The sequence below is a fragment of the Shewanella sp. DW31 genome (assembly GCF_015767295.1).
GTDB lineage: Bacteria > Pseudomonadota > Gammaproteobacteria > Enterobacterales > Shewanellaceae > Shewanella > Shewanella oncorhynchi.
Genome location: NZ_JADWMP020000019.1, coordinates 57,672 through 111,965, shown reverse-complemented (window position 1 = coordinate 111,965; position 54,294 = coordinate 57,672). Strand labels below are relative to the sequence as shown.

41 protein-coding genes are annotated in these 54,294 nt (G+C 45.6%); 19 read left to right on the top strand and 22 right to left on the bottom strand.

The window, feature by feature from the left end:
* Window positions 1-534 precede the first annotated feature (534 nt).
* From GWI56_RS15845 to GWI56_RS15830, 4 genes are all read right to left on the bottom strand, one after another.
* Window positions 535-1,365, bottom strand: a complete 831-nt coding sequence (locus GWI56_RS15845) for a hypothetical protein (protein ID WP_198573449.1) — start codon at window positions 1,363-1,365, stop codon at window positions 535-537.
* Window positions 1,366-1,462: 97 nt separating this feature from the next.
* Complete coding sequence (locus GWI56_RS15840) at window positions 1,463-2,176, bottom strand: LysE family transporter (protein ID WP_198573448.1); 714 nt, start codon at window positions 2,174-2,176, stop codon at window positions 1,463-1,465.
* A gap of 138 nt (window positions 2,177-2,314) precedes the next feature.
* Window positions 2,315-3,157 carry an AraC family transcriptional regulator gene (locus tag GWI56_RS15835; RefSeq protein ID WP_198573447.1) on the bottom strand — a complete coding sequence of 281 codons (843 nt, stop codon included), beginning with the start codon at window positions 3,155-3,157 and terminating at the stop codon, window positions 2,315-2,317.
* 276 nt (window positions 3,158-3,433) lie between these two features.
* Window positions 3,434-5,464 (bottom strand): TonB-dependent receptor, encoded by a 2,031-nt coding sequence (locus GWI56_RS15830; protein WP_347339142.1) that lies wholly within the window; start codon window positions 5,462-5,464, stop codon window positions 3,434-3,436.
* 353 nt (window positions 5,465-5,817) lie between these two features.
* On the opposite strand from GWI56_RS15830, the gene GWI56_RS15825 reads away from it, so the two are divergent.
* Window positions 5,818-6,633, top strand: a complete 816-nt coding sequence (locus tag GWI56_RS15825; RefSeq protein ID WP_198573445.1) for a hypothetical protein — start codon at window positions 5,818-5,820, stop codon at window positions 6,631-6,633.
* Between the two features lie 146 nt (window positions 6,634-6,779).
* Here the strand turns inward: GWI56_RS15825 and GWI56_RS15820 are convergent, their stop codons facing one another.
* Both GWI56_RS15820 and GWI56_RS15815 read right to left on the bottom strand, forming a co-directional pair.
* Entirely contained in the window at window positions 6,780-7,742 is a 963-nt protein-coding gene (locus tag GWI56_RS15820; RefSeq protein WP_198573444.1) for a hypothetical protein, read from the bottom strand.
* 1 nt (window position 7,743) lies between these two features.
* Window positions 7,744-8,130, bottom strand: a complete 387-nt coding sequence (locus tag GWI56_RS15815; RefSeq protein ID WP_105251375.1) for a PadR family transcriptional regulator — start codon at window positions 8,128-8,130, stop codon at window positions 7,744-7,746.
* 411 nt (window positions 8,131-8,541) lie between these two features.
* On the opposite strand from GWI56_RS15815, the gene GWI56_RS15810 reads away from it, so the two are divergent.
* Both GWI56_RS15810 and GWI56_RS15805 read left to right on the top strand, forming a co-directional pair.
* Window positions 8,542-9,195, top strand: a complete 654-nt coding sequence (locus tag GWI56_RS15810) for an excalibur calcium-binding domain-containing protein (protein WP_198573443.1) — start codon at window positions 8,542-8,544, stop codon at window positions 9,193-9,195.
* A 267-nt stretch (window positions 9,196-9,462) separates the two neighbouring features.
* On the top strand, window positions 9,463-9,810 hold the full coding sequence (locus GWI56_RS15805; protein ID WP_198573442.1) for a thioredoxin family protein: 348 nt from the start codon (window positions 9,463-9,465) through the stop codon (window positions 9,808-9,810).
* 19 nt (window positions 9,811-9,829) lie between these two features.
* Here the strand turns inward: GWI56_RS15805 and GWI56_RS15800 are convergent, their stop codons facing one another.
* From GWI56_RS15800 to GWI56_RS15790, 3 genes are all read right to left on the bottom strand, one after another.
* Window positions 9,830-10,345, bottom strand: coding sequence for a NifB/NifX family molybdenum-iron cluster-binding protein (locus GWI56_RS15800; protein ID WP_198573441.1), 516 nt, complete (start codon window positions 10,343-10,345; stop codon window positions 9,830-9,832).
* Complete coding sequence (locus GWI56_RS15795) at window positions 10,342-10,638, bottom strand: DUF134 domain-containing protein (RefSeq protein WP_198573440.1); 297 nt, start codon at window positions 10,636-10,638, stop codon at window positions 10,342-10,344. Before GWI56_RS15795 ends, GWI56_RS15800 begins: the two co-directional genes overlap by 4 nt.
* A 531-nt stretch (window positions 10,639-11,169) precedes the next feature.
* Entirely contained in the window at window positions 11,170-12,684 is a 1,515-nt protein-coding gene (locus tag GWI56_RS15790; RefSeq protein ID WP_198573439.1) for an ATP-binding cassette domain-containing protein, read from the bottom strand.
* Window positions 12,685-13,041: 357 nt separating this feature from the next.
* Here GWI56_RS15790 and GWI56_RS15785 point away from each other — a divergent pair, with 357 nt between their 5' ends.
* Entirely contained in the window at window positions 13,042-13,293 is a 252-nt protein-coding gene (locus GWI56_RS15785) for a DUF2999 family protein (RefSeq protein WP_006083102.1), read from the top strand.
* A 159-nt stretch (window positions 13,294-13,452) separates the two neighbouring features.
* Here the strand turns inward: GWI56_RS15785 and GWI56_RS15780 are convergent, their stop codons facing one another.
* Together GWI56_RS15780 and GWI56_RS15775 are read right to left on the bottom strand one after the other, a co-directional pair.
* Window positions 13,453-13,839: a carboxymuconolactone decarboxylase family protein gene (locus GWI56_RS15780; RefSeq protein WP_198573438.1), complete on the bottom strand. Its 387-nt coding sequence runs from the start codon at window positions 13,837-13,839 to the stop codon at window positions 13,453-13,455.
* Between the two features lie 116 nt (window positions 13,840-13,955).
* Window positions 13,956-14,519, bottom strand: a complete 564-nt coding sequence (locus GWI56_RS15775; protein ID WP_198573437.1) for a hypothetical protein — start codon at window positions 14,517-14,519, stop codon at window positions 13,956-13,958.
* A gap of 1,037 nt (window positions 14,520-15,556) precedes the next feature.
* Here GWI56_RS15775 and GWI56_RS15770 point away from each other — a divergent pair.
* Genes GWI56_RS15770 through GWI56_RS15755 form a run of 4 tightly spaced genes read left to right on the top strand, consistent with a single transcriptional unit; the run spans window position 15,557 to window position 18,330 of the window.
* A complete protein-coding gene (locus tag GWI56_RS15770; protein ID WP_198573436.1) occupies window positions 15,557-15,934 on the top strand; it encodes a molecular chaperone DnaJ in 378 nt (125 codons plus the stop codon).
* 20 nt (window positions 15,935-15,954) lie between these two features.
* The gene (locus tag GWI56_RS15765; RefSeq protein WP_198573435.1) at window positions 15,955-16,764 is read left to right on the top strand and encodes an NYN domain-containing protein; all 810 of its coding nucleotides are present in this window, start codon (window positions 15,955-15,957) and stop codon (window positions 16,762-16,764) included.
* Between the two features lie 56 nt (window positions 16,765-16,820).
* A complete protein-coding gene (locus tag GWI56_RS15760) occupies window positions 16,821-17,729 on the top strand; it encodes a DUF4747 family protein (protein ID WP_198573434.1) in 909 nt (302 codons plus the stop codon).
* A 1-nt stretch (window position 17,730) separates the two neighbouring features.
* Window positions 17,731-18,330 carry a hypothetical protein gene (locus GWI56_RS15755; RefSeq protein WP_198573433.1) on the top strand — a complete coding sequence of 200 codons (600 nt, stop codon included), beginning with the start codon at window positions 17,731-17,733 and terminating at the stop codon, window positions 18,328-18,330.
* Between the two features lie 830 nt (window positions 18,331-19,160).
* On the opposite strand, the gene groL is transcribed toward GWI56_RS15755, so the two are convergent.
* Together groL and GWI56_RS15745 are read right to left on the bottom strand one after the other, a co-directional pair.
* The gene (groL, locus tag GWI56_RS15750) at window positions 19,161-20,798 is read right to left on the bottom strand and encodes a chaperonin GroEL (RefSeq protein ID WP_011847850.1); all 1,638 of its coding nucleotides are present in this window, start codon (window positions 20,796-20,798) and stop codon (window positions 19,161-19,163) included.
* Window positions 20,799-20,855: 57 nt separating this feature from the next.
* A complete protein-coding gene (locus GWI56_RS15745) occupies window positions 20,856-21,146 on the bottom strand; it encodes a co-chaperone GroES (RefSeq protein ID WP_006086113.1) in 291 nt (96 codons plus the stop codon).
* Window positions 21,147-21,370: 224 nt separating this feature from the next.
* Between GWI56_RS15745 and GWI56_RS15740 the strand changes: the two genes are divergently transcribed.
* Window positions 21,371-22,738 carry an MATE family efflux transporter gene (locus tag GWI56_RS15740; protein ID WP_198573432.1) on the top strand — a complete coding sequence of 456 codons (1,368 nt, stop codon included), beginning with the start codon at window positions 21,371-21,373 and terminating at the stop codon, window positions 22,736-22,738.
* A 1-nt stretch (window position 22,739) separates the two neighbouring features.
* Here GWI56_RS15740 and GWI56_RS15735 read toward each other — a convergent pair whose 3' ends face one another.
* Window positions 22,740-23,729 (bottom strand): LysR family transcriptional regulator, encoded by a 990-nt coding sequence (locus GWI56_RS15735; protein ID WP_113940006.1) that lies wholly within the window; start codon window positions 23,727-23,729, stop codon window positions 22,740-22,742.
* Window positions 23,730-23,857: 128 nt separating this feature from the next.
* Here GWI56_RS15735 and GWI56_RS15730 point away from each other — a divergent pair, with 128 nt between their 5' ends.
* The 3 genes from GWI56_RS15730 (at window position 23,858) to GWI56_RS15720 (ending at window position 29,712) form a co-directional block, all read left to right on the top strand.
* Window positions 23,858-24,940, top strand: coding sequence for an efflux RND transporter periplasmic adaptor subunit (locus GWI56_RS15730; protein WP_105251364.1), 1,083 nt, complete (start codon window positions 23,858-23,860; stop codon window positions 24,938-24,940).
* Window positions 24,941-24,943: 3 nt separating this feature from the next.
* On the top strand, window positions 24,944-28,030 hold the full coding sequence (locus GWI56_RS15725; protein WP_198573431.1) for an efflux RND transporter permease subunit: 3,087 nt from the start codon (window positions 24,944-24,946) through the stop codon (window positions 28,028-28,030).
* 695 nt (window positions 28,031-28,725) lie between these two features.
* Window positions 28,726-29,712, top strand: coding sequence for a DUF3187 family protein (locus GWI56_RS15720; protein WP_206766120.1), 987 nt, complete (start codon window positions 28,726-28,728; stop codon window positions 29,710-29,712).
* A 299-nt stretch (window positions 29,713-30,011) separates the two neighbouring features.
* On the opposite strand, the gene GWI56_RS15715 is transcribed toward GWI56_RS15720, so the two are convergent.
* On the bottom strand, window positions 30,012-30,608 hold the full coding sequence (locus GWI56_RS15715) for an FxsA family protein (protein ID WP_198573430.1): 597 nt from the start codon (window positions 30,606-30,608) through the stop codon (window positions 30,012-30,014).
* A gap of 225 nt (window positions 30,609-30,833) precedes the next feature.
* Between GWI56_RS15715 and cutA the strand changes: the two genes are divergently transcribed.
* The 5 genes from cutA to GWI56_RS15690 all read left to right on the top strand — a co-directional run bounded on the left by cutA (window position 30,834) and on the right by GWI56_RS15690 (window position 37,492).
* A complete protein-coding gene (gene cutA, locus GWI56_RS15710) occupies window positions 30,834-31,157 on the top strand; it encodes a divalent-cation tolerance protein CutA (protein ID WP_113940010.1) in 324 nt (107 codons plus the stop codon).
* Entirely contained in the window at window positions 31,154-32,989 is a 1,836-nt protein-coding gene (locus GWI56_RS15705) for a protein-disulfide reductase DsbD (protein ID WP_198573429.1), read from the top strand. The genes cutA and GWI56_RS15705 overlap by 4 nt, the downstream gene beginning before the upstream one ends.
* Window positions 32,990-33,170: 181 nt before the next feature.
* Window positions 33,171-34,826 carry a cation:proton antiporter family protein gene (locus tag GWI56_RS15700; protein WP_198573428.1) on the top strand — a complete coding sequence of 552 codons (1,656 nt, stop codon included), beginning with the start codon at window positions 33,171-33,173 and terminating at the stop codon, window positions 34,824-34,826.
* Window positions 34,827-35,121: 295 nt separating this feature from the next.
* Entirely contained in the window at window positions 35,122-36,267 is a 1,146-nt protein-coding gene (gene galK, locus GWI56_RS15695) for a galactokinase (protein ID WP_028761840.1), read from the top strand.
* A 190-nt stretch (window positions 36,268-36,457) separates the two neighbouring features.
* Window positions 36,458-37,492, top strand: a complete 1,035-nt coding sequence (locus tag GWI56_RS15690; protein WP_173246993.1) for an aldose epimerase family protein — start codon at window positions 36,458-36,460, stop codon at window positions 37,490-37,492.
* A gap of 134 nt (window positions 37,493-37,626) precedes the next feature.
* On the opposite strand, the gene GWI56_RS15685 is transcribed toward GWI56_RS15690, so the two are convergent.
* Together GWI56_RS15685 and GWI56_RS15680 are read right to left on the bottom strand one after the other, a co-directional pair.
* The gene (locus tag GWI56_RS15685; protein ID WP_105251357.1) at window positions 37,627-38,031 is read right to left on the bottom strand and encodes a hypothetical protein; all 405 of its coding nucleotides are present in this window, start codon (window positions 38,029-38,031) and stop codon (window positions 37,627-37,629) included.
* A 490-nt stretch (window positions 38,032-38,521) separates the two neighbouring features.
* On the bottom strand, window positions 38,522-39,523 hold the full coding sequence (locus GWI56_RS15680) for an NAD(P)H-quinone oxidoreductase (RefSeq protein ID WP_198573427.1): 1,002 nt from the start codon (window positions 39,521-39,523) through the stop codon (window positions 38,522-38,524).
* 420 nt (window positions 39,524-39,943) lie between these two features.
* On the opposite strand from GWI56_RS15680, the gene GWI56_RS15675 reads away from it, so the two are divergent.
* Complete coding sequence (locus tag GWI56_RS15675) at window positions 39,944-43,051, top strand: M9 family metallopeptidase (RefSeq protein ID WP_198573426.1); 3,108 nt, start codon at window positions 39,944-39,946, stop codon at window positions 43,049-43,051.
* Window positions 43,052-43,209: 158 nt separating this feature from the next.
* Here GWI56_RS15675 and GWI56_RS15670 read toward each other — a convergent pair whose 3' ends face one another.
* The 4 genes from GWI56_RS15670 to GWI56_RS15655 all read right to left on the bottom strand — a co-directional run bounded on the left by GWI56_RS15670 (window position 43,210) and on the right by GWI56_RS15655 (window position 51,164).
* On the bottom strand, window positions 43,210-45,027 hold the full coding sequence (locus tag GWI56_RS15670) for a sel1 repeat family protein (protein WP_198573425.1): 1,818 nt from the start codon (window positions 45,025-45,027) through the stop codon (window positions 43,210-43,212).
* Between the two features lie 199 nt (window positions 45,028-45,226).
* Window positions 45,227-48,298 (bottom strand): efflux RND transporter permease subunit, encoded by a 3,072-nt coding sequence (locus tag GWI56_RS15665; RefSeq protein ID WP_198573424.1) that lies wholly within the window; start codon window positions 48,296-48,298, stop codon window positions 45,227-45,229.
* Window positions 48,298-49,512, bottom strand: coding sequence for an efflux RND transporter periplasmic adaptor subunit (locus tag GWI56_RS15660; RefSeq protein ID WP_198573423.1), 1,215 nt, complete (start codon window positions 49,510-49,512; stop codon window positions 48,298-48,300). Before GWI56_RS15660 ends, GWI56_RS15665 begins: the two co-directional genes overlap by 1 nt.
* A 296-nt stretch (window positions 49,513-49,808) precedes the next feature.
* Window positions 49,809-51,164, bottom strand: a complete 1,356-nt coding sequence (locus GWI56_RS15655; RefSeq protein WP_198573422.1) for a leucine-rich repeat-containing protein kinase family protein — start codon at window positions 51,162-51,164, stop codon at window positions 49,809-49,811.
* A 210-nt stretch (window positions 51,165-51,374) separates the two neighbouring features.
* Between GWI56_RS15655 and GWI56_RS15650 the strand changes: the two genes are divergently transcribed.
* Window positions 51,375-52,808 carry a LysM peptidoglycan-binding domain-containing protein gene (locus tag GWI56_RS15650; protein WP_198573421.1) on the top strand — a complete coding sequence of 478 codons (1,434 nt, stop codon included), beginning with the start codon at window positions 51,375-51,377 and terminating at the stop codon, window positions 52,806-52,808.
* Between the two features lie 176 nt (window positions 52,809-52,984).
* Here GWI56_RS15650 and GWI56_RS15645 read toward each other — a convergent pair whose 3' ends face one another.
* Window positions 52,985-54,106 (bottom strand): sterol desaturase family protein, encoded by a 1,122-nt coding sequence (locus GWI56_RS15645; protein ID WP_198573420.1) that lies wholly within the window; start codon window positions 54,104-54,106, stop codon window positions 52,985-52,987.
* Window positions 54,107-54,294 lie beyond the last annotated feature (188 nt).

Genomic DNA, 54,294 nt, shown 5'->3' with positions numbered 1-54,294 from the left:
GGCCGGATATATGGGTGCAATGAACTCTTCTCAAAATCGCTATCGAATGTCTTGCAAACCGGATGGGTCCATATATGACCGACTAGCTTTCGCAGGTGCAGGGGCGAATGAACATCGGTGATTTTCACGCTTATGAGCGAGAGGCTAGGACTGCCGAACTGGAGGGCTTTACATGGATGTAAAGCGCATCCTTCGGAAGCGATAGCAAATTTGGCAATGAGCACAAGGAGCTTTCAACTCCGTTGGGGGAGTCTCGGAGCATCCAAGGGCGAAGGCCTACGGCCGCTTTGAGCGCGAGATAGGGATATCGAGCTGGCTATTTAACATGGACGTTTTTGATAGGACGAGCAGTCCTCCTTGGTCGGGTGTGGGGTGAAGCCCCACGACTTTGATTTTGATTAAAGCATTCAAACTACGAAACACACTTTGGGGCAATAGCTTCTAGCTAAAGGAAATCGTTAGGATTATTAAAGCAGCGACCATCACCATAGGGTCGCGGCTTTAAATCTCACTCATAGGGATATGGAAACAAGACTAGTCTGCTTTAATAACGGCTTGTGTCAGTATTTCTTGGTCATTCTTAAACACCACTAGCTCGCCTAGAGGACTATCGCTGCCGCCTAAGACGGTGACATAACAATAATACTGGTATGGGCCGCTGCGAAATTGGTATGAATGATTCCCTCCACTGCCATCAAAAACGAGTTTGCCTTTATTCAGCACTAAATCTGGCTTTTCACTCAATGCCTTACCCTTTGCCCATGCGGCATAGCGGTATTGGCTGTTCCCCATATCATCGACACGAATGGTAAACTTGGCGGTCTCCCAAGATAACGCTGGGCTGACAAACTCACTCACACTCGGATGTAATGCCGTTTGTTGCTTAGCAATAAGCTCTGCTTTCAGTTTTGCCTCTACCGGTGTTTGATAGTTAATGGCGATGATCTTGCCATCAAAATCCAGCCACACAACACCGCTACCGAGCATAATGCCGCGCCAGCCCATCGTCTGCCAATCGGCTTCAATCTTAGAATGGGCGATCTGCTCAAGCAGCTTAGGATCAAAAACCTGATCGAAACGTGCGATCATTTCCTGCGTATTTTGAATCGCTGGGATCGGATATTCACGTTTAAGCGGGTAAGCCACACGCTTAGCAAGCGCCTCAAGATCATTGGCCTTGGCGGCGTCGATAAGCCCCTGCACCAGAGGGATATATTCCTGTGGCATGGCTTCATCAGCGGCGTTTGCATTGATGCTTAAACCCATAACGCTGAATATTAACACCGCAGAAAAAGCGATATTCATCAGTTTAACTTGGCTGAAAACGGCTAATTTGCTTCCCTTGAGTCGTGAGGCGAATGGCATCTTTATCCCTTACTCCAAATGTCTCTGCTGAGACTAAAGGCCAAGAATACCATAAGTGCCTCAGACTAAAACCTAAGGTGATTTACACTGCACCTGACTAAGCGGTTAATAATAGGTTTGAGTAAATCGCCAAGGCTACTGACATAAAGATGACACCAATAACCGCATCGATAATCGGTGTTAGTCGCTGCAATTTAAGTTGCACCTGCGCCTTTGACAACATTACCGCTAAAAAGCCAAACCATGCCAATGACAAAGACAACAACAAAATAGCGGAAGCGATTTTAGTGCTCGTTGTAACACTTGGGGTAATCAAGGCCGAAAACAGGGTTAAGAAAAACACTAATGCTTTCGGATTCAATAGATTGGTATAAAGCCCAGTCAAAAAACCTTGCCTGCGTGACATAGCGCCACCTAAGCCACCAGCAACAGACGCCACGCCTTCAACGTCACCAGCGCTAATGACAGCATCATCATTTGTCCCTGCATGGACTCTGGCACTCATTTTACGTTTAGCGAGTATCGCAAGGCCGGCACGCAGGGCACCAAACCCCATCCAAGCGAGGTAAGAAGCGCCCACAATTTGCACTAAGAGATACAGAGTGTGCGAACTCTTAATGAGTAGACTCACACCGGTCAGACTCAAAATCGTATGAGCTAAAATGGCTATTGAAATCCCCACAGCGGCGGAAACCGCAGTGCTTCTGGACTGCTGAGTCGCAATCTTCACCATAATGGCAAAATCGGGTCCGGGACTGATTAAAGCAACGGCATGGATTACAGCCAAGGTGAGTAATAAAGATAAATCCATAGATATGCGGCTCCGCAAAAAAGGTTAATAACGATAACTGAGGCAGCCAGTATGGCAATTTGTCGCAGCGCTGAATTGTAATAAATTGCACTATTTCAGTGTTTTTTAAAATCAGCGGCAGTTGAAAGACGGGGGAAATTAGAGCATACGCCGCTGAAATTGCACTGGCGATAATAGGAATGCCTGCTTAAAAGCTTTGTTTAAATGACTTTGATCGAAAAATCCGAACTGCTGCGCCACATCCGCCACTAAAGCACCATGACTTAAGGACTTTTTCGCCAACTCTAAACGCACCCGCTTGAGATAAGCATGGGGAGTCATCCCTGTTGCCTGTTTAAATTGCCGTAAAAACTGAAACTTACTTAAATTCACTTCATTGGCTAAGGTTTCAAGTTGAGTATTATGCCAAGGCTCATCGTGAATTCGCTGTTTCACTAAGCTCACCTGCAACTTAGATAACCCCTGCGGTTGATTCGGTTTAGATAGGCAAGATGAAATACCGCTTGGGTAACGCTCCAGCAGCAGATGAATAAAATTCAGTAAGTGGGACTCACCCGCAAGCGCACTGCATTGGCCTTGAATTAATAGCTCGTGTAGTTGAATAAAATATTGATAAAGCGTCGGGTCATCCACCATAGGTGCGCTGAAAAAGTGCTCCTTCAAACCCAGTTCTTGGCTGACTTCATTCATATATTCCACGGGGATAGACATCACTTTCACCCGATAACCGTCGGCATCGCGGCTCTGACCATCGTGAGTTTCGTCGGGATTTAAGGTCGATAAACTATGCTGACCAAGCTGATAACTGCTGCCCTTATTCACAAACTGCTGCGCACCTTGAGTGACTACGCCTAAGTGGTAATCCAGATGCACATGTTTATCAAAACTGAAATGCGTAAATTCCGCCTGACTCAGTTCTATGTCTGATAAGCTAGGATGACGCCAATAATTAATGTTTTCAATGGGGGTTGCAGTACTCATAACTCGCGGCGATTACCTATAGCATCAGCTGTAAAACAGGGGGAAACTCAGATCGACTCGCCCTCATTCTAGCCTCCATTGTCAGCGCGGGAATAGTAAATTATTGCAGCCACATAGTTTGAAGCGATTTGGGCTTAGATTAGTGCTTAAATTAGCGCTTAAATGAGTGCCGTAGAAAAACAAAAGCGCCCAACTATCTGGACGCTTAATTGAGATACATTTTTGCTCGGCGACATACGTAATAACCTTCGATATCGCCTTAACCGATCAATATCACTAAAAATGATAACTCACGCTGACTCTCACCATTCGTGGCTCAACAGGATGATAATGCTGATCTTCAACCCCTTCGGCAGCTTCGCCGGGCAAACGAGAAGCATAAAAATAATCTATGTCGTGATCTTTACTATCAAACACATTGAGCAGCTCAAGCTTAGTATCGAAGCGGCGGAACTCGTATCCTAATGCGAGGTTAACTAATGTGGTCGCATCAGCCTTGTGATCATTAAAGCTGTCGAGCACCCGCTCGCCAAGGTGCCGCACACGTACACTCGAATACAGGCCATCGCCGTCGGGTCGATAGGTGATGCCCGCACTGGCAACAAAGGGAACCGCGCCATCGATATACTTGCCCTCTTCAAATTCATTTTCAGTAAATCTAGCGTTAGTCCACGCTAATTCCATATCGATACTGATTGCCTCATTCAGCCAGTAATAAGCCGTTAATTCAGCACCATAACGTTCAGATGCACGACTCGGCTCAGTGTTACCCGCATCGCCCACAAATACTAATTCTGAATCTAGTTGCAGATACCAGATCGCAGCAGAGAAATTAATAAAGTCCCTGTCATAGTATTTCACCCCAAATTCGCCGCCATTTGAGCGCACGAGCAGATCGACTTTTTCGACCTCATAGCCACTCACGGGGTCAACCTTAATCGTCGCACCGCGGGCATCGTTCGAATGTAGCCCCTGGCCTGCATTAACATATAACTCAAGATTATCGCTCCACAAATAAGAAACACCGGCTTTGAGGCTGAACATACCATCGGACGCATCGCCACTGTTAAGCGGATTATCACTGTCGACCTGCACATCAAAATAATCGTAACGCAGCCCAAGATTAAAACGCCATTGATCAGCTGGCAGCCACTCAACTTTGCCAAAGATGCCACTCGACAGCTCTTGCACTTCATCAAGCCTTACCGTATTCAGCCGTTGTCGCGCCTGAGTGTTATACAAACCCACTGCGCCAATATCGTCATAACGTACATCGCCGCCCACACTGTAATTCAGTTGAGTGCCACCGAGGTAAGTTTGCCAGTCGCGTTTCAGATCGCCGCCCCAAAGCGTACGCTCATCGACTTGCTCAAACTCATCGCCATTAACGGGGTCGTTTAAGAAGTAAGTAAAATTAGAGAATAAATTCATGGTCGAGCGAATGGCATACACATTTCCCTGCCAATCGCCCGCATCGTAATTGGCTGACACGCTATAGCGGCTTGAATCACCGCCGACGTCTTTATCTAACGATCCGTAAAAATCGATTAATCCAGAATCTACCGCACGGGCGGGGATCTGATCCGCCGAATTCCAGCTGTTGTCATAGGCCATCATAGTCACGCTCAAGTCACCCTCACCGAGCCGAGTTAAATAACGCCCCACCAAACTGACTTTACTCACATCCTCATCAATATCCGTCCACGGGCCATCATAGGCTTGTACTTCACCGCCAAGAATAAACCGCCCTATATCCGTGTTTAACTCCTGCGTCGCCACCAGCCGCTGGTAACCATATTCCCCCAAAGTCACACCTACTTGGTTATGGGGGAGTTGATCAGCCAGCAGCAATTGGGCGGCACCTGCGCCAGAAAAATCGGCCACCTCAGGATAATAAGCGCCTTTGGCATAACGGATCTCGCCTATAAGTTCAGGGATCAAAAAGTTAAGATCCGTATAACCCTGACCATGCCCATGGGTTCGCATATTCACAGGCATACCATCGACTCGAGTATTAAAGTCTGTGCCATGATCTAAATTAAAGCCGCGTAAGAAATACTGATTCGCCTTACCCGAACCACTGTGCTGAGTGACTATCATCCCAGGAACAAATTCGAGGATTTCGCCGGTTCGTAATAGGGGGCGACTCTCGATTTCTGCCGCGCCGACTATTCCCTCAGATGCCGAGGTGCTATGGCCTAAGGTGTTAATTTGCCTGCCGCGCACCTCAAGGCGTTCGATATTGTCCGTTGCCGCCTCTGCCACTACGGCACTCGATAAACAACAAAGAGGTAATAACCACGTCATTGATAACCAAAGCTTTGATAACCGCATTCCTGATAATCCCAGTCCCGATTTCATCCTTTCTTTCCTACTACAGGTGATAGACGGCAGGGATTTAACGCCTTATTTACAAGCAAAAAACCGATCAAGCTCAAACTCTGATGAATAAAAAACCACAAAATACAGGCAAATATCATTTCTATGTGCCGTATCGCACATTTTTAAACCCAAAAGGACAAAATGTCCGCCAGCAGATCACATTTCAACCGTGTGTTAGTGCGAAATCATGGAAATAAAATAATCTTGCTTGAATAAAAATGAACCCATTTATCAGGCTAGCTATACTCTAAATAACTCAACACTTTTAGAGACACGCTATGCAACGATGGAGCAATATGCACATTTGGAGTGTGTGGGTAGGCCTTTTCTTTTGTGTCTCGGTTCATGCAACCAGCAAATCAACAGCAGAAACCACAGCGATGATTGCTGATAAACCTATCATTACGATGGCGTTTTATGAGGACCCCAAACATAACTTCTACTTTAAATGGGCTGAACTGATTTACGCCCAAGCCTTTGAACGCTTAGGATATGACTTCTCGTATCAAGTGGTTCCCGCAGCCCGCGCCAGTATGATGGCGGACTCAGGTAAAGTGGATGGCGAGCCGGGGCGTGTATCTCATTATGGCGAAAAGTTTACCAACCTCATTCGAATTGAAGAACCGGTTATCGATACCCATTTAATTGCCTTCGCGCACAATCCCGAAATCAAAATACCTGACTGGCAAGCGCTGCAAAAGAGTCGATACAAGATCGAATACTATCGAGGCGTGTTCCTCGCAGAACAAAAGCTAAAGGGACTCATTCCTAAGGAGCGTCTGACTGAATCTTCGTCCCCCGCGAGCTCCTTTCGTAAAATGCTCCGCGACCGAATCGATATCTATATTGATACGGAGGCAAGCTCATTGGATCTATTACAAACGCCAGAGTTTCAAGGCAGCCAGATAATCGCGATTGCCACCCTAGAAGAACTCACCAGCTATGGTTACTTAAATAAACGTCACGCGGCACTCGCCGTTAATCTTGCTCGGGAGCTAAAACAGATGAAGCAAGAAGGTATATTTGACACCTACAAACAACAGGCCCAAAAATCGCTTAATAATGAAATGAATCATGGCGATACCCCAGAATAAATCAGCATCGACGGTAAAAGTCGTGGCTTACTTTCTCCACAGAAGATGGCACTAATGTAAAAAGCCTGTTCAATCATACTGAACAGGCCATGTATTCGATGAAAAAGTGAATAAAACTCACCTACAAAACCTAGGTTAAACCTTACTTATTTGCTTGCGAGTTTACGCCAACGCAACCCATCGCGAATCACCTCATAGCCAGGGAACATAGCGGCAATCACTAGAGTGTAACTTAGCCAATGTTCTAACTGTAATAACGTAAATTCCCCATTTAATTCAGCGTCTTGATTTTGTACTTGGTTTTGTAATAGTGGCGAACTAAAGGCCAGAAAGACTAAGAACAAGGCATAAGCAAGATTGATCCCCATATTCGCCAGTAACAATTCAGTAGTCCACACTCGGCGGCGTAGTTGCCAGAGACTATTCCCCATAGATAGCAAAATAATAGGGCTAAACCATTGCAGTAATTGCTGGGCATTGACGCTGAAAATCACAGTCCGCGCGGCTAATTGCTCGCTACTCATCCACACAGAACACCAGACCACAAGCAAGAGAAAAAGATATGTCGCCAGATCGGTAAACACATCGCTTAAACTAATATGCTGCCAATCAGGTCCAACCTTGGGCAAATTCTGCGGCTGCCATTTTTGACAATTGCTGCCGGACATAGATTTCCCCTGAGCCGAGAAACTCCAAAAGGCCAACAGGATAGCGGTAAAGGCAAGACAGGCATCGCCGATAAAACCTTTGGCAATATGGTGGATAAATCCTAATAGATCCCCCTCTGCAGAGCCCAACCATTGAGTCGTGCCGCCCACAACCTGCAGCACAAACAAGACCCCAAGCACAGTGAAAAGTGTATGTTTAAAAAGCGGAATGTCCTCAGAGGCAATAATAGGCACTGCCGGAACAAATTGCTGCGCGACCTTACAGGGATGACCCATTTGCTTTAATACCGCGACAATTTGCGCTTCAGTCAATTCACCTTGTTCAGATAGGGCATCCAATTGGTCGCAGATATTGGCTTTTAATTCACGGCCAATTTCCTGACGTTTGTTCTCGGGCAATTCTCGCTGCACCGCGGCGATATAGCGATCGACTAATTCCATATCAAATCTCCTCTGCACTCTCGTCTGAGCTTTTCATATCAGAGCCATTAGTGTCAGCGCTTTGCTCCAGTAAAAAAGCCAAGGCGCCATTAAGTTGCTGCCATTCATCGGTCAGTTGACTGAGCAACTCAGCCCCCAATGATGACAATTGGTAATAACGACGCTCACGCCCTTCGGCCTGTCGCCACTCACTATCCAACAATCCTTGATCGGCTAGGCGGCGCACTAAGGGATACAAAGTCCCTTCGTCAATATCGATACCGCCTTCCTGCAACTGTTTGCGGAGCGAATAACCGTAGTGGGCTTGTTTTAATAATCCCAGTACCGCCAACACTAATACCCCACGGCGCAACTCGAGTCGCATTTTGACTAGCTGTGAACTTGTCATTGTCGAATTCCTGTCCTTAACACTGTGTCACACACACTGTGTGCCACACAGCAAATACTATGTAGCACACAGTAATATTGCAAGTTTTTACGCACGTTTTTTGATCGATTTGTTTATTATTAATGCAATCTATTGTTTGTATTGAATTTACAAAAATGCCAACCGTTTCTGCTAAGTGCTCACATTTCCCCACCGCCATACACTCAAAGCGAATGAGTCACACATAAGCAAATTCAAGATAAAAAATTGCAAAACTTCCTATGCTTGAGTAACTTAGCTGCCAACATTGAATCGCTGACTCGTCAACCTAAGTACGGTTTGCTCCTTAAAAGAGATAAATAGGCACGACTCAAGTAAGTATTGATATTCAATAACTAAAAATATTAAGCCGTTAAATTAAGGACATAGAAAATGCTCATGGATAGAGGCGTACTGGTACGCTGGAACGATGAAAAGGGATTTGGCTTTATTCAGCCTGAAAAAAACGCAGCCCAAGATGTGTTTATTCACATTTCAGTGCTGAAAAAGATGGCGAGAAAACCCATAGTGGGCGACAGCATTCTGTTTCAAACGGAAGTGCAAAATGACGGCAAAAGAAAAGCGGTTATCGCCTCAATTGAAGGCGTCGCTGTCGTTGCAGCGAGTGCAACACCGCGCTCCCACTCTCATGTCCAATCACGCAATGAAAACTTCAACTTCAATAACAAAGATAAAGCGCATCACCATAACTCACGAAAATCGTCCTTTAATACGATAATCCCGCTGCTAATAATCGTGGCCATAGTTATCTTTGGCTTTAAACAATACCAAGAATTCAATGAAGCTCCTGCAATCGATGAAGTACCTGTCCTCACGAATGAAGACACTCAGCCAATGCCCATGTATGAAACTAAAGCGCGAACACAAGCAACGGCAACACCAAGTTTCCAATGTGAAGCGGGTAAAACCCATTGCAGCCACATGAGTTCCTGTGCTGAGGCGACTTTCTACATCCAAAATTGCCCCAATACTCAAATGGATGGTAACGGTGATGGCATTCCCTGCGAGCGTCAGTGGTGCAGTTAGCGATGCGACATATGTAAAGTCACGCGGGTAACCTTAAGCCTGAGCAGGTAGTAAAATGATAAATAATCTAAAACAATGGCGAGATAGCCTGACAGACATACAGCAAATCGGAGTGATTGCTGCCTGTATCGGGCTTCTCATGCTTGGCTTATTCTACCTTGGTCAATTTATCGGTAGTAGCGTGGTAAAAATGGGCTGGCTTTAACCCTAGAAATACGCAAACTAGCCCATGAATTCATACCCATAGCAACTTCAAAATGGTAACGCATGCACACCGATATCATCACGCACATTGATTCACCTGAGATGCTTGAGTCCATGTTAACCGAGCATGCGGCGGTGCTGTTGTTATTTGGCGCGCCAAACTGCGGTGTGTGCCAAACGCTCAAACCAAGAATTGCAGAGATGTTGGCGCAAGAGTTCCCGCTGATGCGGATGGCCTATATTGATTGCCAAGCCCAAGGTGAGATAGCGGTGAGCCGCAATGTATTTGCCTTGCCGGTGGTGGAATGTGTGTTTTATGGCAAAACCTTTGGACGGTTTTCCAAGGTGTTTTCGTTAGCGGATATTCGAGGGGCGCTTGCCCGCCCCTACGCTTTAACTGTGGCGGAATAATCCAAATTAGACAGTGAGATTATTTGTTTACCAGCGGTCTAAACCCAGCGTAATGCACTGACTTATCGAGCTTAACCTGTACTGCTGGCGTGCTTATAAGACGTGTTGAACCAGGTGCTGCTTTAGCTTTACCACTGCAACCGCAGCCGTCACCTGTAGAATGACAACATCCACCCTTGGCTGCATATTTGAGTGAAGCGCGGCCTTGGGATGCATCCGTCAATCTAAGATTAAGATCCGCCGTTTGTGCAAGTAAAGTCGCCACTGTTTGACTCGCACTACCTTTGCTCACACTAATCCCCGCATCGAGCAACTTTCCTAACATGCGCTCACCGATATTCTGCACAAGTACAATGTCGGTGCCTTGTTGAATAATCAGCTCTAATAAGGCTTTTTTAGCACTACAGTCACCCTCAATTGCCGGGTTATCGACCAGCTTAATCAGCTGAAACTGTTCATTATAAAAGCCAATTTGTAGGGCTTTAGTAAAGTGACTGGCGAGGCGTTCGCGGCTCATCGGCATGGCAATAATCATGATAAATCCTTGTCTGTTTGGGTTGGCAGCCTCAAGGCTTGACCTTGAGTGATAGCCGTCGCCACCTTTCTACGGGCATTGGCGAGAAGGTATCCAAAGGTTTGCCGAGAGATCCCCATCAAGGCCGCGGCTTCGATCTGGCTTAATCTTTTGACGTCACCCAGTTTGAGGGCCTCAAACTCATCGGCCTCTAATTGAATATGAGTTAATTTAACCGCAGGGATCCCATTAGGCTTAAATAGGCTACAGGGCACACAGCTCGATAATTGACGGCATTTTTTGGGTCTTGTCATATATGTGTTTATCTTTAAGTCGTCTTATATGTCTTGAAATCGTGTTTTAGGTCTTAGTGCACATCTTCGGTACTACGAGTGACACTCGGGCTCATCTCGCTAAGGGAGTCCATAGTTCTGGATTCTCAAGCGTGATAACTGACTTGATGAATAAGTTCAGTGGATGAACCATAAAACTGTCACGAGTTTCTGGCCTAGGCCAGAAACTATTATTCGCGCCAACGACATTCAAAACTGTAAGACGGCTCACAGTTACCTATATCAAGCATGACTAATTAACAGAACTGCTGTCTGGCGAATGGGGGATTAAACACTAGGGCGATGCCATCATTATCGATATGTGGTACATCTCAGTTTTCACTGGAATACGAAAATCTTTCGCGCCACAGGTATATTGCCATTAAGCGTGACTAACACACTCAATGGCTAGCGCCCAGTAAGGTCAATCTTAACCTGCATTAGGGTGCCGAGAGATAATGACAAACTCTGCAAACAAATAAGCAGCCGTTAAGCTGTTGCGATAGGTGGCATTTACTGATTTAAACGGGTTAAATCCTCAGACTCACAGTAGTTCACCTGTACCGAATAGCCGTCATCTTGCTTGATAAAATCGACAAAGTTTTTAATCGCAGGTAAGGCATCTTCCCTATGGTGCGACACGTACAGCAATTGGCTCAGATGATGCTCGGCTATCATCTCCAGCGCCCGCATCACTAAGGTGCGATTGATAAAATCTAAGCCCTGATACGACTCATCTAAAATCAGCAACAGTGGCTGTTTAATCAAGGCGCGACCTATCAGCAGTAACCGCTGCTGACCATAATCGAGCTTCTTAAAGCTGGTGCTCGCCAGCCCTGTCATGTGCAAAATCGCCAACCATTCCTTCGCCAAATCTAGCTGAGGCTTAGTGGGTTTATGGTACAGGCCAATAGAGTCAAAAAAGCCCGAAAGCAGCACATCTAATGCCGAGCAACTGACGCGATATTGCAAGTGCAGCGCCGACGATACTATGCCAATCCGTTGTTTAATCTGCCAAATACTCTCGCCGCTTCCGCGAGGTCGGCCAAAGAGCGTGATGTCATTGCTATAACATTGGGGATGGTCGCCTAAAATCAGCCCCAGCAAAGTGCTTTTACCGCAGCCATTTGGGCCACGAACTTGCCAATGTTGCCCTGCTTCGATGCGCCAATTCACGCCGCTGAAAATCAGCCCACTGACATATTCCACTTTGCCATTTTTAATCTCGACCAGAGGATCAAACGCCTCGGCGTTGTGCCTTTGCCGCTCCATCAAGGCCAAGAGTTCATCGCTACGCTGCGCCGATAACGCATTCAACTGTGCCATCACAGGATGATTGTGCCATTGCTCAATCGACATCGACGGGCTGAGTTTGTGCACACTCTGCCCCGATTTGAGCATCTCACCATTAAACAGCGCTACATGACTGATGCACCGCGGCAATTCTTCTTGGCGAGAGGTAATGATCAGCAACTGGCTATGCTCGGCCACTTCACTCAGCAGCTCAGATAAACTCGCCTGATGTTCAGCATCGAGCCCAGCATAAGGGTCATCTAAAATCAGCAATTGCGGTAACATTGCCAGTGCACGTGCCAGCATGACTCTGCGCGTTTCGCCCGTGGATAATTGCCGAAAACCGCGCCGACGCAGCGGCTCAAGCCCAACCTTTTGTAATAGTGGCGCGAGTTGTGCTGCATCTTGGCAGCATTCCAACACTAAGGATTCGACACTCGAACCGTAATCCAGCTCGTCTTTTTCTAATTCGCGCTCCAGCAACGCTTGCTGCAACCCAAGTGACACCCAGCCGATACGTTGCGGCAGGCCAGCAATCGTCCCTTCATCGGGCAGAATATCACCCGTTAATATTCGCCCGAGCAAGGAACCACAATAGCTGTCGGTCGCGAAAATCGCCCAATGTTCAGCAGGGTTCAGTTGCCACTCATCGACGACTAACACCTCATTATCACGCCCGTATCGCAACTGTTTAACCACAATACTTTTGTCTTGGTTCGCGACAACATCAAGCATAACCACAGTTCCTTTCTATTTTTAAGGGATGATAAAAGCCAGCGATTACCCAATCGCATTGCGCCATGATATCTAAGGCAATCATATCTAGAGCCGCAAAATCTTAGAGTCATGATATCTAGAGCCATAATATTCAATGCAACGGCTCACGATGCACGACAGTCGCTCAGGTTTTATCGGCAGATTTTGGGGAATACGTCACCAGAGTAAAGCTTATTGGGAATAAAATCTAATGCGCTTAATGGCATAGGTAAAGCGTGGCAACATCCAACGGGTACACATGTGTGAGGCAACCACTCTGGCAGAACTGTGATAAAATCGGCACCTGTTTAACTTTCATATCAACAAGGTAATGCAATGAATCCCATTATTGCCATCTTAAAAGAACACAACGTCAGTGACGCTAAAATCCAAGAACTGTTTCAAACATTAACCGAAAATCCATTAATGGCGATGGGTACGCTCGGTCAATTAGGTATCCCAGCCGAAAAATTACAACAACTGCTGGGACTAGTGATGCAGAAACCAGCCTTGATCAAAGAAGCCGTGCTTGAACTCGGTTTGGATTTCTCAAAAGTAGAAGCCGCAAAAGCCCAACTGCAAAAATAAGCGCAGACTGTTCAAGTTTGTAGCCATCATGCGCTAGGGGAACCCGCGAAAATCAGCTCCCCTAGCGAATGTTAAAACCACTAAACAGCAAAGTAACTAAATCTCACAGCAACTAAACCTCACAGCCATTGACGCTCAAAATGATCAGTACCAAGTGAGCTAACTGTTTTGCGCCTGCCACTCCTCAATCGCCTCTTTCGCCGCTCGAAAAGCCTCAATCCCTGCAGGCATACCGCAGTAAACGGTGCAATGCAGTAAGACTTCTTGGATCTCTTCAACCGAGCAGCCATTGTTTAGCGCGCCCCGCACATGGCCCTTTAACTCAGTCGGCGCCTTTAATGCCGCCAGCGTCGCTATGGTAATCAAACTGCGCGTTTGCCTTGAGATAGCATCACGCACCCAAACCTCACCCCAGCAATTGGCCGTAACTAAATCTTGCAGCGGCTGCGTAAAATCCGTCGCACTATTGAGCGCCTTATCCACATAGCTATCGCCCATTACAGCACGACGCACCTCAAGACCCTTCTCGTATTGCTCTTCGTTCATCGATGCATCCTTTTTGTTATGTAATTAAGCTATGTGATTAAACTCTGTGATTAGACTTATTGAAACCGCCAACCAATCAGCCCTATATCCTTACCACCTATAACTGATAACTAATGTTAGATTGAGCGCACCCAAGAAACGAACTCTTCGGCGAGTCTGGGAGGGTTACAGGCCTCTGTCTGATCTGCGATCTCGTTATAGTACTCGAGCTCGTGAACTATGATGGGTACAGAACGACCGAAAACGCGACTAACGGTTAAGTTGGAATGGAGTGTAGAAGCGACAACGCATACTGCGGCAACAAATTGCTCGGTTATCTCCTGACCAAGCTCAAGGCAGCGCTCAAAATCGACATCTTCCTCCGCATCACTGTACCCGAGACCGAGATCGGCCACCCAGCGAGCTAAGATATCCGCAGTCTGAGAGTCAGAATCCCCAAAGACGAGGAGTTCGTTTTGAAGCCAGAAGGCATAGTTCCATTTTGCTTCGTCAGAGCTAGAAGCCTTTGGAATCGAAGCATGCCACTCGTCGACTGTGTTATAGCCGACTGTCAGCGTAGGTAGACGGGGATCGTCATATTCGTTGTTGATATAGAAAGACAATGCATAGATCTGCTCCGCCTCAGAGCTTGGTATACTCGCGAGCGCTTCGGTAATCGCACTCTGAAGCGCGGTAATCATTGGGATATTCATACTGGGTTTCCTGCTCGTTTAATGCCGCATTTAGCGAATGAAAATAGTGCATTGTAATTGAGAATAAGAGCTTAACCCACTATTTTTGTTCAGCTTAAATGTCTGCCAATATATTAGAATTCAACCAATTTACCATTAGGATAGTCTCCAATCTATCACACGTAAGACTGCCATTTTTATATAACCCTATGGCCAAGTGATAGAAGCTTGGAATACTCAAAGACACCTATATTTTTATTGTAAATAACTCAGAAAGAAATATGTCTGTCCTCGCTTTCGATCTTATCAAAGGTCGGCAAACTCTTTTGCTGCTCATTTGCGGCTTAACAGCCAAAGTAAATCAAGCTGATGATTAAAAGCACTGTCATTCCAGTGACACGCCATAAACTCATCCATGAGGGCTCGACGACGGCATCTATGCCGTCAACGGTCACTTACATGCCAGTGCTTAATCCAACCAACTATCCAGTTATCTGTATGCCTTTTTACAAGCACACACTCTGCAAATTTAACAATGGATGGCTCGTTAAATTAACGTCTATCGCTTTGGTGTTGCGTGCTATTTGATAAAAAGATGCATATTCCGTCTTTGGTTTACTGGGCAACAACTCACTATTGTCGCTATTCACCATATGCTGTACGCTAGTTTAAATTTTTGATTGATAAACAACACTTAAGCAATTACTTAATCAATCATCGCTAGTTTGGTGTTAGCGAAAATCTCGCTAATAAAATATGGCGATATACAAATGAGTCAGGGAAGATCCGCTCTAGAAAAGCGAACAAGGCAAGGAAAAGCTTTCTATACCTCTCCTTAAAGATGCTCCCCCTCTGAACTAATTGTGATTCAGTTTAAGGTTTTACAAACCACAGACTGATAGCTTTATTATTGTTTTTATTAAAATTTATTGTCTGTATTTGCGGTCTGGTAGCAAGAGCCATGGGCGGTAGCGTGCTTCAATCCTAAGATAAAGCCACCATCACAGACCTGTCCCTAATATCCCCAAATTTATGAAGGAACATAAATGCAAGATGTCATGGTCAATCTTTATGATTGTAAACATTGTTCAGGAACAGGAACTTGTTCCAATGGAATTAATAACAGTTCATGTGAACGCTGCGCAAAACTAAACGAATTACCTATTTGGCGAAGAAGAAATCAATTTGGACTAATATGTGGTTCTTGCGGTGGAATTGGAAAAGCCGAACCTCTAACTGAACGAATTAATAAGAGGACTGCGCCCATCTTAGCAATCATGCTAGTAATGGTCTTACTCACAATCATCAGCCTAGCCGCCTTTTTTGAAAACAAGTACTTCACCGAACTTCTTGCTTTTTCAAGTGCAATAATTGGCTCCATCTGCGGGTACTACTTCTCATCCTTAAAAACGGGTAAAGCATAACCACATTCGTTGGAGTTAAAATGCAGAATAAAGAAAAAATTGCGGTGTTCATTGATGCAGATAACGCGCCAGCCAAGAAGTTTGATGTTGTACTTGCTGAGCTTGCAAAACACGGTCTCATCAGTATTCGAAAAGCTTACGGTAACTGGAAAAGCCCGAACCTAAAGCCATGGGAAGATATCCTGCATGAATATGCCATTCAGCCCATCCAACAATTCGATCTTACCAAAGGTAAAAATGCCAGCGATATTGCTTTAGTTATTGATGCTATGGACATTCTTTACACTAAAGATATAGACATTATTTGTTTAATATCTTCGGATTGCGACTTTACTCCCTTAGTGACGAGAGCCTTAGCTGATGGCAAAACCGTTTTTGGTTTTGGAGAACGTAAAGCACCAGCCGCTTTTGTGAATAGTTGCTCTCGCTTCCTCTACCTCGACGCAGAACCTGTTGTTGTCGCAGAAGAAATAGAGGTGATATCAGAATTAACCCAGCTTCCACCAACGACACCTGACTCAATTAGTAAAACCAAGCAAGTTCAGCCTAAAACCGCCACACCGCAGAAATGTAATTTAAAAAGTGACTCCAAACTGCTCAATATGTTGCGCCAAGCCATAGAAGCAACCGAAGAGGAAGATGGCTGGGCTCAACTTGGCCCAATAGGATCACATATCTCAAATCACAGCTCTTTCGATCAGCGAAACTACGGATTTAAAAAACTCAGCGACCTATTTGCCGCAATAGATCTCTTCGAAATGCGTAAAACCCATGGTTCAGTGCTATGGGTAAGAGACATCAAACGCTCTAAAAAAATAGTAAATAATTAGAAAATTACCATACATAACTTCTAAACTCACCCTTTACAAGAGTAAGTAAAAATAAAATGACAAATATAAACTACTACAACATTCAAGCATTACCTACAGAAAGTGACGATAATGAAATTGGAGTAGACGGATATAGAGAAATTTTTATCACTTTAAAGGAATTATCAAAAAAAGCCATTAGTGAAAAAAACATCGTAGATTTCGCACATAAAATTTGGGGCGACAATTACATTTCTTTTTTTGACGTACGCGCAAACACAAAGTTTGCAAAGGGAATAATAAAAAAATTTAAACATGTAGAAAAAGTACTCGACGTACGCAACAGTAAACAACGCCACAACTCTCAAGGTCTTGGTGCTGTTGAATTATATGAATACATTTTCGTATTTGATTATGAACGACATATTCTTGCTATAGAAAGCGCAAACGCACCTGACACTAAAGTTGTGATTGAGTTTTTAACAAAGCAATTTTCATCAGCAATTGAAATTAATAACCCCAAACATCATCTTACAGTAGATATATTATCTGACCCCCAAAAAATAGGTGAAGTGTTAAAAAATATCCATAGAATAAAAAAAGCAGAAATGCGTGTAACATTCTCAAACTCTCAGGATTGGGCTGATTTTGTCGCAAAAGATTGTCAAGAGGAAATAGAAAATGAGCTAAAGGAGAATAAAATCGTATCCTGTGAGCATACTGAAAAGTCAGCAAAAAATTCCACAATGACATTAAGCAAATATGGTAAGGCATTGGTTGGCCTATCAAAAAAATTTGGTTCAACAAAAATTAAATATTTAGATGAGAATAACAAAGTCGTAACATTCGACTCGGACAACACTGAAAATGCCATATCATTACCAATAAGCTCTTTAGGTGGCAGAAGTCTAAAAAACACATCATACATTACAAACATATTCGAATCGATTAAAGTCGCATGCAAAAGAATATATCAAGAGAATTGAAATGAAAATATACAAAATCCCTATATTAGGGCCAATTATTGACATAGTAAATTCTTATGCTTATAGAGGAAACCCTCAAAGCTTAAAGCATTTTGCGCCTTTTTCTTTATGGATAAAAAGATTATTAATAAATATTTTAATCGCAACTTTTATCGCAATAATTTCAGTAGAAACATCATATTATTATGCAATGGATTTTAAGCCTCAAGACATCAGCCTATCTATTTTCCCATCAATATTAGGATTCGGCATTGGTGTTTTCGCCCTCCTATTTTCAATACCGGAATCTATAATTGATCTTATTGAAGATAAGAAGGAAAATGGCAGCATTGACTTTGATGCCAGAATACTTATTTCCGACATGGCTTATCCCTTAGCTATATACTCAATAATAATCCTAATATCCTCTATTTTAAAACCATTTGGAAGTCAAATATTTTACCTTGATTACATCGGTTCATTTTTATTATTTTATGGTCTATTAATAACTTTAGAGTTGATATATTCAATCTTTAACACTAGCAAACTGATAATGAATAAAAAAATATCCAGTTCGAAAGAAAGGAGAACCCCTCCCAAAAAGAAATGGTTTCAAAGTTAAGTAAAGAATCCGCCGCCTTTGATAACAGTTTTATTTTTCCTCATTAAGACAGAAAGATAGGATAGACATAACCCTTTTTAGATTAACAACCAACACCTAGACAACAGAAGTCCACCTTCACCAAAATTTAACGAGCCATCCATAGTTAAATTCTCTAAAAGGTGTTGCAGTCAAAGATGAGATACAGACAAAGATTGGGCAGGCATAACTCTTTCAGGATTCACGGCCAACACAAATATGCCAGAAATTCACCCTCCCCTGCGAAGTTGCTGAAGGGTGTTGAAGAAAAGCGCGTGAGCGAGGCATGGATGCCTCGCTAGCTTTCGGGGTACAGGATGTACCATCGAAAGCGTTAGCGATTTTCGAATAAGTACGAAGCCACTAACCAATGCATGTAACTTCGCTAGGGGCGTCTTGGAGAATCCAAGGAGGATAGGACGAGCAGTCCTCCTTGGTCGGGTGTGGGGTGAAGCCCCACGACTTTGATTCTGCTTTTAAAAAAAATCAAGAATGATGGAACTGCCTAACCACCAGCAAAAGTATACGATGTTACACTTTTAGTAACTATTTCAGTGCTTAAATCTCAAAAAGTGTAGCTAAGTACACCCAATACTTCCCCAAGTTGCCAGACCAAAAACAAAACCCCGAAACTGTTACCAGCATCGGGGTTTTCTTTTACAAGAACTTTGGTTTGAGGCTTTTAGGCTCCAGACCAGCAAAGTATCTTACGTTGGATAAATCGAGTTAGAACAAGGCGCTTTACCACGACGTTTAGCTTTCTTAAACGAGTGATGAAGCAACGCAGTTATCACCGATTTAGACAAGTAAGATTACATCATGCCGCCCATTCCGCCCATCCCACCCATACCGCCCATATCTTGGCTAGCATTTTGTGGGATCTCAGCAACCATAGCTTCTGTAGTGATCATCAGACCTGCGATTGACGCAGCGAACTGCAATGCACAACGGGTCACTTTAGTTGGGTCAAGGATACCCATTTCTAACATGTCACCGTAAGTGTCATTACCGGCGTTGTAACCGAAGTTACCGCTGCCGTTCTTCACTGTGTTAGCAACAACTGACGCTTCTTCACCCGCGTTAGTGGCGATTTGACGCAGTGGTGCTTCCATTGCACGCAGTGCGATAACCACACCGTGTTTTTGGTCTTCGTTTAATACTTCAACTTCAGCGATCTTAGAAGCTACGCGAACCAGAGCAACACCGCCGCCAGGAACCACGCCTTCTTCTACCGCAGCGCGAGTTGCATGCAGAGCATCTTCAACGCGGGCTTTTTTCTCTTTCATTTCAACTTCAGTCGCTGCGCCAACTTTGATTACTGCTACGCCGCCAGCTAGTTTAGCCATACGCTCTTGCAGTTTTTCTTTGTCGTAGTCAGAAGTTGACTCTTCAACTTGTTGTTTGATTTGGCTTACACGAGCAGCAATTTGTGTTTGCTCGCCGTTACCATCGATGATGGTGGTGTTGTCTTTAGTGATCACAACACGCTTAGCTGTACCTAAATCTTCCAACGTTGCTTTTTCAAGCTCTAGGCCGATTTCTTCAGCAATAACAGTACCGCCAGTCAGGATTGCTACGTCTTGCAGCATTGCCTTACGACGATCACCAAAGCCAGGTGCTTTAACCGCAGCCACTTTCACGATACCGCGCATGTTGTTCACAACTAAAGTTGCTAATGCTTCGCCTTCAACGTCTTCAGCAACGATAAGCAATGGCTTACCGGTTTTTGCCAGACCTTCAAGGATAGGTAACAGTTCGCGAATGTTAGAGATTTTCTTGTCTACTAACAGTACGAATGGGTGATCTAATTCAACGCTGCCCGTTTCTGGCTTGTTGATGAAGTATGGAGATAGGTAGCCACGGTCAAACTGCATACCTTCTACTACGTCCAATTCGTTTTCTAACGCTTGGCCTTCTTCAACTGTGATCACGCCTTCTTTACCGACTTTTTCCATCGCAGTTGCGATGATTTCGCCGATAGATTCGTCAGAGTTTGCAGAGATAGTCGCAACTTGTGCAATCGCTTTTGAATCTGCACAAGGTTGTGATAAGGCTTTTAATTCAGCAACTGCAGCGATAACGGCTTTGTCGATACCGCGCTTCAGATCCATTGGGTTCATACCGGCTGCAACGGCTTTTAAGCCTTCAACGACAATGGCTTGAGCCAGTACAGTTGCAGTAGTAGTACCATCACCGGCGGCGTCGTTGGCTTTAGAAGCAACTTCTTTCACCATTTGCGCGCCCATGTTTTCGAATTTGTCTTCTAACTCGATTTCTTTGGCAACAGAAACACCGTCTTTAGTGATCAGTGGTGAGCCGAAGCTCTTGTCTAATACCACGTTACGGCCTTTAGGGCCTAAGGTCACTTTTACTGCGTTTGCGAGAATGTTTACGCCAGCCAGCATTCTTACGCGAGCGTCATTACCAAATACAACTTCTTTAGCTGCCATCTTGATTATCCTTTAAATTTTTAATGATTAATTGGAATGTCGAATTGATGCTGAGGATTAACCCACTACTGCCATCAGGTCAGCTTCCGACAGGATCAAGACTTCTTGACCGTCGATTTTTTCTTTCTTAACGCCGTAACCTTCGTTGAAGATCACCACGTCACCCACTTTGACATCCAGTGGCTTAACTGTGCCATTTTCTAAAATACGGCCATTGCCCACAGCAAGGATTTCACCGCGAGTTGATTTTTCAGCGGCGCTACCGGTCAGTACTATGCCACCCGCTGATGTTGATTCAACTTCTAGACGCTTAACGATTACGCGGTCATGTAATGGACGAATATTCATCTATGAACTCTCCTAATGATTTGATGCCCTACAATCGAGCCTATTTGTGATTAAAAAAACAGACACCTTAGTCTGCTCTTTTGCTGTCTGTGATATGGGGCTGACAGTGTCGAGATCCAAGGGCATTTACAAAAAAAACTTCAATTTTTTGATGTCGGTTTTTTCAAGTCCGCACAATCCTGCTAGAATCTCGCCTCCGCTCGCTAACAAGGCACTATTTTTCCATGAAAGACAGACACGGGCTGCTCACCGCGCCAATTGGTCGTGTACTGCTCAACATGAGCCTCCCCAACTTAATTGGCATTATGACCATTCTAGGTTTCAGCCTCGCTGACACTTTTTTTATCAGCCAATTGGGCACTGAAGCCTTAGCCGCCATCAGTTTTACCTTTCCGGTAACCTTAGTGATCTCTAGCATCGCCATTGGTATTGGCGCTGGAGTCTCGACCAATTTAGGCCGACTGTTCGGTTCGGGTAATGCCCACAAGGCCAAAGTGTTCTTGCATGATGCCTTATTGCTCACCTTTGTCTTGATCGCCAGTTTAGCCGCACTGGGTAGCATTTTTATTACGCCATTGTTTCGCTTACTCGGGGCAAACGATGACAGCTTGCCGCTGATCCACGACTATATGATTTACTGGTATGTCAGCGCACCGCTGCTGGTATTGTTGATGGTAGGCAATCAAGGCTTACGTTCCACTGGCGACACCCGCTCGCCGGCGATGATCATGGCGCTGGCGGCACTCATCAATCTTATCCTCGATCCGTTACTGATTTTTGGTATTGGGCCATTTCCACGTTTAGAAATCCAAGGCGCCGCAATTGCAACCCTGTTCGCTTGGTTGATTGCCTTATCTTTGTCGGGATATTTGTTGATTGTCAGGCGCAAAATGCTCGAATGGACCGCCTTTGACATAGACAGAATGCGCGCGAACTGGAGTAAATTAGCCCATATCGCACAACCCGCCGCCTTGATGAATTTAATCAATCCACTAGCCAATGCCATTATTATGGCCATGTTGGCGCATATCGATCACAGCGCCGTGGCAGCCTTTGGTGCCGGTACTCGGTTAGAGTCAGTGCTATTAATCGTGGTGATGGCACTGTCGTCGAGTTTAATGCCCTTTATTGCGCAAAACTTAGGGGCAGGACAGCCACACAGAGCGAAAGAAGCCCTGCTGTTATCGATAAAATTTATCTTTATTTTCCAAACCTTACTCTATATCCCACTGATCTTTTTAGCCGAGCCTATCGCGCATTTATTCAGTACCGATCCGCAGGTTATCGAATGGCTGAGTTTTTATATCTTAGTGCTGCCCTGCGCCTACGGACCTTTGGGTATAGTGATTATTGTCGCGACCTCCCTCAATGCCTACCACAGGCCTATGAGTTCATTAGTCATCAATCTGTGCCGCTTAGTGCTGCTCATGCTGCCGCTAGCAGCCTTGGGATCGTATATAGGTGACGTTAAAGGCCTGCTGCTCGCGCTACCTGTGACCAATATTTTGATGGGAATTGCCTGTTACTGGCTGGCGCAGCGGATCTGTGAGCCCACAAAGATCACGACCGCAAACGCCATTAGCGAGGGGTAAACTAGCTTGATTTTTTAACGGGAAAGCGCAACACGTCGTCTGAAAACGCTCCCGTAGAGGCTTTGCAGGATCGACGTGGGCCTTGCTCACTCATGTTGATCGGCACGCCATTTGGCACTAACTCTTGCATGATATAGTCGATAAAGCGTCGACAGGCTAAACTCACGTAACGTCTTGATGGATAAGCTAAGAAACACTCGCCTTGGTGGGGCTGGATTTCAGGTAACAAAGTCACTAACTCACCGCTTTGTACATATTCATCCACGACTTCAGCAGGCGCATACACTATGCCGCGTCCTTGCAATCCAAACTCAACCGCCACTTCAATACTGTTGGAGCAGAAATTACCTCTGACTCTCACCTCTTGTTCTGAACCGATAAATAACTCATTAAAAATTTTGCCGTTGGATAAACGGAACATAGACACATTATGCGCTTCAATCTCTTTCGGTGTTTTAGGTGTACCGTGTGCCGCTAAATATTGCGGACTGGCGTAAAAACGTAAGTCAGTGGTAAAAATTGGCCGCACCACTAAATCTAAGGTATCCAACGCAGGCTCGACTACAAAGGCCACATCGAGATTATGTTTCACCATATCAACGGATTCTGAACTGCTGATGACTTCTAAGGTGAGTTTAGGGTGCATATCCATAAAGCGGAAAATGGCCTGCATCAAGATTTTCATGCTGTGGATAGGGAACATTTGAATGCGCAAATGCCCGCTGATCTCAGCATCGTCATTGGTCATTTCGAAGAGGGTTTCGTCGAGCTGAGCCAAAATATTCTGCGAACGCTGGTAAAAATGGCTGCCCGCAGAAGTGAGCGTCATAGAGCGGCTCTGACGGTGGAACAATTTAATGTTCAGCTCATCTTCCAAGGCTTGCAAACGTCGACTCACAGTCGATTTAGGTAAGTTAAGTAAATCCGCCGCTTCAATCAAACTACCGGTTTCAGCAATTCGGTGGAATAACGCTAAGTCCTCTGTCTTCATTTTGACCTTAAGTTCAATCTCATTATGTGGGACTGATAATCCCAAAGTATCCCGTTTATTGCAACTAATTTAGCTGGTATCTTCGCGCCCAGAAATGCTGACAATTTGTTAACTAGGAAATCTCCACCATGAAATCATATCGACTCTTGCCGCTGACAATGCTGCTTCCAGCCCTGATCAGTGGTTGTTCGCCTGCGGAAAGTTCAGTGCAAGTGGCAACAATTCGTCCGGTTAAACTGTTTGAAGTACTCAATGTAGAAGACGGAGATTTCAGAACATTTCCAGCCCGCGTTGCCGCCAATAGTCGCGCAGAATTGTCGTTCCGCATTTCAGGACAATTAACAGAATTAGCATTAGTTGAAGGGCAAAGAGTCACTCAAGGTAGCTTACTCGCAAAACTTGATGACAGGGACGCCCACAATAATTTAATGACCCGCGAGGCGGAGCATGAACTGTTAGCCGCTGACTTTAAACGTAAAGTCGAGCTACTCAATCGCAAGCTGATTTCACAATCTGAGTTTGATAGCACTCAAGCGCAACTCAAATCGGCCACCGCCGCCTTAGCCGCTGCACGCGATCAACTGAGTTACACCCGTTTAACGGCACCTTTTAGCGGTACAGTCGCCAAACGTTTAGTGGATAACCACCAAATAGTGCAAGCAAACCAAGGGGTATTAACATTACAAAACAATAATTTGCTCGATATTAGCATTCAAGTTCCCGAGTCGATGGCGGCGGGTTTGAAGCAATATACCGATCAAGCTCATTTTACAGCTAAGGTGCGTTTTAGTGCCTTCCCCGAGCAAAGTTTCGATGCCAAATTTAAAGAATACTCGACTCAAGTCACGCCGGGCACCCAAGCCTATGAAGTGGTGTTTTCGTTACCTCAACCTCAAGATATTCAGTTACTTCCAGGAATGAGTGCCGAGTTGACCTTAGCCTTAGTCAAAGATCCTAGTGCCCTCGCGTCAACGGTAGTGCCAGTGACCGCTATCGATAAGCGCGACCAAGATGGCCAAGTGCAAGTGTGGATTTATCAAGCGCAATCGGGAGAAGTAAAACCGACGATGGTGACGCTAGGACGCGTCAGTAATCAAGGTGTTGAGATTTTAACGGGCGTCAACAAGGGCGATCTCATCGTCAGCGCTGGAGTGTCTCAATTATCCGATGGCATGAAAGTCAAACCACTACGCTGGCAGCGTGGGGTGTAATTGATGAACATTGCAGAGTATTCGATACGCCACAAAGTCATCAGTTGGATGTTTGTGTTGCTGCTACTCGTGGGTGGTGGCGTCAGTTTTACCGGTTTGGGGCAACTAGAATTCCCCGAATTTACCATTAAAGAAGCTTTAGTGATCACGGCTTATCCCGGTGCCTCGCCTGAGCAAGTTGAAGAAGAAGTGACATTACCGCTCGAAGATGCCCTGCAGCAACTCGACGCCATTAAGCATGTGACTTCAATTAATAGTGCGGGTTTATCACAAATCCAAATCGAGATTAAAGAAAGTTACGATAAAACCAGCCTGCCGCAGGTGTGGGATGAAGTGCGTCGTAAAGTTAATGATGCTGCGGGAAACTTGCCGCCGGGCACAGCAACGCCAAAGGTGATGGACGACTTTGGCGATGTGTATGGCATTTTATTTAACCTTTCGGGACCTGATTACAGCAACCGCGAGTTGAGCAATTACGCCGACTATCTGCGCCGCGAGCTAGTGCTAGTACCTGGAGTAAAAAAGGTTTCTGTTGCTGGCAACGTCACTGAGCAAGTCGTAATTGAAATCTCCCAGCAAAAGCTGTCGGCACTGGGGTTAGATCAGAGCTATATCTATGGTTTAGTGAACAATCAAAACGTCGTCTCTAACGCGGGCAGCTTAGTGATTGGCGATAACCGTATCCGCATTCATCCCACGGGCGAATTTAGCAATGTGCAGGATCTCGCGCGTTTGATCGTCAGCCCTCCGGGTAGCTCTGAGCTGATTTACCTTGGCGACATTGCCAATATTGAAAGGGATTATGACGAAACCCCTAACGTGCTTTATCACAATAAAGGTGAAGCAGCATTATCGCTGGGGATTTCTTTCTCTAGCGGTGTGAATGTAGTCGAAATCGGGCAAAAGGTCAGTGACCGTTTAGCCGAGCTTGAATCACAACGCCCAATCGGCATGAATTTAGCGACGGTTTATAATCAGAGTCAGGCGGTAGATGAGACAGTTAACGGCTTCTTAATCAACCTAATGGAATCCATTGCCATAGTGATCGCCGTGCTTCTGCTGTTTATGGGATTGCGCTCAGGTCTATTGATGGGCCTGATCTTACTGCTGACGATTCTAGGCACTTTTATCGTGATGAAAGTGCTCGGGATTGAGCTACAACTCATCTCCCTCGGCGCACTCATTATTGCCCTCGGTATGTTGGTCGATAACGCCATTGTCGTTACTGAAGGCATTTTAATTGGTATCCGTCGCGGTAAGACCCGCTTAGAAGCGGCCAAACAGATAGTGTCCCAAACCCAGTGGCCGCTATTGGGTGCGACTGTGATTGCCATTATTGCCTTTGCCCCCATTGGCTTATCGCAAAATGCCGCCGGTGAGTTCTGCCGTTCTTTATTCCAAGTGTTGATGATTTCACTGTTTATCAGCTGGATCACCGCCATCACACTCACGCCGTTTTTCTGTCATCTGTTATTTAAAGATGCGCCGAGCGATGAAGAAGCCCAAGACCCCTACAAGGGCTGGTTCTTCAGCTTATATCGCACAAGCTTGATTGTAGCGCTGCGCTTTAGACTGGTGAGCATACTGCTGGTTGTGGCCATGCTGTTCAGCGCTGTGGTGGGCTTTGGTCATATCAAGAATGTGTTCTTTCCTGCTTCTAACACGCCGATTTTCTTTGTGGATATCTGGATGCCAGAGGGGACTGACATCAAGGCGACCGAGCATTTTACCGCTGATATCGAGAAGTTAATGCTTGCGCTGGACGAGCAAAAAGACGTTGGGCTAAAACACTTAACAACCGTTATTGGCCAAGGTTCGCAGCGCTTCGTACTGCCCTATCAGCCAGAAAAAGGCTATCCCGCCTTTGCCCAGTTGATTGTAGAAATGCAGGATTTAGACGCAGTTAAAGCCTATATGCCAGAATTAGAAACCTTGTTAAATCAACGTTTCCCACAGGCACAATATCGTTTAAAAAACATGGAAAACGGCCCTTCGCCCGCCGCCAAAATTGAGGCACGCTTTTACGGTGATAACCCAGAAGTGCTGCGCGCTTTAGGTGCCCAAGCCGAGGCCATTTTCCACGCCGAACCGAGCATGGATGGCATACGTCACAACTGGCGTAATCAAGTGCCGTTGATCCGTCCGCAACTGGAAAATGCCCAAGCGCGCGAAACAGGGATCAGTAAGCAAGATCTCGACAATGCCCTATTGGTTAACTTTAGCGGTAAGCAAATAGGTTTATACCGAGAAACCAGCCACTTGCTGCCCATCGTCGCCAGAGCGCCCGCCGAAGAACGTTTGCAAGCGGACAGCCTATGGAAGCTGCAAATTTGGAGCAGCGAACACAATACCTTTGTGCCTGCCACCCAAGTAGTTAGTAGCTTCAACACTGAGTGGGAAAATCCGCTGGTGATGCGCCGCGATCGCATGCGCATGCTCGCTGTGATGGCCGATCCTAAGCTTGGTAGCAATGAAACCGCCGATTCTGTACTGCGCAAAATCAAAGACCAGGTCGAAGCGATCAGCTTGCCCGCGGGTTACCGCTTGGAATGGGGCGGTGAATTTGAAACCGCAGGTGAAGCACAAGCGTCGGTATTTAGCTCAATTCCCTTAGGTTATCTGGCGATGTTTTTGATTACCGTATTTTTGTTCAACTCAGTGCGTCAGCCCTTAGTGATCTGGTTTACTGTGCCACTGGCATTGATTGGGGTTTCAGCGGGACTCTTGTTGTTCGATGCGCCCTTCAGCTTTATGGCACTACTCGGATTACTGAGTTTGTCGGGCATGGTGATTAAAAACGGTATTGTCTTGGTCGATCAGATCAACCTCGAGCTCAGTGAAGGTAAACCAGCCTATTTTGCCTTAATCGACTCCTGTGTCAGCCGTGTTCGTCCAGTGATGATGGCCGCAATAACCACTATGCTCGGGATGATACCGCTGATCCCCGACGCGTTTTTCGGTTCTATGGCGATTACAATTATTTTCGGTCTAGGCTTCGCTTCTCTGCTGACGCTCATCGTACTGCCAGTGATGTACAGCCTAGTATTCAATATCAAAGCGACGGCAACAGGAGGTCAATCACCCAGCTAACCTGCTCCGCATTTTATCCAAAAACGCTTCCCGGCGCGGCCGGTCAGTCATTCGTGGCTGGCTGGCCATTTCATTTTTGATCTATTGCGGTTTGAGGGACAATTTAAACAAGCACATCCATTAGATAAACAAGTTTGGCAAACTGAGATTGGTCTTTAATTACGATAACTAATATGACTGATAAATAAATATATTAATTAAAAAACATGAACTATCAGTTCCATATTTTCACCGCTAATACGGGACAATTACCTGTTACACACATTTACACGAGTAAATAGCAGCGGTATATTTAGTGCTGATTATTCATTTACAATGCCATCTGAAATACCACTACCTATAACTAACAACATAAACAATGTTATTGCTTTGTTAGCATAATAATTTATGTTTGAGAAACATCATGAAATTACGCTTTGATAGCGTCCAGACAATGAGTAAACAGACAATATTACTGGCAGTTATTAGCACTTTACTAATACTCACTACAATCCCGTTTATCTGTAGGTCATTCTGGCTCGCACTTGTACTATTATGGTATGTTTTTTGTAGTTTTTAATTCTAAAATTAATTATAAATCTGTCTAATCAAAAACTTTATTGCTTCAAACAGAAAATTTTCAGTCATTTATACATAACATCAGCCTCACTACAAAACATTGCTTTTAATAGAGATTAGCTAAAAAAGAGTTTTCGATGAAATATGCAAAGAAAATTTTATTTGTGACTATTAGAGCACCTCTAATTTATACGGTAATATTTTTACCGAGTACTTTCGCAGAAAATATCAATTATAGTCATTATGGGCCACTTCGTGTGCATGCCCAATCACCTACACAGGCGGGTAGCTTAACGCCTCTACTTCGTTCAGGATTTGCACTGCCTGAAGGGAAAAAAGAGGTATACGGATCTGCAACAGTAGCAAGTGTATGGGCTGAAACTGACGATTACTATGCTGACTATTATCATAATTCTCTTAATGGCGGAATAAAGTGGCAACTCACTAAAAAATGGATGTTTGATACTAATTATAAGTGGAGTTTTAGTGGGGATAACCATCTTGACTCAGTCACTATCTGGTTTCATGATGCATTTGGTGTGGGTCAAAATGGCCGCGACAATACAATCAAAGACAAAAACCAAATATTTTCAAAGAATGGTATAAATCAACCTGATCTTTCTGGCGATACGCTAACGAATGCCCTAAATTTCTATTTAGAATATCAATTGCTTAGTGAGGATAATTATGGTCTATCAATAGGTGGCAGCTTATATTACAACCATGTTAACTCTGGCCCATTTGTAGATAACCGTTTTGAACAAGCATTACAGCTGAATTATAGCTATACATCTGGAATGCATCATTTTTACTCCACTACAGGTATAAGCTTTAGACAAAATGATGAAAGTCTATCTGGATTAGACTATAAAGATCATGCAGTAATGTTATCTTTAGGTTATGAGTATTTAATGGGACGCCATGGTTGGCTTATTGAATTACATCACTATGAAGGTTTACTCAAAACAGATAATGACTTTTCAAAACCTTCTCACGAAGTATTTCTAGGCTATAGGTATTATCTGAATAACAGTGCAATTGAATTTACTATCGTCGAAAATCTACTCAACATGGACAACAGCACTGATATTGCTTTTTCTCTTGGGTACAGAGTCATGATTTAAAAATACCTTACTTTATCGCATGAATGCGATCAAAAAGCTTTTCTCTAATATCATGTTCACTCTTATGCTGAGTGAGCGGGTTATTAGGATTGGAGTTTTTTAAGAGTGAAATGGCGATTACGGGGGATGTGAACCAGCGGCACAGGTCAGATTGATTCAGTGGGCCACTGGTATCTAAAGGATATTAGGGAGAAAACTCAAGCGAATAAACGCGATAATCAACTGAGTTAATCCAATAACAAACTAACTCAACAAGCGACTGAGACAATACGAGACTAATACTAATACTAATACTAAAACTAAGGCTTAGGATCTTTATCCTGTTCTTTGTCCTGCGCTTTATCAGAGAGTTGATGGCTAGCGGGTTTGATATCACTTGGATCGACTTTATGTTCAAAGTCTCCCTCAAACACATTACCGTCTTTTTTCACACTATCATCAAATGGCGCTTGGTCAAATGGGTCCTGTGGCTTAGGCCCAAAGGGGCCTTGGCCCGCTTGAAAGCCACCGTGCATTGTGCCCTGTAAACCGGCAACAACCCGTAACTGCATGCGTTTGAACAACAAGGCAGCAATGGGGCGACGGGTTAATGGCGTCAAGAATAATAGGCCAATGCCATCGGTCACAAAACCGGGGATCACGAGCAAGATGCCTGCCATAGCTAACATCATACCTTCAACGATTTCTTGCCCCGGTGCTTCACCGCGGGCGAGTTTTTGTTGTACTTGCATTAAGGTGTTTAAGCCTTGGCTGCGAACCAGAGAGACCCCGAGCACGGCGGTAAACAGCACTAAACCTATGGTAGTCCAAGTGCCAAGCACTTCACCCACACGGATCAGCACCGACAGCTCTATTACTGGGATCAGCACAAAGAGTAAAAAAATAATGAAAAACATACCGACCTCAGGTTTATCTGACTATCTCTGTAAACTAAATGGGGGTTATCCGGTCTTAATTCAAGTCAGGATAACCATTAGGACGAAGTAAGGGAGCAAAACACTGATATTTAGCTCACCCTTTTGTTAACCCGCTAATGTATGAGACCATTAAAACACGTAAAGTAGCCTAACGGAGTTGGCTTAAGCGAACTTTAAGATTCTTAAGAGACGATACCTAACACCATGCAGCATCAGTATTTAGTGGTTAGCACTACCTGCCCCGATGAAGTACAAGCCAATACCTTGGCCCGAGCTTTAATTGAGTCGCGTATTGCCGCTTGTGTTCAGATTTCCGCCCCGATACGTTCAATTTATGCTTGGGAAGGAAAAATCTGTGAAGAGCAAGAATTTAGCTTACAGATTAAATGTTTACAAAGTCGATATACAGAGTTAGAACAACTTGTGCTTAGGCTTCACCCTTATCAAGTACCCGAAATTATTGCCGTGCCTGTGACCCACGGGCTACCAGCCTACTTAGATTGGATAAAAGACAACACTCAGCCATGAAAAAACTACTCAGCCTTATTTTCACTTCTTTATTGCTTATTGCACCCTTAGCTCATAGTGAAGGGGTTTTCGGTAACAAATTCGACTTCATGAAGGGTGAGCCTGAATTGATGCCTGTCGATCAAGCATTTGCCTTCGATTCCAAGCAAGAAGGTAATCAGGTCAAACTCAATTGGGTGATTGCCGACGGTTACTATATGTACCGCGACAAGCTTAAATTTAGCGTCAATGGCGCCGAGTTAGGCACGGTCGCTCTACCAAAGGGAAAGCCCCATGAAGATGAGTATTTTGGTAAGCAAGAAGTCTATTATACCTATGTCGATATTCCCGTTGGTTTAAAACAGGCCGATGAAAATGCTACGCTCACAGTGACCTTTATGGGTTGTGCCGAAGGTAAATTGTGTTATCCACCGACCAAGCATGAAGTCGTTTTAAAGGCGATAGCAGCCAACGATGGCTTAATTGCAGGCGCCGAATCAACCACAACGACTGAGCAAACCAGCACTGAGCCAAGCACTGCCGATAAAGCCAATACGCAACCCATTACTCAGCAAGATACCCTGAGCCAAATGCTGTCGAACGACAGTTTAATTTGGACTTTAGTGATTTTCTTTGGTCTAGGTGTCGGTCTGGCATTAACGCCCTGCGTATTCCCTATGTATCCGATTTTGTCGGGTATTATTGTCGGCCAAGGGCAAAAACTCTCAACCGCAAAAGCCTTTACCTTGTCCATGGCTTATGTCCAAGGCATGGCAATCACTTACTCTATCTTAGGGTTAGTGGTCGCATCGGCGGGACTAAAATACCAAGCGGCATTACAACATCCTGCCGTATTAGTCGTACTCGCGATTTTGTTCTTTGTGCTCAGCTTATCTATGTTTGGCCTATACGATTTGAAACTGCCATCGAGCTGGCAGGAGAAGATGAACTCAGTCTCGAATAATCAAAAAGGCGGCAACTTAGTTGGCGTGTTCTTAATGGGCGTGATTTCTGGCCTTGTCGCATCACCTTGTACTACCGCGCCGCTGTCGGGTGCACTCGTTTATGTGGCGCAAACCGGCGACCTACTCCAAGGTTTCTTAGCCCTGTATGTACTCAGCATGGGTATGGGATTACCTCTACTGATTATCGGCACCTCAGGCGGTAAATTATTACCGAGAGCCGGCGCTTGGATGGATATCATCAAGACTATCTTCGGATTCCTGCTGATCGCTGTATCTATCGTGATGCTTGGCCGTATTTGGACAGGCGTAGTATCCGATGTGCTTTGGTCACTGTGGGGCGTAAGCTTCACCGGCTACTTGATGCATCAGAACAAACTCAGTGAATTTAACTGGAAACAAACTGTACGTTCAGTCCTATTAACGCTGGGGCTACTGGCGAGCTTCTCCTACGGATTCCAAGCTGTGATGGGACACTTTGGTTTTAATAACAATTCCGTAGGCACTGCGGCGACGACCGAAGAAGTCCATGGCTTTAAACGCATTAAATCCATTGAAGATCTTGAGCAAGAAATTGCAGCCGCTACCGCCCAAGGTAAGCCTGTGATGCTCGATCTGTACGCCGATTGGTGTGTTGCCTGTAAAGAGTTCGAAGCCATCACCTTTAAAGATGCCGACGTGTTAGCCCGCATGAATAAAATCGTGCTGCTACAAGCGGATGTGACTAAGAGTGACAAGGTCGATGTGGCCTTACTCGAAAAATACAATGTGCTTGGTTTGCCTACGCTGTTGATGTTTAACGAACAAGGTGAGCAAAGGGAAGATTTACGCGTGACTGGTTTTATGGGCCCCAAAGATTTTGCAACCCATTTAGATCATCTCGTGAAATAGTGACGATTTAGGCTTAGACCAGCGGAGTGATTTAGTTCGCGCGTGTTTTAACGGCCAAGTGTATTTACCGCAACACCAATAAAAAGCGGACTTTTTTCATTAAAAGTCCGCTTTTTTATCCAAGTGTCATAGATTTCTTATACAATCACTTACAATTTTAGACTTTTTAGATTGGAGCATCATGGAACCAGGCATCCTCATTATTACACTCATCTGCGGCATGCTCGTCAGCCGTATAGGACTCCCTCCGCTCATCGGCTACTTAGTGGCAGGCTTTGTACTGTTCATCTTCGGAATAGATAAAGAAAGCCTGCCATTGCTGCAAGAACTCGCCAGCCTAGGCGTCACTTTACTGTTGTTTGCCATAGGGTTAAAACTCGATATTCGTAGCCTGTTCAAGGCCGAAGTATGGGCGGGTTCGAGTGTGCACTTAGTACTCTCGATCGTGATTTTTGTGCCGATTCTGAAACTCTTCGGCTTACTGGGCTTAAGCCAACTCACGAGTCTGAACCTAGAACAACTGACGTTAATTGCCTTCGCGTTAAGCTTCTCCAGCACCGTATTTGCGGTCAAAGTGTTAGAAGATAAAGGCGACGTGCAATCCCTCTACGGCCGGGTCGCTATTGGTATCTTGATTATGCAGGATATCTTCGCCGTACTGTTTTTAACCATTTCTAAAGGCGATGTACCTTCGGTATGGGCCTTTGCATTACTCTTACTGCCACTAGCTAAACCGCTCATCTATAAAGCGTTCGACCGTGTCGGCCACGGTGAACTCTTAGTGCTCTTCGGCCTAGTTATGGCACTCGTGGTTGGCGCTTGGTTATTTGAATCTGTTGGCTTAAAACCCGATCTCGGCGCACTGATTATCGGCATCTTGTTGGCGGGCCACAAAAAATCCTCCGAGCTGGCAAAATCCTTGTTCTATTTTAAAGAACTCTTCCTCGTTGCCTTCTTCTTAACCATAGGACTCAACGGCTTACCTACGGTATCGGATATCGTCCTCGCGGCGCTATTGGTGTTGTTAGTGCCACTTAAAATCCTGCTATTTGTTTACATTCTCACCCGCTTTAAACTGCGTTCACGTACCTCTATGTTGGGCTCGTTTAACCTAGGTAACTTCAGTGAATTCGGTTTGATCGTCGCCGCAGTAGCCACCTATAAAGGTTGGTTACCTCCTGAGTGGCTAGTGATCATCGCCGTGGCATTAAGCTTTAGTTTTTTACTCGCCGCGCCACTTAACGCCACCGTCGGTAATATCTACCAGCGATTCCAGCAGCGTTTAATCAAACTTGAAAAACGCCCGTTACACCCAGAAGACAGACCCATCGCCATTGGCAATCCACGCTTTTTAATCTTAGGCATGGGCCGTATTGGTAGCGGTGCCTATGATGAACTCAGGGAACAATTTGATGGGGAAATTCTCGGTATTGAACACAAGCAAGACTTAGTCGACTTACATAAAACAAAGGGTCGCAATGTAGTGCAAGGTGACGCCTCAGATACCGACTTTTGGGAGAAACTCGACAGAGCACCTAATCTTGAACTGGTACTGCTAGCCATGCCGCACCACGCGGGAAATATGTTTGCAGTTGAGCAACTCAAAAAACTGAATTATCAAGGCAAAATCAGTGCAATTGTGCAGTACAGTGACGATGCTGCGGCGCTTCGAGAATCGGGTGTACACAGTGTGTACAACTTGTACGAAGCCGCGGGTGCCGGTTTTGTGGATCATGTTATTTACGAGCTATTGCAAAACTCGGAGAAAAACACAGTTCCAGCGGAAGATACTGTACAAGTGCCTGATCCTAAACTTAATGCAGAGCCGCACAGTTAAGTACCTGCTAATGCTGCATTAAATTAAAATCACGCCATAACAGGTCGCACAAACGAGCAGTAACAGCCTCTGCTAGTTTGTGCGGCATCCAACTAAATGCTGACTAATCTTTACAAATCAATTAACTAGATAAAACACTCAATACACTATTTTACCTCCTCATCCCAGTATCGATTTACTCATTGCAGCCTATCGCCATTTCAGCAAAAAATCTCAGTTACATCACTGACTCAGTCGTGATATAAATCGATGACGGTAACGAAATTAGCTCAGCTTTTTTGGAATTTTTTACAGCATGTCAAACCCTGCGCAGCGCGCCACTAAGTTATTTGTCCAAACCTTTGGCACTAAAGCCGATGATTTATATCAAGCCCCAGGGCGAGTCAATCTGATCGGTGAATACACGGATTACAACGACGGTTTTGTACTCCCGGCAGCCATTAATTTTCATACAGTGATTGCGGTAAAACGCCGTGACGATACTAAGTTTCGAGCCGTCGCCGATGCGTTTCCCGGACAAATTAAAGAGTGGGTTTTCGGCCAAGAAAACGACATGGACCCGCAAGATGGCTGGGTGAATTACCTCAAAGGTTTTACTGCGGCTATGGCGCAAACAGGTTTATTAGCCAAGGGCTTAGACTTAGCCATTGTGGGCGATGTGCCACTTGCCGCGGGTCTTTCATCTTCGGGCGCACTCGTTGTCGCCTTCGGTACAGCCATTAGTGATACCAGCCAACTGCATTTATCCCCAATGGCGGTGGCGCAACTCGCACAGCGCGGCGAACACAGGTATGTTGAGTCGGCCTGTGGCATCATGGATCAAATGTGCAGCGCCATGGGTGAGCAAGACCATGCACTCCTGATTGACTGCTTAGATCTCGATAGCGAAGCCATTCCCATTCCAGAAAACCTAAGCCTTATCATCATAGATGCCCATATCGAGAAACAACGCTTAGCCGCGACCAATGAACAACGTCGCACTGAGTGTGCACAAGCGGCAGAGTACTTTGGCTTAGATGCACTGCGTCACCTCGATTTACGCCAACTAGAAAGTGCAAAGGCCGATTTAGATGAAGTGCTATACCGCCGGGCGAAACACGTAGTCACTGAGAACCAAAGAACTCAAAATGCTGCTCGCGCCTTAGAGCAAAATAACATCCAAAAATTCAGTCGTTTAATGGCTGAATCCCATGCTTCACTGCGTGATGATTTTGAAGTCACACTGCCCGAATTTGATACTTTAGTTGAAATTGTCAGCCAAGTGATCGGCGAACGTGGTGGCATCCGCATGACCGACGGCTGCGTGGTCGCCTTGGTCGACCATGAACTGACTGACGCTGTTGTTGCCGCCGTTGAACATGAATTCTTCGAAAAAACCGCCATCGATGCCACAGTGTATTTATGTTCCGCCAGCGCTGGCGCGGGGCGCATAGATAACTAGCCAGAACAGGCAATTTGCTAGAACAAGCACTTAGCCGCACTTAAACCAAAGACAACCGAATAGAGTGACTACGCCGTCGATAACATACGAATTCATCACTGAACTTTATGCTGTTGATGGCAAATAATAGGGTTAACATACTCATTTAACACAATAAGCAGTGAGCATATTCAACACAGAGGGAAGCTAAATGGTACGTTTCAGTGTTTTGGATCCTTGGACCGATCCCCGCGGCGGTGAAATCGAACGGGTTCGGATCGACAATGGCATACTCGCATTAGAAGTCATCAGCTTAGGCGGTATTATCCGCGCTCTGTGGACCCCAGATAAACATGGCGAACGTGCCAATATCGTCTTAGGTTGTGATAGCGCTGAAGATTACTTGACCCAATCGGCTCATTTAGGTGCCATTGCAGGCCGCTTTGCAAATCGCATCGCTAACGGCAAAATGCACTATCAAGGTCATGATTATCAATTAGATGTAAACCAAGCGACTAACTGTTTACACGGCGGCCGTGAGGGTTTTAATCGTAAAAACTGGCAACTAGGTCAACTCCCCGATGGTGTGCGTTTGACCTTAATGAGCCCAGATGGCGACATGGGCTTCCCCGGTAATTGCACGGTTCAGCTGGATTATCGCCTCGCAGGCAATAATTTGTACGTAGAAATCTTAGCCTCCGTCGATAAAGCCTGTCCCGTAAGCCTCACCCAGCACAGTTATTTCAACCTCGATGGTTCAGAGACCAATCACGAACATCTGATGCAAATCGATGCCAAGCGCTATCTCACCATGAATGATGTCAGTGTTCCCACTGGGATTGCCGATACAACTGGGTCGATTTTCGATTTAAGTCAACCAATACGCTTAGGTGACAAGCTGCATGCCGCTGAACTCGCAAGCACTCGCGGTTATGATCACTGTTATATGATGAATAATCCCGATGGCTCACTCGCCCGTTTTGGCTGTTTAAGCAGCCCCATTAGCGGTCGTGCTATGACGGTTTATACTAATCAACCGAGTGTGCAGCTGTACTGTGCTAATTTTTTAAATGGCACAGTAGGTCGCAATCAACAGGTATTAAATCAACATCATGCTGTGTGTTTAGAGCCGCAGATGCTGCCAGACTCACCGAACCAAGGCGAGCGCTTTGGTGATGACGTTTGGTTAATGCCAGGCAAGGTTTATCACCACATCAGTCGTTATCAGTTCGATACCGATGCGTAGCCATTCGCAATAAAAAATTGAGAAAACGAGGAAAGCGCGGTTTAGCAGAAGGGAATAAATAAAGCGATAAGGAATAAAATAAACACTACTTTATTCCTTACACTCACAGTGTTAGCCCTTAGGCCGACACTGTGTTAATCATCAAAATCATCGCCCCAATCATCGTCAAAATCCACGCCAACGGCATCAGATTCGACTTCTGGTTCAACTTCAGGCTTCGCCTTACGTACAGGCGCAGTTTCCTTCACGTTGTTCAAGTCAATGCGAGCTTGATGTTTACTCATAAATTGAGATCTTGCCGCCTTCCATGCACCACCAAACTTAGCCTCAGCAGCTTTTAACGCAGCCTCATCTAAGTCGTATAGGTTCACTTTGACTATATCTTCCACATACTCAATGATCGCATCGCGATCGGTATTGTATAGGTAGATACGTCCTGGGGAGGCATCGGGCAGCTGGTTGTCATGGACGACAATCGCGTTGCCTTTCGATGTTCTCAGCTCACCATACCAAACCTGTTTCTTTGCTGTGTTATACATATATGCTAATACCCTTAAATCAACACATACACCATGAGTTTTTTAGCCTGAATAAGCGAAGCATCGCTTGCTTTGATCCACGAATAGCGCCTGAAAGTCTCTGACGTTTTCAACTGGGTATTTTTACAGAATATTTCCGATAATCAATGCCTCATACCATGAAATTTTCACTAATTACGTATTAATTTCTGCCAAAGTACCCAAAAAGTTTAATCATTAACGACTTTAGTCTAAAAAATCGACGCGGCAAGTTTTATTCCCAAGAAAAAGCAATCATATCTATGGTGTTTGATGAGTCATCAACGTTAACAATTCGAGGTTGCTGTAAAGTTAACCATCAAGGTTATCCATGAAGATTTAATTACAGCGCTACAAACTCATATTTACCGAACAATGACTAAGCCACTATGATGTCAGAATGTCTTCTAGATTGACTCGAATGGCAGCGACTTAAAGCAAATATGTCGCTGCAAAATCCAGTATGCCTAGCTCAAATGACAGTCAGTATTACTTTGCCCCTGTGCTCACCCGACTCCATCAAAGCATGGGCTTTAGCGGCCTGTGCTAATGGAAAGGTTGCAAAAATATTGGGGACAATTTTATGGGCGTTTAACAACGGCCAAACTTTCTCAAATAATTCAGCGGCAATTGCTGCTTTGGCCTCCACGCTCTGCGGTCTTAGGGTCGACCCTGTCCACATGATACGTTTTGCCATCAGGCGGAAAATCTCGACCTCGGCTTTAGGCCCCCGTTGCATAGCTACCGACACCATACGCCCGTCCATCGCTAAGGCTTGTAAGTCGAGATTGATAAAATCACCACCCGCGATATCAAATACCACGTTTACGCCCTTATCTTGAGTGAGTGCCATCACAGGTTCAACAAAGTTTTGAGTACGATAGTTGATGACTTCAGCGGCGCCAAGGCTCAAGCAATAATCGCGCTTCTCATCCTGTCCCGTCGTCGCTATCACTTTTGAACCCAGCGCACTGGCCAACTGAATAGCCGTACTACCAATGCCACCTGAGCCACCGTGGATCAGTACCGTCTCGCCCGCTTTGAGTCCCGCACGCATAAACAGGTTGCCCCATACGGTGAAGAAGGTTTCTGGCAGCGCAGCTGCCTGCACATAACTAAAGCCCGTTGGAATAGGCAAACAATGGGCAGCATAGGTGAGCACATACTCGCCATAACCGCCGCCCGGCACTAAGGCACATACCTTATCGCCAACTTGCCATTGGCTCACGCCGTCACCGAGGGCACAAATATCCCCAGCAACCTCAAGACCAATAATCGGTGATGCACCCGGTGGCGGGGGATACGCGCCCACCCTTTGTTTAACATCGGGGCCATTCACTCCTGCTGCATGTACGCGGATCAACACTTGCCCCGCCGCAGGGACAGGCAAAGGTGAGCGCGATAGCCGCATCACCTCGGGCGCACCAGGTTGCTCAACATGAATATGGGTGTACTCGCTTGGTAAAGCTGACATAAAAGCTCCTGTGAGAATGGCACCAACCTAATAGCAGATTGCTATGCTTAAACGGTTCGTTTGCTAAACCTTAATGCGGCTAAGCTAGCGCAATTTCAAGCCAAATAGCCACAGTTATTCCATTCTATATTCCATCACACTCAATCAAGCGGCTGAAGTTAACCATTTGAACTGAAAGCTGAACCTAAGCTGAACCTAAGCTGAACAGAAAAGATGTATCAAAAAAATATTATGACAAATACTAGATATATTAAAAACTTACAGCCATTATTCTGAGGCATTATTTGCTGGCTGCGATGTTTGTCGCGCTATTGTTATCACGCAAATAATCCAATGAGGTTTGATGCAAGTCTGTGTTAAATGCATCAAATAACGCCCAAGGAAGATCTGCTTTGCAGACTAGATAACTACGGATACACAATGAAAAACACACTACTCTTCGCAGCAATTAGCTTAGCGATTGCAACTCCCGTTCTTGCCCATAACACCCATGCAAGCCCCCCATTAGGCAACAACAGTTCACCAGCTCAACCCGTCCCGCCACCGCCCTCTGCACCGATTAGCTTAATTGAATCACATAGACCACTGCTACGGGAGACGCCATTGATGGCATCCCCTAATGATCCGACGATGACAGAGCAGCCTAAGATTCATTCACGCCAGAAACGTCAGATAGAGGTCTCGGAGCAACCCCCACTTAAGTTGCAGAATCGTAGCGCCGCGATGCAAGTCAGCGACTGCAGTGACTTTGTTGGGAAATCAGGTCAGGCACTAGTCAATGAACTGAGCCAATCTACGCCCGAATGTGTCGGTAAACTCTATAGCCTCAAAGGCAGTAGCGCGACCGCACTATTTAGCGAGGCCAATGTGATCAGTGTTGCCAATGCCATTGCCACTAAAGCCAAGGACTACACAGGGGTCGATATTCAGCATCTTGAGTCCCATATTTACTTTATTCGTGCCGCCCTTTATGTGCAGTTTTACAGCCCAAATGATGTGCCCGCTTACAGCAATGCTGCTAAGGTCAGCTTAAAATCTGCCCTTAATGCTTTATTTGCGAACGCTGCGATTTGGACAGTCTCCGATGCTAATGCTGGCGTGTTGAAAGAAGCCTTAATCCTGATTGACTCAGCCGAGCTCGGCGCCGAGTTTAATCATGTCACTATTAAAGTGCTTACGGACTATGATGCTAATTGGCAAGCCAGTTTCGCCATGAACGCCGCAGCCAATTCAGTGTTTACCACCTTATTCCGAGCCCAATGGAATGATGACATGCAGGCGCTGTTCGCGCGTGACCAAGGTATTTTAGATGCGCTAAATAACTTCCAACTCGAACATCGCGACTTGTTAGACACCAATGCAGAGTACCTTTTGGTCAACTCAGTTAAAGAGTTATCTAGGCTGTATTACATTGATGCCATGCGCCCGCGAGTGACCCAGCTGGTCAAAAACATCCTCAGCAGCACCAGTAAAACCGAACCGAGCAAAGTGCTTTGGTACGCGGCGGCTGAAATGGCCGACTATTACGATCGCAGCCATTGTAATGATTACAATATCTGTGGTTTTAAGGCGCAGTTAGAAGCCGATGCTTTACCTTTTAATTGGAAATGCTCCGACAGCCTCAAGATCCGCGCCCAAGATCTCTATCAAGATCAAGCCAAATGGGCCTGTGATGTGCTGACCAGCCAAGAAAGTTATTTCCACAGTAAACTCGAAACGGGCATGCAACCCGTGGGGCAGGATAACAACGATGACTTAGAGCTAGTGATCTTCGGCAGTTCGTCTGAGTATAAATCTTTAGCCAACAGTATCTTTGGTATCAGTACCGACAATGGCGGCATGTATTTAGAAGGTTCGCCCGCTGGACTCAAAAATCAGGCACGTTTTATCGCCTATGAAGCCGAATGGCGCACGCCAGATTTCCACGTCTGGAACCTGCAACACGAATACGTACACTACCTCGATGGACGCTATAACCTGTTTGGTGACTTTAGTCGTGGCACTTCGGCTAATACCATTTGGTGGATTGAAGGCCTCGCGGAATACATCTCTTACCGTGACGCAAACCCTGCGGCAATTGCCATGGGCGAAACAGGTGAGTATATGTTGTCGACCATATTCAAAAACAACTATGAATCTGGCCAAGACCGCATCTATCGCTGGGGCTATCTAGCGGTGCGTTTCATGTTTGAACACCACAGGGACGATGTGAGACAGATTCTAGCCTACCTACGCAACGATCAATATGCAGAATATCAAGCCTTTATGGATAATATCGGCACACGTTACGATAACGAATGGCAGGGTTGGCTCGCCAGTGGTTTAAGCACGGCTGACGATGGCATAGTCAATAAGGGCCCGAGTGATGTCGACGCTGAGCCCAGTGGCCGCGAAGGCAACTGGACAGGACCCGCGGGCACTATCAGTAAGGATTACTCACCTTGCCAAGTGACTAATGAAGCCTACCGTTACACTGAATCGGCCAGCCTTAAAATCGATGTGCCGATGGAATGTATTGATTCAAAACTCGGCCGCGCCAGTTTCAGCTTTACCAATACCGATCGCACAGCCCAAGAGCTTTGGATCAAAATTGGCGGCGGTTGGGGGGATGCCGACATTTATTTCGATTCTAGAGGCTGGGCAAGCCCTGAGCAAAACCAAGGGGCTGGTATCGGTAATGGTAATTATCAAGTGATTAAGGTGCAGTTAAACCCTAACGAGTATTGGCACTACATTACCTTATCGGGGGACTTTGGCGGTGTCGATATGCAAGTCAGCACCACTGAGCTATTTGCTGATATCGACCCCGATCTGGGTGATGGCGGCGTGGATCCTGAGCCACCAGCCAATTGCGGCGCAGTGACCTTAGATTACGGTAAGCTCACCCTAGGCAAAAATGAGTGCATCAGTGGCGGGCGTAACAGCTTCTACTTCTGGGTTGAGGAAGATAATACCCAGTTCACTGTCACCACTAAGGGCGGCGCTGGGGATGCCAATATTTACTTCAATGCCAGTCAGTGGGCCGACGCAGATAATGCCGATGCAAAGAGTGCTAAAGCAGGAAATCAAGAATCGCTTAGCTTCAGCGCCAATCGTGGCTGGCGTTATATCACGATTGATACTGCCACTGAGTTTAGCGGCGTAACACTGACCTTAAGCACAGGCACGAGTAACACACCCGATCCGGTGCTCATTGCCAACGCCTGCGCGACGCAATCACCTTTAAGTTATGGTGAGCTCAGTGCTGGCAAAGCCATTTGCACCGCCGATGGGCGCAACGATTATTACCTTTGGGTACCAGAGGGAACGAATCAGCTAAGCATCAACTCCGCCCACGGCAGTGGTGATGTTAGCCTGTTTTCGGGGACGACTTGGGCGAATGCTCAACACTTCGATGCAGCCTCTGTGACACCCGCCAACACGCGGGAAAGCATCACAGTCAATGCGCCAAACGTGGGGTGGTATTACATCACAGTGCAAAGTGAACCCCAGAGTTCAGGAGTCGCACTGCTGGTTGATTTACGCTAGTTTGATGACTCGCATTACTTAAATAAGCAGTTTTAGCCATTACGCATAAATCAAGCATTTGAATAAATAACAAAATCCCTGCTTCGGCAGGGATTTTTATTGAAGATAAGCTGAATAAGCGACACTGACGTCATAGAGTCTTTAGCGACAATACGTTATTAGCGCATCCCTTCGAGCACTTGCACTCTCTCCTTGGCCCTTACTGCATAGTCGTTTGAAAACCGCTCTGCCATTTCAATGCTCTGCTGATAAAGCGTTAACGCTGCTTTAGCATCGGCCGGTCCACCCTCGCCTTTATCTAATAAGGTTGCGAACTGAAAGTAAGCATTGCCTAGAATATCCGCCTGCAAACCTTGTTTAGCACCCAAGGTTGTCACTTTTTCTAACCAGTATCGCGCGTTAACCGTATCTCGATAGGGTTCCAATAACAGGATATTGGCAAGTTCAGCGGCGGCGTAAAGATCTCGCTCGGCGGCAATGTTCCAAAACTCTTCGCTCTGCTCAAAATCCTCTTTAAAGTAATAATAGGTTTCGGCAGCATCTCGCGCTAAATCAGGTTGAGCTTTAACGCTTTGGCGATAATTTTCCAATGCCGTTGTAGCATTAAAATAGGGCGAGCAAGATAACACTTGATAAAACGCCATCAGACTTCTTGCCTCAGGCAACCCTTGCTCAACTAGCTGATTTAACTGCTGCCATGCTTGCATTTCACGGACCTTATCCGCACCTGTATTAACCAAGCCACGCTCGATAACCGATAAAGGTAAACGGATTAACTCAAGCTTTGCCGCGTTATCACCAAAGCTTGCGGCGCGTTCCAGCCAATAGATCTTTTCATCGGCACGCCCCGCGTAACCCGCTTGATCTCGCATCCAATGCAGCGCCTCAATATCGCCAGCTTCAGCGGCTTCACGGTAATATTTCTGTGCCTTAATTTTATCCTTGGGTAAGGCGTGCCCAAGCTCATAGATACGTGCCAAGAAGCGCTTATCTTCGGCCTTGGCACTCTGAGCTAACGTCTTGATTTGAGATTCAGGTTTACCATAGGCATACAATTTCACATCACCGTTAGCATAAGTATATTGAGTACCATCGGGATAATTCACCTCAACCGTATCAGGCTGATACCAAACATTGACCTCATACTGTTCGGCAATCTGTGGATTAAAATTCACCCGCATCACAGCCTCATCACCGCGACGAACCGCTTGAGTATAAGGACTAGCCCATAGGCTAGAAATTTGCTGCAAACTACTTTTCAGCCTAGCCTCGAAGGGTTTGTCTTCCTTAGGAGAATGAATAAATACTGGATAGTAAACTGGCGCTAAAGATAAAGGCGTAGTCGCAAGCAACGAATTATCCGCCTCGCTACCCGCATGAATAGGATCGATATTAAGTTCATGACTTAAATAAAAATCATCGTGGGGTGACACTTGAGTCGGCAACGTCGTTTGGCTAGCAACTTGTGCCGCATCCACAACAGAAGTGCGCTGCAACTTAGCAAGGTATTGTTGTTTAAGTGCTTTAGCCCTTTGCCACAACGGATGGTTCGGCAGTATTGTCACATCGAGCATTAAATCCTCAAGCCGCCACTGACAATCGCCGCCACCGTTCAAAGCTAAGGGCAGCGAAAACTCACTCGCTTTGCTACCACTGCTAATCACTTGCCGCAGCACTGAGGTTTCTTCGAATGTCGCGCGGTAAGGATTAGCAATATCACCACTGGGAAAACGGATTTCCTTTCGAGTACAAACAGATGAGACGTAATAACCGACAAGTTCTAATTGCGTATTAGCAGGTAAGACACCGACGAACTCAAAACGCGGACTGTCTACAGGTGCAGTCACTTGATCGACGGGCAACTCACTACGAAATAAAGAATCCCAAAAAGAGGCCATGACGGGAGAGGCAAACATCAATCCAGCCGAGCAAGCCAAATATAAAAAAGCTCTATGAAAGCAATGTAACAAACTCATAATGCCAGCTCTCCGTCGCTGATGAGGCAAATCCACTCGCACTTAAACACTCGCTTAAATACAACAAAGATCATTAAGTTATCGACAAAAAATTAAGCCAACGCGTTTAGCCGTTGGCTTAAATCATAACGTATTTAAAGGCAAGTTGAACCCATGCCTCTCAGTCTAAGCTCGATAAACCCAGCGCATAAAACTCAACTTAAGCACTTCGCAGTCTAGCAAGCACATCCTTGGCCTTCAATTCAGCCATAGCGACATAGGCCACAGGCACTACAAATAACGAGAAGAAAGTGCCCGCTAACAGACCTCCGACTAAGACTAAACCTATGTTAGCTAACCCTAACGAGCCCGGTCCCGATGCCAAGGCTAAAGGAATCGCACTTAAAATCATGGTTAAAGACGTCATTAGAATCGGTCTTAAACGAGATTTGGCACTGCTTCGCGCCGCCTCAATCGCACTCAAACCTTGGTCTTGTTGCTTATTGGCAAACTCCACCAGCAAGATACCGTGCTTAGTCACTAGCCCCACTAAGGTTAATAAACCAATCTGCGAATAGATATTCACACTCTGGCCAAACAAGGCTAAGGTCAATAACGCACCGACAATACACAAGGGCACTGTCAGTAAGATAATTAAGGGATCGACAAAACTTTCGAACTGCGCAGCCAAAATCAAATAGATAAACACCAATGCCAGCAAGAATAGCGACTGAGTGCCCGCCTGCGAATCCATAAGATCCTTTACCACGCCATTGTATTTAAAGCCTTGGGCATCATTAAGCAATGTCGGTAATTGTTCATCTAAGTAGGTTTTGATTTCATCAGTTGAATAGCCGGGCATAATATCTGCCGTCAATTCAGCGCTATCAAGACCCATAAACGTCTTAATGTTAGATTCCGCCGTGGTCTGTTTAATCGACACAAATTGCGACAATGGCAGTGCTTGCCCAGATTCTGAAGTGACATACAGCTTATTCAACACTTTAAAATCACTCAGTTTGTCTAAGTTTACTTGCACTTGAATAGGATAAGTAAAACCATCGGTAGCATGTAAGTCCGCCGCCTTCACTGAGCCAAGGAAGGTAGAAAGCGCATTAGTGACATCACCATAACTCACACCTGAGAGGATAATGGCGTTGCGATCGATAGACAGATCGTAGCGTAGTTGATCCCTAAGCACTGAGTTACCCACGTTATTCAGGCCAGGATAATCCTCGAGTAACTTTTGCACTTTGGCGGCGGTTTCGCTGAGTTCGTCCTTATTCCGATCTAAGGTCGTCAGCTCTAAACGCAAATTATTGGCAATATTGAGATTATTCGCTGAGCGAATGCTAAACGACATGTTATAGGCAGAAACGTTTTCCTTTGATGTTGTAATCAAATCGCTGATCACATCATCTATACCCTCACTGCGCTCACCCCAAGGTTTGAGTAGCACATGGTTCACTGGCTCTCCCTCGATATAGGACAAGTTAGCCCCTACCGCAGGATGCTCGTCCATCACACCATTAAGCTCAGCATTGTGATTGAGATGATACTGCCGACCGACACCGGTAGGGCCATTAGACGCCACATCGATAAAGCCAGAGTCCTCCGCAGGCAAGAGTATTTTGGGTAATTGCCAGTAAGCAATACCCGCAAGACCCACCAAAACCACAGCCGCGCCAAACATCAAACGCTTGCGGACAAACCACTTATTCAGCTCATTGATATACAAATGATTTAACTGCTGCAGCGCATTCTCGACTCGACTAAACCATTTAGGGTGTTGCTCAGTAGTATTGATAAGATAGGCACTCATCATAGGCGACAAAGTCAACGCCACCACGCCAGAGATCATCACGGCCGCTGCTAAGGTAAAGGAGAATTGCCGAAACAGATCGGCGGTTAAGCCCGACATTAATCCGATCGGCAGATACACGGCGGCGAGCGTTAACGTCATCGCAATGATAGGGAAAATGATCTCCTGACAGCCTTTAATCGCCGCATTGAAAGGCGTTTCACCGTTTTCAATATGGCGATAGCAGTTCTCGACCACCACAATGGCATCGTCCACCACCAGGCCAATGGCCAAAATAATCGCCAGAATAGTCAACACATTGATACTAAATCCGAGCGCCGACATCACAGCAAACACCCCAATCACGCACACGGGAATGGTAATAATGGGGATCGATGCCGCCCGCAGGCTACCCAAAAATAACACCACAATCAGCGAAACTAAGATCACTGCTTCAATCAACGCAGAAAACCCTTCGTCGATGGAGGCTTCAATAAAATCAGCTTGGTTGTAGGCCAAGTTCATTTCTAAGCCTTGGGGTAAATGTTTTTGCATGCGTGCAATTTCGGCTTTAATGTTCGAAGCCACTGTCACTGGGTTAGCGTTGCTCAGCGGTAAAATCTGCAATGACATTGCACTATGTCCACCGATAGACAACATACTCGGCGACAGACTTTCCTCGCCCATCACCACATCGGCAACATCGGACACGCGGATGATCTTACCCTCGCTGACCTTAATCACCAGATCCTTCACGTCTTCAAGCGTTTCAACTTGATTCAAAGGGTTAATCGAGAAATCCCGCGACTTACCTTTGATCGCACCCGAGGTAAAACTGGCATTGTAAGAGCCTAACGTGCCCACCACATCGGCAGCTTTAATATTCAACGCCTTCATTTGTTCAGGATTGAGCCAGACTCTGACCGCCTTTTGTGAGCCGCCATAGGGCCCCCAAACAGCACCAACGCCTTGAACTTGTTTGAGTTGCGGTACTAACTGCTGGCTAATGTAGTCGTACATAGCCTGCTTTTCCATGCCACCCGCGTTCACAAAGGTGATGATATTACTGGCCGAATCTGTGGCCGAGGTATCGTCAGTGACTGTGGGCTTATCTATCATGCTCTGGGGGAAATCGTTAATCCCTTCGACGCCGCTACGCAACTTGTTCATTAAGTTGGTGTATTCAATATCGCTGGTGTCATCATTGAATTTAATCGTTAATGAGCAACGCCCCTCGCTACAGTCGGTCGACATAGTATCGACTTTATCTATGCCCGAAGCCGCTGCAATCAATTTATCGGCCACGTTGCTCGACATAAAATCGGCGCTCGCCCCTGCAATCGACGCATTCACAGATGCCGAGTGGGTGGTATGCTCAGGGAAGTATTGGATATCGAGTTTTTGAAAGGCAATCAAGCCCAGTAACACAGCCATAATACTGAGTACGGAGGCGAAGATAGGATGACGAATACAGACTTCGGGTAAACGCATTATTCAGCCACCTCAATATTTGGAGTAGCGCCTGAATCAGCACCTTTGTCAGCGCTTGATGTTGCCGCTTTATCTGCAGTGTTTCTATCCTGCACGACTTTGATCTTGCTATCGGACTTGAGGTTTTGCATACCCGTTTTAACGACTAAATCGCCTTCGGCTAAACCTTCAGTCACGACGGCATAACCGTCATTCGTATTTTGAGCGAGTTTAACCACTTGCTTTATTACGCTATCGCCCTGCACTAGCCAGACAAAACGTTCATCGTTATTGGCAATAATCGAATTTTGCGGCACTAACAGACGTTTAATCCCTAGACTATAGAACTGCTTGATGTTGGCGAACATGCCAGGAGCAAGCTTAAACTCAGGGTTTTCAAGGGCAGCATGCACTTCAACCCGTCCTGAGCTTTCATCTACCGCAGGGGCAACATAGTTAACTAACCCTTTGAATACCTTATTACCATAGGCCTCAACAGTCACATTCACCTTTTGGCCCTTTTGCGCCTTGCCTAAATCCTTCTGACTAATGGCGTAACGCACTTCGACCGGATTTAAACTATAGAGGGTGACTAAGGCCGTACCAGCACCAATTTGACTGCCGATAGACTGACTAAAGCTGGTCAACTGACCATCGAAGGGAGCCTTGATCAGGTAATCGTTCATGGTGGCTTGTTTCTGGCGAAAATCCGCATCGGCCAGATTCACATTTTCCCGTAGCTCATCCACATCTTGCTTAGCAAGCGCAAAGGGTTCTTTAATCAGTAAGTCTTCGATACGCTCCAGCTTAGTTTTAGCCAGTGCTAAGGTGCTCTTGGCTTTGTCTAAATCGGCCTTGGCTTTAATGTTGTCCTGCTCGGCAATCACTTGACCTTTAGTCACTTTGTCGCCGTTACTAAAATGAATCGCGCTAATTTTTTCGCTAGCATTAAAGTTCAGCGTGGCTGAATCGATAGCGTTGATTTTACCGACTTCATTCACTACATCGGCAAAGGACGTTTCTTTAACGGCCTCGACCGTCACAGGGATGATGTCGACCTTGTCCGCCGACATCACGGCCATAGGGGCTAAAGCGAAAACACTCGCCAGTAGAAACGGCAAAGGCGCGAATAAGGGCGCCTTTGGGAGATGATGGGGATGGCTTTTTAATGAAATATCGCATGCACTGCGTGCTCGTTCAGTTACTCTTTGTGTAAACAGCGTTCGTGTAAACATAGTATGCAAACCTATCGTTCTTACTATTCAACGGACATCCTATCCGACAACAGCAAACCGGATTGAACCCAAAACTAATACCAAGTCCCCCCAAAGTGCCTGTTTCAGCAATTTGAGGTTATTTGGGTATACAGCCTATAGGCTTAATCCCAGTCAGTGCCAGTAAAAACTCGGTTACACAACCAAACAAAACAATAACTTAACGATAAACTTAATAGTGAGCACTTAAATCACACAAACAACCATAAAATACAGCAAACTTGAAACAAGTGTAGAGCCAGCCTATTAGCAAGCCACTATTTACCTTTTAGCAGGGCTCCGATGGCCTTTTTCACGTCAGCAAAACAGGGGCGCTGAGCCACATCTAACTGCATGCACTCATCTTTAATCGCACTCAACTGTGTGTAGTACAGAGGGCCAATCGAGGCACTCACATAGGCAGATGCATCCACATAGGCCAATAGATCTTCAATCAAGCAACCAAGCGCCCGCACTTCAATAGCTTCTATCGCTAAGCGTTCTGCTGTCGATAGATTGCGTAAGTTTGATGCCGCACCAAAATCCCCAAACAATAAGCTCATCTGTTGATTAACCATAATATTATGGGCGTAGACATCACCATGGCTTACTTGTTTTGCATGCATGTGCGCCATCGCATCGGCCAACTGGTGTGTGATTTTGGCGACTTCATCAAGGCGAAATTCGCTACCTTCTTTAAAGGTATCGCGAGTGCAGGTGACAAGACTTGGTGGTAGCCCTAAGTTACTAAACCCTGGCGGAATTAGTTCCATTACTAAACCCAATTGATCTTTTTGGCTAATATGCGCCACGACCTTAATAAGGCAGGGATGATCACCCGTTGTGAGACAGCAATCTAACTCGTCAGCAGGATAACCATCGCTCGTCACTTCACCCTTAAAGAGTTTTACCGCAATCTGCGCCGCCCCCGTCGCGGCTATCATGGCTTGATTCAACCAATAGCCTCGATAAATGACCCCAGAAGCCCCTTCGCCAAGCTTTTCAGCCAACTTGATATCACCCAGAGTCACATTCGCCACTGTGGCCACATCGGCGTGGGGATCGACTAAGGTATGGCTGAATGGATTTCCCGCAAAGGCGAGCCAAGTCAGTTTGGGCAAACTGAGTAACCAAGCTGGCAGTGCGTGGAGTTGATTGGCCGATAAACGCACTAACTCTAAGTTGCGGCAATTGGCCATCGACTCGGGCAAGGTTGTTAAACGGTTACCCGCTAAAGCTAATTTTTGCAGACGATGTAAATCGCCCATGGCCGCAGGCAACGTCTCAATGAGGTTATCGGTTAGGATGAGCCAGCGGGTTTGCAGCGGTAATGCCGCAGCAGTCACTGTTTTGATTTGATTGGCCTTAAAGCCAATCATCTCTAAATTTGTGCATAGCCCTAATGCCTCAGGCAAATGTTCAAAGCGATTATTCGAGGCGAAAATTATCTTTAAATGCGATAAGCGGTGTAAATCCTCGGGCAAAGTGCTCAGTTGATTATTCGATAAATCGAGGATTTCGAGGGTATCAGCTAAATCAAAAATCTCCCGCGGGAACTCGGTTAAATCCTCAACCAATTGTAAACGTGTGATCCCTTGTAACTGCCCTGCCCTTAACTGCGCTAACGTCTGCACTTTGCTACCCAAGTCAATGAAAAATCGCGGCTATGGTAGCGTATAAATCGATAAAGCTAAACGCAGGATCTGCAATCAAAGGGCGGCACAATCGGCCTTAAGACAACTTTGATACTATAGGTAAAACTTGGGGGAGCTATCCAGAAACTCGAAAACAGATTAGCATGTGCACCAATATGGAATGCCCAGTCAACTCATCACAGGACAATCATGCGGACACATTTTCGCCAAACGCACTCTTTTACAGTGCTTATGCTTGCCATGCTAATGGCCCTACTGAGCGGTTGCGCTACAACATCAGCAAGCCCATCAACCACTGAATTCAATGCCACAGCAAGTGATATCAGTAATGATAACGACCACTCGCCACAACAGCATCAAACACCACCCGAAGTGGTTGAGCAGTACAGCGATGTATGGGAAAAGATCCAACACGCCAATACCATTGACGTCCATGATGATGCCGAAGTACGTAAACAGCGTAACTTTTTCGATGATAAACAAAAATTTATGAATCAGGTTGGCGATCGCGCCGAGCCATTCTTGTATTACATAGTCAGCCAGCTCGAAGCGCGTAACATGCCATTAGAATTGGCGTTATTGCCCATAGTCGAAAGTGGCTATAACCCTTTAGCACAAGCTAACGGCCCCGCAGGACTGTGGCAAATGATCCCTGCTACTGGACGTAATTTTGGCTTAACAGTGAATTCTGCCTACGATGGCCGTAAAGATGCGCTGGCCTCAACCGATGCAGTGCTCGACTATCTACAGCACCTATACGACACCTTAGACAAAGACTGGATTAACGCCGTCGCCGCCTACAATACCGGTGAGCTAGTGATCAAAGCCGCCATTGATAAAAACAAAGCCAAGGGTAAACCTACGGACTTTTGGTCACTGGGTATCCCCGCTAAACGAGTACAAACAGTCCCTAAGTGGCTGGCATTTATTCAAATTATTCGAAATCCCAACCACTACGGTTTAAAAGTCCCCCCTATTGCTAACCGCCCTTTCTTGGAAAGAGTGCCAGCACCTAATGGCGTAGATATTGGCCAGATTGCTAATGCAGCAGGGCTCAGCAAAGCAGAATTTAAAACCTATAACCCAGGCTTTCGCCAAGGTGTAATCCCCAGCAAAGGCAAATATCAAATCGCTTTACCACTGGAAAACATAGGTCATTATCAGGAAAATCAGGACAAGCTCTACGCTCAAAAACGCTATGACAGCCAAAGCTATATCGTCAAATCTGGCGACAGCCTAGGCACAATCGCAGCCAAGTTTGATATGTCAGTGAAAGCATTAAAACAGGCCAACAATCTGACATCTGACCGCCTAAAAATCGGCCAAGAGCTCACACTGTTAACGCCAATGGCGGGCAATGATAATGAGCCTGAACCCACTAAAACCAAGGCGAAGACAGATAAAAAAGTGAGCAATAAGTCGTCGACCAAAGCTAAAGCGACTACCTCAACATCGGCCGATAAACCTGCTGTAAAAGCGACCACTTACAAGGTGAAATCTGGTGATTCGCTGGATAAAATCGCCCGTAAGAATAAGGTTAAACTGGCTGACTTAATGAAGTGGAACCAGCTCAATGGCAAAAGCATTATTAAGCCAGGCCAAGAACTGAAAATTTCCGAATAACGATTGTAGTTTGAACGGCAAAAAAGCCCAACAAAGCGCGGTTCCCAAGCGCTGTGTTGGGCTTGTTTCTATCCCAATATCAGAGTTAACCGCCACAGCTCAGCGTTACTACTCAGTTGACCTAATCAATACTCCCGGACAATCATTCAAAAACAAACCATTCTAATTGCACGCCATTATTTTGTGTCTTTCTTCGCTAAACCAAGGGGATACAATTGCTGCTTAAACATGCCAACAGGCATGTAATCGCCCACGACACCATATTGCTCTGGCCACTCTTTCTGACCTCGAACTGCAGTCCCAAATAGGTAATCTAAAAAAGAAAAATGGGCAGCATAGTTACGGTCGATTGCCGCCTTATCAGAAGCATGGTGCCAATGGTGGAATTGCGGACTGACAATTAAATAACGTAGCCAGCCAAAGTTAACCTGCACATTGGCATGATTAAAGACCGCCTGCACGCCAACGATAATCACATAAATACTGATGATGTCTTTGGAGAATCCCAAGATAAAAATCGGCGTGAGCACTAAACAACGGGTAGCAATCAACTCAAACATATGTTGCCTTGAACCAGCCAACCAATCTAAATGTTTCGCGCTATGGTGCACCGAATGGAAGCGCCACAGGAAAGGAATTTCATGGTAGGCACGGTGCGCCGCATATTGCATTAAATCGGCGACCAATAAAATCAACAACAGTTGCAACACAAAGGGGAGACCCGCGATAAAGCTTTGCACTGTGCTGGAAATAGCCCAAGAAAAGGTCGACTGCACAAATTGGTTGGCCACCAATAATACAAATCCAATCGCTAAGTGATTCACCAAAAAATGGTTTAAATCCCCTTGCCACTCGGGTCTCAATATTGCTTGTTCTGGTTTATGGGGTAGCCATTTTTCGATAAAAATGAAAATTAAGGTTGAACCTAATAAGTCTAAAATAAACCAATCTAAACCCAGTGAGACCTTATGATTAGCAAAAGGCTCGACCTCAACTTGATGACCACCAAAGGCAATCGCTAAACTCACAAATACCCAAGCCGCAAAGCCGAAACGCTTATTTTTATTTCGAATAAAATTCAATAAACCTAAACTGCCCGATACCACTAAGGCGACAAATATTAAGCTGCGAATAACATCGACATTATAGCTTTGGCGTAATTCTGGAGTAGTGAGATATTCGGGAAAATGAAACGCCAATACACCCAGAAACGATAATATCGCTAACATACACGCTATAGTACCGCTAATACTGCCTTCACCAATTTGGAAATGGCCGTCTTTAAATCCTTTACTCATCACAGTGAACTCCTTTTCCTATATTGCTCGCGTTATTCATACCACAGCGTTATACACATCACAGCAATGCTCGGCTTAATTTTTGCCGTTCAGCCTACATTAACCCCGCAGCCACAATCAATAAAAAGTGAATGCTAAGACAATAATGCTCAATCTACTAAGCACACTAAAACGAGCACACAAAAACA

Bases quoted from the DNA above. Each gene is read 5' to 3' on its own strand.
- GWI56_RS15845 (WP_198573449.1), bottom strand. From the start codon at position 1,365: ATGCCATTCGCCTCACGACTCAAGGGAAGCAAATTAGCCGTTTTCAGC.
- GWI56_RS15840 (WP_198573448.1), bottom strand. From the start codon at position 2,176: ATGGATTTATCTTTATTACTCACCTTGGCTGTAATCCATGCCGTTGCT.
- GWI56_RS15835 (WP_198573447.1), bottom strand. From the start codon at position 3,157: ATGAGTACTGCAACCCCCATTGAAAACATTAATTATTGGCGTCATCCT.
- GWI56_RS15830 (WP_347339142.1), bottom strand. From the start codon at position 5,464: ATGACGTGGTTATTACCTCTTTGTTGTTTATCGAGTGCCGTAGTGGCA.
- GWI56_RS15825 (WP_198573445.1), top strand. From the start codon at position 5,818: ATGCAACGATGGAGCAATATGCACATTTGGAGTGTGTGGGTAGGCCTT.
- GWI56_RS15820 (WP_198573444.1), bottom strand. From the start codon at position 7,742: ATGGAATTAGTCGATCGCTATATCGCCGCGGTGCAGCGAGAATTGCCC.
- GWI56_RS15815 (WP_105251375.1), bottom strand. From the start codon at position 8,130: ATGACAAGTTCACAGCTAGTCAAAATGCGACTCGAGTTGCGCCGTGGG.
- GWI56_RS15810 (WP_198573443.1), top strand. From the start codon at position 8,542: ATGCTCATGGATAGAGGCGTACTGGTACGCTGGAACGATGAAAAGGGA.
- GWI56_RS15805 (WP_198573442.1), top strand. From the start codon at position 9,463: ATGCACACCGATATCATCACGCACATTGATTCACCTGAGATGCTTGAG.
- GWI56_RS15800 (WP_198573441.1), bottom strand. From the start codon at position 10,345: ATGATTATTGCCATGCCGATGAGCCGCGAACGCCTCGCCAGTCACTTT.
- GWI56_RS15795 (WP_198573440.1), bottom strand. From the start codon at position 10,638: ATGACAAGACCCAAAAAATGCCGTCAATTATCGAGCTGTGTGCCCTGT.
- GWI56_RS15790 (WP_198573439.1), bottom strand. From the start codon at position 12,684: ATGCTTGATGTTGTCGCGAACCAAGACAAAAGTATTGTGGTTAAACAG.
- GWI56_RS15785 (WP_006083102.1), top strand. From the start codon at position 13,042: ATGAATCCCATTATTGCCATCTTAAAAGAACACAACGTCAGTGACGCT.
- GWI56_RS15780 (WP_198573438.1), bottom strand. From the start codon at position 13,839: ATGAACGAAGAGCAATACGAGAAGGGTCTTGAGGTGCGTCGTGCTGTA.
- GWI56_RS15775 (WP_198573437.1), bottom strand. From the start codon at position 14,519: ATGATTACCGCGCTTCAGAGTGCGATTACCGAAGCGCTCGCGAGTATA.
- GWI56_RS15770 (WP_198573436.1), top strand. From the start codon at position 15,557: ATGCAAGATGTCATGGTCAATCTTTATGATTGTAAACATTGTTCAGGA.
- GWI56_RS15765 (WP_198573435.1), top strand. From the start codon at position 15,955: ATGCAGAATAAAGAAAAAATTGCGGTGTTCATTGATGCAGATAACGCG.
- GWI56_RS15760 (WP_198573434.1), top strand. From the start codon at position 16,821: ATGACAAATATAAACTACTACAACATTCAAGCATTACCTACAGAAAGT.
- GWI56_RS15755 (WP_198573433.1), top strand. From the start codon at position 17,731: ATGAAAATATACAAAATCCCTATATTAGGGCCAATTATTGACATAGTA.
- groL (WP_011847850.1), bottom strand. From the start codon at position 20,798: ATGGCAGCTAAAGAAGTTGTATTTGGTAATGACGCTCGCGTAAGAATG.
- GWI56_RS15745 (WP_006086113.1), bottom strand. From the start codon at position 21,146: ATGAATATTCGTCCATTACATGACCGCGTAATCGTTAAGCGTCTAGAA.
- GWI56_RS15740 (WP_198573432.1), top strand. From the start codon at position 21,371: ATGAAAGACAGACACGGGCTGCTCACCGCGCCAATTGGTCGTGTACTG.
- GWI56_RS15735 (WP_113940006.1), bottom strand. From the start codon at position 23,729: ATGAAGACAGAGGACTTAGCGTTATTCCACCGAATTGCTGAAACCGGT.
- GWI56_RS15730 (WP_105251364.1), top strand. From the start codon at position 23,858: ATGAAATCATATCGACTCTTGCCGCTGACAATGCTGCTTCCAGCCCTG.
- GWI56_RS15725 (WP_198573431.1), top strand. From the start codon at position 24,944: ATGAACATTGCAGAGTATTCGATACGCCACAAAGTCATCAGTTGGATG.
- GWI56_RS15720 (WP_206766120.1), top strand. From the start codon at position 28,726: ATGAAATATGCAAAGAAAATTTTATTTGTGACTATTAGAGCACCTCTA.
- GWI56_RS15715 (WP_198573430.1), bottom strand. From the start codon at position 30,608: ATGTTTTTCATTATTTTTTTACTCTTTGTGCTGATCCCAGTAATAGAG.
- cutA (WP_113940010.1), top strand. From the start codon at position 30,834: ATGCAGCATCAGTATTTAGTGGTTAGCACTACCTGCCCCGATGAAGTA.
- GWI56_RS15705 (WP_198573429.1), top strand. From the start codon at position 31,154: ATGAAAAAACTACTCAGCCTTATTTTCACTTCTTTATTGCTTATTGCA.
- GWI56_RS15700 (WP_198573428.1), top strand. From the start codon at position 33,171: ATGGAACCAGGCATCCTCATTATTACACTCATCTGCGGCATGCTCGTC.
- galK (WP_028761840.1), top strand. From the start codon at position 35,122: ATGTCAAACCCTGCGCAGCGCGCCACTAAGTTATTTGTCCAAACCTTT.
- GWI56_RS15690 (WP_173246993.1), top strand. From the start codon at position 36,458: ATGGTACGTTTCAGTGTTTTGGATCCTTGGACCGATCCCCGCGGCGGT.
- GWI56_RS15685 (WP_105251357.1), bottom strand. From the start codon at position 38,031: ATGTATAACACAGCAAAGAAACAGGTTTGGTATGGTGAGCTGAGAACA.
- GWI56_RS15680 (WP_198573427.1), bottom strand. From the start codon at position 39,523: ATGTCAGCTTTACCAAGCGAGTACACCCATATTCATGTTGAGCAACCT.
- GWI56_RS15675 (WP_198573426.1), top strand. From the start codon at position 39,944: ATGAAAAACACACTACTCTTCGCAGCAATTAGCTTAGCGATTGCAACT.
- GWI56_RS15670 (WP_198573425.1), bottom strand. From the start codon at position 45,027: ATGAGTTTGTTACATTGCTTTCATAGAGCTTTTTTATATTTGGCTTGC.
- GWI56_RS15665 (WP_198573424.1), bottom strand. From the start codon at position 48,298: ATGCGTTTACCCGAAGTCTGTATTCGTCATCCTATCTTCGCCTCCGTA.
- GWI56_RS15660 (WP_198573423.1), bottom strand. From the start codon at position 49,512: ATGTTTACACGAACGCTGTTTACACAAAGAGTAACTGAACGAGCACGC.
- GWI56_RS15650 (WP_198573421.1), top strand. From the start codon at position 51,375: ATGCGGACACATTTTCGCCAAACGCACTCTTTTACAGTGCTTATGCTT.
- GWI56_RS15645 (WP_198573420.1), bottom strand. From the start codon at position 54,106: ATGAGTAAAGGATTTAAAGACGGCCATTTCCAAATTGGTGAAGGCAGT.